The organism is Xanthobacter luteus (genome assembly GCF_040049235.1).
Classification (GTDB): Bacteria; Pseudomonadota; Alphaproteobacteria; order Rhizobiales; family Xanthobacteraceae; genus Xanthobacter.
The window spans coordinates 399,938-455,075 of sequence record NZ_JBDZDO010000002.1 but is presented as its reverse complement, the minus strand read 5'-3'; the positions used below and the strand labels follow the sequence as shown (position 1 = coordinate 455,075).

53 protein-coding genes (1 of these 53 only partly in view) are annotated in these 55,138 nt (G+C 69.0%); 33 read left to right on the top strand and 20 right to left on the bottom strand.

Translation table 11 applies throughout. The features are described from left to right. Positions 1–19 precede the first annotated feature (19 nt). Both ABLE88_RS10630 and ABLE88_RS10625 read left to right on the top strand, forming a co-directional pair. Entirely contained in the window at positions 20–307 is a 288-nt protein-coding gene (locus ABLE88_RS10630; protein ID WP_348831547.1) for a UxaA family hydrolase, read from the top strand. A gap of 8 nt (positions 308–315) precedes the next feature. Then, positions 316–1,596: a UxaA family hydrolase gene (locus ABLE88_RS10625; protein ID WP_348831545.1), complete on the top strand. Its 1,281-nt coding sequence runs from the start codon at positions 316–318 to the stop codon at positions 1,594–1,596. A 193-nt stretch (positions 1,597–1,789) separates the two neighbouring features. On the opposite strand, the gene ABLE88_RS10620 is transcribed toward ABLE88_RS10625, so the two are convergent. Together ABLE88_RS10620 and ABLE88_RS10615 are read right to left on the bottom strand one after the other, a co-directional pair. Then, positions 1,790–2,794: an Ldh family oxidoreductase gene (locus ABLE88_RS10620; protein WP_348831543.1), complete on the bottom strand. Its 1,005-nt coding sequence runs from the start codon at positions 2,792–2,794 to the stop codon at positions 1,790–1,792. After that, a complete protein-coding gene (locus ABLE88_RS10615; RefSeq protein WP_348831542.1) occupies positions 2,791–3,729 on the bottom strand; it encodes a hydroxyacid dehydrogenase in 939 nt (312 codons plus the stop codon). The genes ABLE88_RS10620 and ABLE88_RS10615 overlap by 4 nt, the downstream gene beginning before the upstream one ends. Positions 3,730–3,895: 166 nt before the next feature. Here ABLE88_RS10615 and ABLE88_RS10610 point away from each other — a divergent pair, with 166 nt between their 5' ends. Both ABLE88_RS10610 and cutA read left to right on the top strand, forming a co-directional pair. Continuing rightward, positions 3,896–4,750 (top strand): GntR family transcriptional regulator, encoded by an 855-nt coding sequence (locus ABLE88_RS10610; RefSeq protein ID WP_348831541.1) that lies wholly within the window; start codon positions 3,896–3,898, stop codon positions 4,748–4,750. A gap of 146 nt (positions 4,751–4,896) precedes the next feature. Next, a complete protein-coding gene (gene cutA, locus ABLE88_RS10605; RefSeq protein WP_348831539.1) occupies positions 4,897–5,211 on the top strand; it encodes a divalent-cation tolerance protein CutA in 315 nt (104 codons plus the stop codon). Positions 5,212–5,215: 4 nt separating this feature from the next. Here cutA and ABLE88_RS10600 read toward each other — a convergent pair whose 3' ends face one another. The 3 genes from ABLE88_RS10600 to ABLE88_RS10590 form a co-directional block, all read right to left on the bottom strand. Beyond that, complete coding sequence (locus ABLE88_RS10600) at positions 5,216–6,004, bottom strand: inositol monophosphatase family protein (protein WP_348831538.1); 789 nt, start codon at positions 6,002–6,004, stop codon at positions 5,216–5,218. Positions 6,005–6,305: 301 nt separating this feature from the next. Continuing rightward, the gene (locus tag ABLE88_RS10595; RefSeq protein ID WP_348831536.1) at positions 6,306–7,301 is read right to left on the bottom strand and encodes a tetratricopeptide repeat protein; all 996 of its coding nucleotides are present in this window, start codon (positions 7,299–7,301) and stop codon (positions 6,306–6,308) included. Between the two features lie 50 nt (positions 7,302–7,351). Continuing rightward, positions 7,352–7,957, bottom strand: coding sequence for a thiamine phosphate synthase (locus ABLE88_RS10590; protein ID WP_348831534.1), 606 nt, complete (start codon positions 7,955–7,957; stop codon positions 7,352–7,354). A 386-nt stretch (positions 7,958–8,343) separates the two neighbouring features. Between ABLE88_RS10590 and zwf the strand changes: the two genes are divergently transcribed. From zwf to ABLE88_RS10570, 4 genes are all read left to right on the top strand, one after another. Then, positions 8,344–9,819: a glucose-6-phosphate dehydrogenase gene (gene zwf, locus ABLE88_RS10585; protein ID WP_348831532.1), complete on the top strand. Its 1,476-nt coding sequence runs from the start codon at positions 8,344–8,346 to the stop codon at positions 9,817–9,819. A gap of 8 nt (positions 9,820–9,827) precedes the next feature. Beyond that, entirely contained in the window at positions 9,828–10,541 is a 714-nt protein-coding gene (gene pgl, locus ABLE88_RS10580; protein ID WP_348831531.1) for a 6-phosphogluconolactonase, read from the top strand. Between the two features lie 25 nt (positions 10,542–10,566). Further along, on the top strand, positions 10,567–12,201 hold the full coding sequence (gene pgi / locus ABLE88_RS10575) for a glucose-6-phosphate isomerase (protein ID WP_348831530.1): 1,635 nt from the start codon (positions 10,567–10,569) through the stop codon (positions 12,199–12,201). 142 nt (positions 12,202–12,343) lie between these two features. Further along, positions 12,344–12,580 (top strand): hypothetical protein, encoded by a 237-nt coding sequence (locus ABLE88_RS10570; protein WP_348831529.1) that lies wholly within the window; start codon positions 12,344–12,346, stop codon positions 12,578–12,580. 112 nt (positions 12,581–12,692) lie between these two features. Here ABLE88_RS10570 and oxlT read toward each other — a convergent pair whose 3' ends face one another. The 3 genes from oxlT to ABLE88_RS10555 form a co-directional block, all read right to left on the bottom strand. Beyond that, complete coding sequence (gene oxlT / locus ABLE88_RS10565; RefSeq protein ID WP_510182882.1) at positions 12,693–13,979, bottom strand: oxalate/formate MFS antiporter; 1,287 nt, start codon at positions 13,977–13,979, stop codon at positions 12,693–12,695. 118 nt (positions 13,980–14,097) lie between these two features. Then, positions 14,098–15,327, bottom strand: a complete 1,230-nt coding sequence (gene frc / locus ABLE88_RS10560; protein WP_348831653.1) for a formyl-CoA transferase — start codon at positions 15,325–15,327, stop codon at positions 14,098–14,100. A 357-nt stretch (positions 15,328–15,684) separates the two neighbouring features. After that, entirely contained in the window at positions 15,685–16,152 is a 468-nt protein-coding gene (locus ABLE88_RS10555; protein ID WP_510182887.1) for a CBS domain-containing protein, read from the bottom strand. A gap of 412 nt (positions 16,153–16,564) precedes the next feature. Here ABLE88_RS10555 and ABLE88_RS10550 point away from each other — a divergent pair, with 412 nt between their 5' ends. The 6 genes from ABLE88_RS10550 (at position 16,565) to ABLE88_RS10525 (ending at position 21,863) form a co-directional block, all read left to right on the top strand. Then, the gene (locus ABLE88_RS10550) at positions 16,565–17,254 is read left to right on the top strand and encodes a GntR family transcriptional regulator (RefSeq protein ID WP_348831527.1); all 690 of its coding nucleotides are present in this window, start codon (positions 16,565–16,567) and stop codon (positions 17,252–17,254) included. A 462-nt stretch (positions 17,255–17,716) separates the two neighbouring features. Continuing rightward, positions 17,717–18,073, top strand: a complete 357-nt coding sequence (locus ABLE88_RS10545) for a hypothetical protein (RefSeq protein WP_348831526.1) — start codon at positions 17,717–17,719, stop codon at positions 18,071–18,073. 118 nt (positions 18,074–18,191) lie between these two features. Next, the gene (locus ABLE88_RS10540) at positions 18,192–19,004 is read left to right on the top strand and encodes a hypothetical protein (RefSeq protein ID WP_348831525.1); all 813 of its coding nucleotides are present in this window, start codon (positions 18,192–18,194) and stop codon (positions 19,002–19,004) included. Positions 19,005–19,568: 564 nt separating this feature from the next. After that, on the top strand, positions 19,569–20,318 hold the full coding sequence (locus ABLE88_RS10535) for an FkbM family methyltransferase (RefSeq protein ID WP_348831524.1): 750 nt from the start codon (positions 19,569–19,571) through the stop codon (positions 20,316–20,318). 235 nt (positions 20,319–20,553) lie between these two features. After that, entirely contained in the window at positions 20,554–21,207 is a 654-nt protein-coding gene (locus ABLE88_RS10530; RefSeq protein ID WP_348831523.1) for a dienelactone hydrolase family protein, read from the top strand. Beyond that, complete coding sequence (locus ABLE88_RS10525; RefSeq protein WP_348831522.1) at positions 21,204–21,863, top strand: phosphoribosyltransferase; 660 nt, start codon at positions 21,204–21,206, stop codon at positions 21,861–21,863. The genes ABLE88_RS10530 and ABLE88_RS10525 overlap by 4 nt, the downstream gene beginning before the upstream one ends. A 27-nt stretch (positions 21,864–21,890) precedes the next feature. On the opposite strand, the gene ABLE88_RS10520 is transcribed toward ABLE88_RS10525, so the two are convergent. The 3 genes from ABLE88_RS10520 to ABLE88_RS10510 all read right to left on the bottom strand — a co-directional run bounded on the left by ABLE88_RS10520 (position 21,891) and on the right by ABLE88_RS10510 (position 23,372). Then, entirely contained in the window at positions 21,891–22,106 is a 216-nt protein-coding gene (locus tag ABLE88_RS10520) for a ChaB family protein (RefSeq protein WP_348831521.1), read from the bottom strand. Positions 22,107–22,249: 143 nt separating this feature from the next. Next, the gene (locus ABLE88_RS10515) at positions 22,250–22,669 is read right to left on the bottom strand and encodes a DUF3775 domain-containing protein (protein WP_348831520.1); all 420 of its coding nucleotides are present in this window, start codon (positions 22,667–22,669) and stop codon (positions 22,250–22,252) included. A gap of 118 nt (positions 22,670–22,787) precedes the next feature. Next, the gene (locus ABLE88_RS10510; RefSeq protein WP_348831518.1) at positions 22,788–23,372 is read right to left on the bottom strand and encodes a hypothetical protein; all 585 of its coding nucleotides are present in this window, start codon (positions 23,370–23,372) and stop codon (positions 22,788–22,790) included. Between the two features lie 208 nt (positions 23,373–23,580). Between ABLE88_RS10510 and ABLE88_RS10505 the strand changes: the two genes are divergently transcribed. Continuing rightward, a complete protein-coding gene (locus ABLE88_RS10505; protein ID WP_348831517.1) occupies positions 23,581–24,180 on the top strand; it encodes a DUF1269 domain-containing protein in 600 nt (199 codons plus the stop codon). Between the two features lie 40 nt (positions 24,181–24,220). On the opposite strand, the gene ABLE88_RS10500 is transcribed toward ABLE88_RS10505, so the two are convergent. The 3 genes from ABLE88_RS10500 to ABLE88_RS10490 all read right to left on the bottom strand — a co-directional run bounded on the left by ABLE88_RS10500 (position 24,221) and on the right by ABLE88_RS10490 (position 27,093). After that, positions 24,221–24,982, bottom strand: a complete 762-nt coding sequence (locus ABLE88_RS10500; RefSeq protein WP_348831516.1) for an ABC transporter permease — start codon at positions 24,980–24,982, stop codon at positions 24,221–24,223. Next, positions 24,979–25,956 (bottom strand): ABC transporter ATP-binding protein, encoded by a 978-nt coding sequence (locus tag ABLE88_RS10495; RefSeq protein WP_348831515.1) that lies wholly within the window; start codon positions 25,954–25,956, stop codon positions 24,979–24,981. Before ABLE88_RS10495 ends, ABLE88_RS10500 begins: the two co-directional genes overlap by 4 nt. A 111-nt stretch (positions 25,957–26,067) precedes the next feature. Further along, on the bottom strand, positions 26,068–27,093 hold the full coding sequence (locus ABLE88_RS10490) for a TIM44-like domain-containing protein (protein ID WP_348831513.1): 1,026 nt from the start codon (positions 27,091–27,093) through the stop codon (positions 26,068–26,070). A 628-nt stretch (positions 27,094–27,721) separates the two neighbouring features. Between ABLE88_RS10490 and ABLE88_RS10485 the strand changes: the two genes are divergently transcribed. Together ABLE88_RS10485 and ABLE88_RS10480 are read left to right on the top strand one after the other, a co-directional pair. Continuing rightward, positions 27,722–28,657 carry an MBL fold metallo-hydrolase gene (locus ABLE88_RS10485; protein WP_348831512.1) on the top strand — a complete coding sequence of 312 codons (936 nt, stop codon included), beginning with the start codon at positions 27,722–27,724 and terminating at the stop codon, positions 28,655–28,657. Then, a complete protein-coding gene (locus ABLE88_RS10480; RefSeq protein ID WP_348831510.1) occupies positions 28,641–29,597 on the top strand; it encodes a hypothetical protein in 957 nt (318 codons plus the stop codon). Before ABLE88_RS10485 ends, ABLE88_RS10480 begins: the two co-directional genes overlap by 17 nt. 34 nt (positions 29,598–29,631) lie before the next feature. Here the strand turns inward: ABLE88_RS10480 and ABLE88_RS10475 are convergent, their stop codons facing one another. Further along, entirely contained in the window at positions 29,632–31,428 is a 1,797-nt protein-coding gene (locus ABLE88_RS10475) for an acyl-CoA dehydrogenase family protein (RefSeq protein ID WP_348831509.1), read from the bottom strand. A 208-nt stretch (positions 31,429–31,636) separates the two neighbouring features. Between ABLE88_RS10475 and ABLE88_RS10470 the strand changes: the two genes are divergently transcribed. The 9 genes from ABLE88_RS10470 (at position 31,637) to ABLE88_RS10430 (ending at position 41,641) form a co-directional block, all read left to right on the top strand. After that, positions 31,637–32,650, top strand: a complete 1,014-nt coding sequence (locus ABLE88_RS10470) for an L-threonylcarbamoyladenylate synthase (protein WP_348831508.1) — start codon at positions 31,637–31,639, stop codon at positions 32,648–32,650. Then, complete coding sequence (locus tag ABLE88_RS10465) at positions 32,647–33,105, top strand: GNAT family acetyltransferase (protein ID WP_348831507.1); 459 nt, start codon at positions 32,647–32,649, stop codon at positions 33,103–33,105. Before ABLE88_RS10470 ends, ABLE88_RS10465 begins: the two co-directional genes overlap by 4 nt. A 139-nt stretch (positions 33,106–33,244) precedes the next feature. Beyond that, positions 33,245–34,174, top strand: coding sequence for a histone deacetylase family protein (locus tag ABLE88_RS10460; protein ID WP_348831506.1), 930 nt, complete (start codon positions 33,245–33,247; stop codon positions 34,172–34,174). Positions 34,175–34,408: 234 nt separating this feature from the next. Next, positions 34,409–35,512, top strand: a complete 1,104-nt coding sequence (locus ABLE88_RS10455; RefSeq protein WP_348831505.1) for a hypothetical protein — start codon at positions 34,409–34,411, stop codon at positions 35,510–35,512. Between the two features lie 32 nt (positions 35,513–35,544). Then, positions 35,545–36,645: a class I SAM-dependent methyltransferase gene (locus tag ABLE88_RS10450; RefSeq protein ID WP_348831504.1), complete on the top strand. Its 1,101-nt coding sequence runs from the start codon at positions 35,545–35,547 to the stop codon at positions 36,643–36,645. Positions 36,646–36,829: 184 nt separating this feature from the next. Next, complete coding sequence (locus ABLE88_RS10445; protein ID WP_348831503.1) at positions 36,830–37,912, top strand: TRAP transporter substrate-binding protein; 1,083 nt, start codon at positions 36,830–36,832, stop codon at positions 37,910–37,912. Positions 37,913–37,916: 4 nt separating this feature from the next. Next, positions 37,917–38,453: a TRAP transporter small permease subunit gene (locus tag ABLE88_RS10440; protein ID WP_348831502.1), complete on the top strand. Its 537-nt coding sequence runs from the start codon at positions 37,917–37,919 to the stop codon at positions 38,451–38,453. Between the two features lie 4 nt (positions 38,454–38,457). Continuing rightward, positions 38,458–39,783 (top strand): TRAP transporter large permease, encoded by a 1,326-nt coding sequence (locus tag ABLE88_RS10435; RefSeq protein ID WP_348831501.1) that lies wholly within the window; start codon positions 38,458–38,460, stop codon positions 39,781–39,783. Positions 39,784–39,877: 94 nt separating this feature from the next. Beyond that, positions 39,878–41,641: an AIPR family protein gene (locus ABLE88_RS10430; protein ID WP_348831500.1), complete on the top strand. Its 1,764-nt coding sequence runs from the start codon at positions 39,878–39,880 to the stop codon at positions 41,639–41,641. Between the two features lie 9 nt (positions 41,642–41,650). Here ABLE88_RS10430 and ABLE88_RS10425 read toward each other — a convergent pair whose 3' ends face one another. The 3 genes from ABLE88_RS10425 to groES form a co-directional block, all read right to left on the bottom strand. Further along, on the bottom strand, positions 41,651–43,144 hold the full coding sequence (locus ABLE88_RS10425) for a diguanylate cyclase domain-containing protein (protein WP_348831499.1): 1,494 nt from the start codon (positions 43,142–43,144) through the stop codon (positions 41,651–41,653). A gap of 329 nt (positions 43,145–43,473) precedes the next feature. Next, positions 43,474–45,120, bottom strand: coding sequence for a chaperonin GroEL (gene groL, locus ABLE88_RS10420; RefSeq protein ID WP_348831498.1), 1,647 nt, complete (start codon positions 45,118–45,120; stop codon positions 43,474–43,476). A 78-nt stretch (positions 45,121–45,198) separates the two neighbouring features. Continuing rightward, the gene (gene groES / locus ABLE88_RS10415; RefSeq protein ID WP_348831497.1) at positions 45,199–45,489 is read right to left on the bottom strand and encodes a co-chaperone GroES; all 291 of its coding nucleotides are present in this window, start codon (positions 45,487–45,489) and stop codon (positions 45,199–45,201) included. Between the two features lie 373 nt (positions 45,490–45,862). Here groES and ABLE88_RS10410 point away from each other — a divergent pair, with 373 nt between their 5' ends. The 3 genes from ABLE88_RS10410 (at position 45,863) to ABLE88_RS10400 (ending at position 50,097) form a co-directional block, all read left to right on the top strand. Further along, positions 45,863–46,387 (top strand): hypothetical protein, encoded by a 525-nt coding sequence (locus ABLE88_RS10410; RefSeq protein ID WP_348831496.1) that lies wholly within the window; start codon positions 45,863–45,865, stop codon positions 46,385–46,387. 367 nt (positions 46,388–46,754) lie between these two features. Beyond that, a complete protein-coding gene (locus tag ABLE88_RS10405; protein WP_348831494.1) occupies positions 46,755–48,851 on the top strand; it encodes a TonB-dependent siderophore receptor in 2,097 nt (698 codons plus the stop codon). A 4-nt stretch (positions 48,852–48,855) separates the two neighbouring features. Beyond that, positions 48,856–50,097, top strand: coding sequence for a PepSY-associated TM helix domain-containing protein (locus ABLE88_RS10400; RefSeq protein ID WP_348831492.1), 1,242 nt, complete (start codon positions 48,856–48,858; stop codon positions 50,095–50,097). Between the two features lie 10 nt (positions 50,098–50,107). Here ABLE88_RS10400 and lepA read toward each other — a convergent pair whose 3' ends face one another. Next, complete coding sequence (gene lepA, locus ABLE88_RS10395) at positions 50,108–51,913, bottom strand: translation elongation factor 4 (protein ID WP_348831490.1); 1,806 nt, start codon at positions 51,911–51,913, stop codon at positions 50,108–50,110. A 339-nt stretch (positions 51,914–52,252) separates the two neighbouring features. Between lepA and folP the strand changes: the two genes are divergently transcribed. Beyond that, positions 52,253–53,089: a dihydropteroate synthase gene (folP, locus tag ABLE88_RS10390; protein ID WP_348831488.1), complete on the top strand. Its 837-nt coding sequence runs from the start codon at positions 52,253–52,255 to the stop codon at positions 53,087–53,089. Beyond that, complete coding sequence (gene folK / locus ABLE88_RS10385) at positions 53,079–53,582, top strand: 2-amino-4-hydroxy-6-hydroxymethyldihydropteridine diphosphokinase (RefSeq protein WP_348831486.1); 504 nt, start codon at positions 53,079–53,081, stop codon at positions 53,580–53,582. Before folP ends, folK begins: the two co-directional genes overlap by 11 nt. Positions 53,583–53,688: 106 nt before the next feature. Here folK and ABLE88_RS10380 read toward each other — a convergent pair whose 3' ends face one another. Further along, entirely contained in the window at positions 53,689–53,895 is a 207-nt protein-coding gene (locus tag ABLE88_RS10380) for a CsbD family protein (RefSeq protein ID WP_348831484.1), read from the bottom strand. A 208-nt stretch (positions 53,896–54,103) separates the two neighbouring features. Between ABLE88_RS10380 and meaB the strand changes: the two genes are divergently transcribed. Both meaB and ABLE88_RS10370 read left to right on the top strand, forming a co-directional pair. Further along, complete coding sequence (gene meaB / locus ABLE88_RS10375) at positions 54,104–55,087, top strand: methylmalonyl Co-A mutase-associated GTPase MeaB (RefSeq protein ID WP_348831483.1); 984 nt, start codon at positions 54,104–54,106, stop codon at positions 55,085–55,087. Positions 55,088–55,094: 7 nt separating this feature from the next. Further along, positions 55,095–55,138: the 5' portion of a pyroglutamyl-peptidase I family protein gene (locus tag ABLE88_RS10370; RefSeq protein ID WP_348831482.1), read on the top strand. The gene runs 568 nt beyond the window's last position; the window shows 44 of its 612 coding nt (coding positions 1–44); the start codon lies at positions 55,095–55,097; its stop codon lies beyond the right edge, outside the window.

Sequence of the window (55,138 nt, the reverse complement as noted above, 5' to 3'; positions counted from 1 at the left end):
AGGAGGCGAGGAGGAACGCGTGACTGCGCCGCAGCTGCTGGTTCACGAGAAGAAGGACACGGTGGGAGTCGTGGTGGTGGAAGGCCTGAAGGCCGGCACCGACATGCTGTGCGTGGTGACGCACGACAACTCCGCCTTCAACCTCACGGCCAAGATGGACGTCCCCATCGGCCACAAGATCGCCCTCGTCGACATCAAGGCCGGCGACACCATCTGGAAGTACGGCCAGGACATCGGCATCGCCAAGGCCGACATCGCCAAGGGCGAGCACGTCCACGTCCACAACGCCAAGACCAAGCGCTGGTGAGGGTGAAAATGTCCGAGATCGCCATGTTCCACGCCCAGAGCGCCGAGAACCCCTTCAAGGGCGGCGCCCCCGACCAGCTGGTCACCAAGGCCACCCCGCCGGCCCGCGCCTCGCAGAACTATGCGAAGGCCACCTTCCGCGGCTGGCGCCGCGAGAACGGCCGCGTCGGCGTGCGCAACCACGTCGTGCTGCTGCCGCTCGACGACCTCTCCAACGCCGCCTGCGAGGCGGTGGCGCACCATGTGAAGGGCACCCTGGCGCTGCCCCACGCTTATGGCCGCCTGCAGTTCGGCGCCGATCTCGACCTGTTCTTCCGCACCCTGATCGGCATCGGCTCGAACCCGAACGTCGCCGCGGTGGTGGTGATCGGCATCGAGGACCAGTGGACCAAGATCGTCGTCGACGGCATCGCCAAGACCGGCAAGCCGGTGGTGGGCTTCGGCATCGAGGGCAACGGCGACATCGCCACCGTCGCCAAGGCGTCCTACCAGGCCAAGCGCTTCGTCCAGTGGGCGAACGAGCTGCCGACCGAGGAGTGCCCGGTCACCGATCTGTGGATCTCCACCAAATGCGGCGAGAGCGACACGACCACCGGGCTCTCCTCCTGCCCCACGGTCGGCAACATGTATGACAAGCTGATCCCGCTCGGCATCTACGGCGTGTTCGGCGAGACCTCGGAGATCACCGGCGCCGAGCACCTGTGCAAGGAGCGCGCGGCGAGCCCCGAGATCGCCGAGAAGTGGTTCAAGATGTGGAAGTCCTACCAGGACGACGTGATCGAGGCCCACAAGACCAACGATCTTTCCGACAGCCAGCCCACCAAGGGCAACATCGTCGGCGGCCTCACCACGATCGAGGAGAAGGCGCTCGGCAACCTGGAGAAGATCGGCCGCGAGTGCCGCTATATCGACGCGCTCGAGCCCGCCGAGGCCCCGGCCAAGGGTCCCGGCCTCTATTACATGGACACTTCCTCGGCGGCCGCCGAATGCGTGACCCTGATGGCGGCGGCGGGCTATGTGATCCACACCTTCCCGACCGGTCAGGGCAACGTGATCGGCAATCCCATCGTCCCGGTGATCAAGATCTCCGGCAATCCGCGCACGGTGCGCACCATGGGCGAGCACATCGACGTGGACGTGTCCGGCGTGCTGCGCCGCGACATGACCATCCCCGAGGCCGGCGACGCGCTCATCGACATGATCGTGCGCACCGCCAACGGCCGCCTCACGGCGGCGGAGGCCCTCGGCCACCGCGAGTTCGTGATGACCAAGCTCTATCGCAGCGCCTGAGCGGGCGGCGGCCGGCGACGGCCGCCTCTGCTTCGCAGCGAGACGCAAAGGCCGCCGGCAGGAGATGCCGGCGGCCTTTTGCGCGTTCCGCCTCCTCCGCCGCTCCCCGCTTGCGCCCGCCTCGGGCGGCGGGGGCTGCGGACGGCGGGGCGCAGGAGGTCGGATCACATCGGCGGTGCCAGCGCGCGCCGCCTCACGCGGCGGCGCGGCGCCGCAGATCCTCGAGCAGCGGTGCCGGCACGGAGATGCCCTGCGCCGCCGCCTTCGCCCGCGCGCCGAGGCGCCGGTCGCCGGGAAGGCGGGTGCCGTCCTGGCCGAGAATGGCGCCGAGCAGCACTTCGAGGCGGGCCGCGAAGTCCGGCCCGCCGAGCCGCGCCGGGTCCATCACCACGAACAGGTGGCCGATGCGCGGCGCCGGCCCGGCCGCCGTGAAGAAGGAGGAGGCCTCGAAGCCGAACTGGCCGCCGGTGAGCGCCGCCGCGAGGATCTCCACCATCAGCACCAGCGCCGCCCCCTTGGCATCGCCGATGGGCAGCATGGTGCCCGCGAGCGCGGCCTTGGGGTCGGTGGTGGGCCGGCCCTCGGGGTCCAGCGCCCAGTCGTCGGGGATCGCGGTGCCGCGCTGGGCGGCCACCATGATCTTGCCGCGCGCCACCTTGCTCAGCGAGGCGTCGATGACGAGCGGCGCCGCGCCCGCGCGCGGCACGGCGAAGGCGATGGGGTTGGTGCCGAACACGCCGGCCGCCCCGCCCCAGGGCGCGATGGCGGAGGGCGAGTTGGAGAAAGCGAGGCCGGCGAGCCCGCGCGCCGCGAGCTTTTCCACATGATGGCCCATGGCGCCCGCATGGTGCGAGGCATAGACGGCGACACCGACGATGCCGGTGCGCGCCACCCGCTCGGCCGCCGCGTCCAGCCCGGCGGCGATGGCGGGGAAAGCGAAGCCGGCGCCCGCGTCGACCCGCAGCGTTGCCTCGGCGGTCCAGTCGAGGGCCGGCACGGCCGCGCCGGCGACCTTGCCGCTCTTCACCTGGTCGGCATAGGCCGGCAGGCGCGACAGGCCGTGGCTGGCGATGCCGTCGGCCTCGGCGGCCACCAGGGCATCGGCGACGGCGGCGGCGTTCCGCGGGCTGGTGCCGACGGCAGCCAGCACGGCCAGAGCGAGATTTCGCGCCTCTTCGAGCGTCAAATGGGCGGTCATGCGGCGGCGCGCTCCTTCAGCACGTGGGCGACCGCCTCGGCCACCGCCGCGCTCACGCGGACATTGGATTCCTCCGTCACCCCGGCGATGTGCGGCGTGAGGATCAGGTTCGGCACGCCTTTGAGCGGCCCGCCGCCCGGCAGCGGCTCGCGCTCGAACACGTCGAGCATGGCGCCGCCGAGCCGGCCCGCCTTGAGGGCATCGGCCAGCGCGGCCTCGTCCACCACGCCGCCGCGCGCGGCATTGATGAGCACCGCGTCCCTGCGCATGCCGGAGAGCGCCTCGGCGCCGATCAGGCCGCGCGTCGCCTCGGTCAGCGGCACATGGAGGCTCACCGCATCCGCCTGCGCCAGGAGATCGGCAAGCGGCAGCGGTGTGGCCGCGAACTGCGCGTACACCGGATGGTCGTCCGGCAGGAACGGATCATGCGCCAGGATGCGCATGCCGAGCGCCGAAGCACGCCGCGCGGTCTCGCGGGCGATGGCGCCGAAGCCGACGAGACCGAGCGCGCGCCCGGAGGTCTCGCGGCCCATCAGGCGGGTGCGCGGCCAGGCGCCGTCCGCCACCTCCGCGGAGGAATGGTAGGCGCCGCGCAGCAGCATCAGCACGCCGCAGATGACGTATTCCGCCACCGAGAGGTCGTTGGCGCCGGTGGCGGGGCGTACGGCGATGCCGCGCGCCTCGCAGGCGGGAACGTCGATATTGTCGAGGCCGACGCCGAGCCGGCCCACCACCACGAGGCGCGGCGCCTTCTCCAGCAGCGCCGCGCGCACCTGGGTGCGGTTGCGCACGATGAGCGCCCGCGCCGGGCCGAGCAGAGCGGCGAGAGCGTCGGGCCGGTCCACCAAGGTCGGGTCGTAGGCGACGTCGTAGTGCGCGCGCAAAGCATCGAGCGCACCCGCATCCATGAACTCGGTGACGACGATATCGGCCATGTGCTCTCCCCGCATCCTCTGCCGCGCCCGCCGGCCTGGCCCCTCGAGGGAGCGGGCTGGCGTCCGCGCATTCTGATGTTATATATAAGATATATGACTTCCTCCATCCGATCCCGCAAGCGGGATTCGGGCGCGGCGGAGAATCCGCTTATAAGACGGAGCGTTGATGGATCGGCGGGGCACGAGCGTGGCGAGGACCAAGGCAGCGGAGGCCGGTGCGGGCACGGCACAGCCGGAGAGCGCCATCCCCGCGCCGACGCGCGCAACAGCCCGCGCGCGCGCCGCGGCATCCCCGGCCGCGCCGGAAGCCGACGGCCTCGCCTCCAAGCCGCTCTACCGCCAGGTGCGCGAGGCGCTGATCCGCCGCATGGTGGAAGGCGTGTGGGCGCCCGGCGCGCCTTTGCCCAGTGAAATGCAGCTCGCGGCCGAGCTGCGCGTCAGCCAGGGCACGGTACGCAAGGCGCTGGACGAGATGGCGGCCGAGAACCTGGTGGTGCGCCGCCAGGGCCGCGGCACCTTCGTCGGGCGGCACGACGAGGACCGCATCCTGTTCCAGTTCTTCAAGCTGGTGTCGGACGACGGGGTGCGCCGCTTTCCCGAGAGCCGCGTCCTGTCCATCGTCAAGGGCAAGGCGAGCGAGAAGGAGGCGCAGGCCCTCGCCCTCGCCCGCGGCGCGCGGGTCATCCGCATCCGCCGCATGCGCGCGCTCGGCGGCGTGCCGATCCTGGTGGAGGACCTCGCTCTACCCGAGGCGCTGTTTCCCGGCCTCGTCGAGGCGGGCGTGCCGAACAACGTCTATGGCCTCTACGCCGCGCGCTACGGTGTCACCGTGGCGCGGGCGCGGGAGAAGCTGAAGGCGGTGGCCGCGCCGGCCGAGGATGCGGCGGTGCTGGGCGTGCCGCCGGGAACGCCGGCGCTGCTCATCGACCGGCTCGCCTTCTCGCTGGAGGAGGTGCCGGTGGAATGGCGCGTCAGCCTCTGCCTCACCGGCACCATGCATTATCTCTCCGACCTCACCTGAGCGCCGGCCCGGACGCAGCCGGTGGCGGGTCCGCGCTTGGCTGCGGGCGCGCGACGCGGCAAGCTTGCGCCGGCAGAGCCTGGCCGAAACCGGCTGATCCGATGGCCCGCCGGCTCGCCTGCCATTCCAAGGATAGGCACGCGCCGATGGAGTACCGCCTCGTCTACACCACCTTCCCCGACCGCGCGGCGGCCGAGGACGCCGCCCGCGCGCTCCTGGAGCAAAGGCTCGTCGCCTGCGCCAACATCCTGCCGGGCATGGTCTCGATCTATCGCTGGGAGGGGAAGACCGAGCGCGCCGAGGAGGCGGTGATGCTGCTCAAGACCACGGCCGCGCGCGCCGCGGCGGTGGTGGAAGCGGTCGCCGCGCGGCATCCCTACGAGGTGCCGGCGATCCTGGTGCTGCCCGTGGACGGCGGCGGCGCGCCGTTCCTCGCCTGGATCGGCGCGCAGACGGCGTGAGGGATCAGGCCGCCTTCAGCAGGCGGTAGAGGTCGCGGCGGATCTGCTCGTTGCCGGCGATCACGTGGCCCTTGTCGAGGATCTTGTCGCCGTCGTCCATGTCGGAAACGTAGCCGCCCGCCTCGCGCACCAGGATCAGGCCCGCCGCCATGTCCCAGGGCTGCAAATTGCGCTCCCAGAAGGCATCGAAGCGGCCCGCCGCCACCCAGGCGAGGTCGAGCGCCGCCGAGCCGGTGCGGCGCAGGCCCGCCACCTGGGTCTGCACGGCGACGAGCTCGCGGTTGAACTGCGCATGGTCGCCCCGGCCCATGTGCGGCAGGCCGCAGCACACCACCGCATCGGCGAGCTTGCGGCGCGCCGCGACGCGCAGGCGCCGGTCGTTGAGGAACGCGCCCTGGCCCTGCTCGGCGACGAACAGCTCGTCGGCCACGGGATTGTAGATCACCCCCGCCACCGCAACGCCGTTCCGCACCAGCGCCACCGAGATGGCGAACATGGGAATGCCGTGCAGGAAATTGGTGGTGCCGTCGAGCGGGTCGACCACCCATTCGTTGGCGGGGTCGGTGCCCTCCACCCGGCCGCGCTCCTCCATCAGGAAGCCGAACCCCGGCCGCACCTTGGAGAGTTCGGCATAAAGCATGTCCTCGGCCTTGCGGTCGGCGGCGGAGACGAAGTCCGCCGGCCCCTTCATGGAGACCTGGAGTTGCTCCACCTCCCCGAAGTCGCGGGCAAGCGCGCGGCCGGCCTTGCGCACGGCCTGCACCATGACGGTCATGAGGGGGGTACGGATCATCTCGAACGGGTCCCGGATTGGCCGCACTGGCGCCCGCAAAAGGGTACGCGCTGGGGCAGGGGCTGGTGTGAAGTCGGCGCGAGGTGTGCCCGGCCCCCGCGCCGCCGTCAAGGCGGCGCGGCTTCGGGACCATTTGGCCGCCGTCAAGGCGGCGCGGCTTCGGGACCATTTGGCCGCCGTCAAGGCGGCGCGGCTTCGGGACCATTTGGCCGCCGTCAAGGCGGCGCGGCTTCGGGACCATTTGGCCGCCGTCAAGGCGGCGCGGCTTCGGGACCATTTGGCCGCCGTCAAGGCGGCCCGGTCAGCCGCCCCATTTGTGGGCCTGGGCCTCGGCTTTCGCGCGGTCGGCATCGCCGAGCTTGGCCACCACGCCGTCCAGCATGGGATCGCCGAGCCCCTTCTTCTTGGCCAAAAGATGCCAGGCGGCAGCAGCGACCTTGTCCGGCGCCGTGCCGCGCCCGGCCGCCAGCAGGCGTGCGTACCGGTTCTGGGCGATGGCGTTGCCGGCCAGCGCCGCGCGGCGGAACAGGGCGGCGGCGGCGGCCTCGTCCTTCGGCACGCCGATGCCATTGAACTGCATGATGGCGAATTCCACCTGGGCGGTGACGTGGCCGAGTTGCGCTGCCTTGGCCATCAGCTTGGCGGCGCGCACATTGTCCTTCTCGACCCCATTGCCCTCCTTCACCAGAATGGCGAGGGCATAGAGCGCGTCCTCCAGATCGTGGGCCGAAGCCTCCTCGAACCAGCGCGCGGCTTCGGAATAGTCCCTGGGCACGAGGCGCCCCTGGAGATAGAGCAGGCCGAGATTGTAGGCCGCCGCGCCGCTGCCCTTCTCCGCCGCGGCGCGGAACAGGCGCGCGGCCTCCAGCTCGTCCGCCTTCTGGCCGTCGCCCGTGAGCGCCATGAGGCCGAGCGCGAACATAGCGTCCGCCGAGCCGGTGTCCGCCGCCTTCTTGTACCACTCGCGCGCCTTCTTCGGGTCCTGGGGGACGCCGAAGCCGCGCCCATAGAGTTCGCCGAGCAGGGTCATGGCGGCGGGATCGGTGCCGGCGCGCTTCAGCGCCTCGGTATAGGCGGTGATGAAATAGCCGCGCTGATAGGCGCCATAGGCGACGTCGCCGCTGCCCTCGGCCGCCGGCGCCGCAGGCTTCTGAGGCTCGGCCTGGGCACCGGGCTTGGCACCGGGCTTGGCGGCGGGCTTCGGCGCCGGCTTGGGAGGCGGCGCGAGCTTGGCGGGCGGCGCGGTCTGCGCCGCAGCGGTGCCGGTCCCGGCGCGGCCGAAGAGGAGCGCAAGCACCAGCGCGCCGGCGCACGCGGCCGCTGTGGAAACGCCGCTCCCGCGCCGCATCAGGCGCCGGCCTCGCCGGTGCGGGCGACGGCGAGGCGCGCCATGGCGGCAGCGACGTTCTGCGGACCGCGCCCGGCTTCGAGCAGCGGGCCGGACAAGGCGACGAAATCGGCGCCGGCGCGCGCCAGCGCCTCCACCTCGTCGAGGGAGGTGGCGACGCCCACGCACGGCACTTCGAACAGCTCCGCCCACCAGGTGGCGAGATCGAGGGTGCGGGGAAAGCCGGCCGCATCGCCCGCCAGAGGGCCGAACAGCACGTAGTCGGCGCCGCTCTCGCCGGCGAGCATGGCGTCGTGCCGGTTGGCGAGGCCGCCGGCACCGACGATGGCCCCCGGCTTCAGGGCCGCGAGCGCGCCCTTCAAGGCGGCCGGATCGGAGACGTGCGCGCCGTCGAGCCGCGCGGCGGCGACGCCCGCCGGCGTGCCTTCCACCAGCGCCGCCACGTCGCGGCCCTGCGCCGCCTCCACCTGCTCGGGCGCCGGCGCCCCGCGCCAGATCACCGCCGCCACGTCGCCGGCATCGAGGCACGCGCCGAGATCGGCCATGCCGGCCTGCGGCAGGATCATCATCAGACGGGCGCCAAGCGGCGGAAGGGGTGCGCTCATGGGAGAGATCGGTCCGCCAAGAAACGGGCGAAAGCGGGGCGCGCGGCGGGCGCAGCCCGAGGGGAGCGCGACCTTAGCCGCTGGTCCCGGCAAAGGAAACCGGTACCGCATCGGTATGGACGAAGCGCGGAATATTGCACCGCGACACGCCGCCCAAATCGATTTAGAATGGAAGCCTCCTCCGCTCGGCTGGGGTCCGGCGCGCGATGCGCGGCCGTCCCACGTCGGGCATCCTGCCTCTTGCGGAACGTCCGGCGTCCTGTGGCATTGCCCTTCGCGGGCGTCGCCGGGCGCGGCTTGCCGGTGCAGGATGGCGCGCGATGCGCGAGCGGCGGGGCCGGGATTCGCACCGGTTGCGCATCGGGCGCTTCGACAGGGAGACGGGAATGGTCGCGCGGGTGATTGCGGTGGAGCCCTTCGACATCGTCGTGTTCGGGGCGACCGGGGACCTCGCCCGGCGCAAGCTGCTGCCCGCCCTCTATGAGCGCGACCTCGCCGGCCAGCTGCCCGAGGCGTGCCGCATCTTCGGCGTCTCCCGGCGCCCCATGGAGCGCGCCGCGTTCGCGGCCTTCGCGCGCGAGGCGGTGGAGGACCGCGACGGCATCGAGGACGGGAACGCCGCCGACCTCGCCCGCTTCCTCCACCGGCTCGATTACGTGGCGGTGGACGCGCTCTCGGACGAGGGCTGGGCGGACCTCGCCGCGCGTCTCGCCGACGCCGAAGACCGGGTGCGGGTGTTCTACCTCGCCGTCGGCCCGGACCTGTTCGACGACATCTGCGCGCGCATCGGCGCCGAAGGCCTCGTCACGCCGCGCACCCGCGTGGTGGTGGAGAAGCCCGTGGGCAAGGACCTCGCATCGGCGCGCCAGGTGAACGCCGCCGTGGGCCGGGTCTTCCCCGAGGAGTCGGTGTTCCGCATCGACCACTATCTCGGCAAGGAGACGGTGCAGAACCTGATGGCGCTGCGCTTCGCCAATGCCCTGTTCGAGCCGGTGTGGAACAGCGCGCACGTCGACCATGTGCAGATCACGGTGGCCGAGAGCATCGGCACCGCCGGACGCGCCGGCTATTACGACACCGCCGGCGCGCTGCGCGACATGGTGCAGAACCACATGCTCCAACTGCTCTGCCTGGTGGCCATGGAGCCGCCGGTCTCGCTCGACGCCGATGCGGTGCGCGACGAGAAGCTGAAGGTGCTCAAAGCCCTCGTCCCCATCGACGAGAAGAATGCGGGCCAGCTCACGGTGCGCGGCCAGTATCGCGCCGGCGCCTCGGCCGGCGGGGCGGTGCCGGGCTATCTGGACGAGCTCGGCGCGAGCGCCTCCAGCACCGAGACCTTCGTGGCGCTGAAGGCGGAGATCGCCAACTGGCGCTGGTCCGGCGTGCCGTTCTACCTGCGCACCGGCAAGCGCCTCGCGAGCCGGGTCTCGGAAATCGTGGTGGCGTTCCGGCCGATCCCCCATTCGGTGTTCGACAGCCAGGCGGGGCCGATCATGGCCAACCGGCTCGTGATCCGCCTCCAGCCCGACGAGGGGGTGAAGCTGTGGCTCATGATCAAGGACCCCGGCCCGGGCGGCATGCGGCTGCAGCACGTGCCGCTCGACATGAGTTTTGCGAGCGTGTTCGGGGTGCGCAACCCGGATGCCTATGAGCGCCTGCTGATGGATGTGGTGCGCGGCAACCAGACGCTGTTCATGCGCCGCGACGAGGTGGAGGCCGCCTGGCGCTGGGTCGACCCGATCCTGGAGGCCTGGCGCCACTCCCGCGAGGCGCCCAGGCCCTACACCGCCGGCACCTGGGGGCCGTCCGCCGCCATCGCTTTGATCGAGCGGGACGGGCGCACCTGGGCGGACGACGCCTGAGCCCGGCCATGGCGGACTCTCCCCTGCCCTACGCGCTCGCCGCCTACGCCGACCGGGCCGCGCTCGCCCGCGCCCTCGCCGCCCATGTGGCGCAGGCGCTGCTCGCCCGGATGGCGAAGGACGGCGCGGCGAGCCTCGCCGTCTCCGGCGGGCGCACGCCGGCTTTGTTCCTGGAGACGCTGTCGGGCGCCCCCCTCGACTGGGGCCGCATCACCGTGACGCTGGTGGACGAGCGCTGGGTTCCGGAGACCTCGGCGCGCTCCAACGCCGCCCTGGTGCGCGCCCACCTGCTAAAGGGCGAAGCCGCGAGGGCGCGCTTCGTGCCGCTCTATACCGGCGCGCCGACGCCCGAGGACGGGCTCGCGGACGCCGAGGCGCGCGTCGCCGCGCTGCCCTTGCCGTTCGCCGCCGCGGTGCTGGGCATGGGGGACGACGGCCACACCGCCTCCTTCTTCCCCGGCGCGGCCGGCCTCGGCGCGGCCATCGATCCCGCCGCCCCCGCTCTGCTCGCGGCGGTCCGCGCCGCGGCGGCGGGCGAGCCCCGCATCACCTTCACGCTGCCCCCGCTGCTTGCCGCCGACACGCTTCTGCTGCACATCGAGGGCACAGTGAAACGGGAGGTGCTGGGGGCAGCCTCCCGTCCCGGCGCGGTGGAGGCGATGCCCATCCGCGCCGTGCTCCTCAACGCCCGTCGCCCCCTGGACGTCCTGTGGTGCCCGTGATGGAGACCGCGATGGAGACCTGCGCATGAGCGAGACCGAGGCCCTCTGGACGTCCCTTTCGACGGCGTGGGAACAAGACAGGGGGCGCCACCTGCGGCAGGTGGCCGCGGCGCCCGGGCGGTTCGAGGACTTCTCCTGCGGCTTCGGCGACCTGCTGCTGGACTATTCCAAGACCGCGCTCACCCGGCAGACGCTGGGCCTGCTGCTCGCCCTGGTGAAGGCGGCGGGGGTGGAGGCGCGGCGCGAGGCCATGTTCGCGGGCGCGGCGATCAACGCCACCGAGGGCCGCAGCGTGCTCCATGTCGCATTGCGCGACACCGACGCCGCCCCGCTGGTGGTGGACGGCGCCGACGTGAAGCCGCCGGTGCGCGAGACGCTGGCGCGCCTGTTCGCCTTCGCCGACCAGGTGCGCGACGGCACCATCGCCGGCGCCACCGGCGCCCGCTTCACGGACGTGGTGAACATCGGCATTGGCGGCTCGGACCTCGGTCCGGTCATGGTGACCGGCGCGCTCGCGCCCTATCACGACGGGCCGCGCTGCCACTTCGTGTCGAACGTGGACGGCGCTCACATCGCCGACACGCTGAAGGGGCTCGATCCGGCCACCACGCTGTTCATCGTCGCCTCGAAGACCTTCACCACGGTGGAAACCATGCGCAATGCTGCCACCGCCCGCGCCTTCATCAAGGACGCGCTGGGCGAGGCGGCGGTCGGTGACCATTTCGCCGCCGTGTCCACCGCCCTCGAAAAGGTCGGGGCGTTCGGCATCCGGCCCGAGCGCACCTTCGGCTTCTGGGATTGGGTGGGCGGGCGCTATTCGGTGTGGTCGGCCATCGGCCTGCCGGTGATGATCGCGGCGGGGCCGCAGAACTTTCGCGAGCTGCTGGCCGGCGCCGCCGCCATGGACGAGCATTTCCGCTCCGCCCCGCTCGACGTCAACCTGCCGGTGCTGCTCGCCGCGGTCGGCCTGTTCCACCGCAACGTCTGCGGCTATGCGAGCCGGGCCGTGATCCCCTACGACCAGCGCCTGGCGCGCTTTCCCGCTTACCTCCAGCAGCTCGACATGGAGAGCAACGGCAAGGGCGTGACGCTGGATGGAAAGCCGGTGCCGCGCGCCACCGGCCCGATCGTGTGGGGCGAGCCGGGCACCAATTCCCAGCATGCCTTCTTCCAGCTGATCCACCAGGGCACCGACGTGATCCCGGTGGAGTTCCTGATCGCCGCCGAGGGACACGAGCCGAAGCTCAAGGAGCATCACGCGCTGCTGGTGGCCAACTGCCTCGCCCAGTCGGAGGCGCTGATGCGCGGGCGCACCCTGGAGGAGGCGGCGGCGCAGCTGCGCGCGCGCGGCCTGCCCGAGGCCGAGGTGGCGCGGCTCGCCCCGCACCGGGTGTTCCCGGGCAGCCGGCCGTCGGTGACGCTCGCTTACGCCCAGCTCGACCCGTTCACGCTCGGCCGCCTGATCGCGCTCTACGAGCACCGGGTGTTCGTCGAGGCGGCGGTGTGGGGCATCAACGCCTACGACCAGTGGGGCGTCGAGCTCGGCAAGGAGCTCGCCACCGACCTGCTCCCCTCGGTCATCGACGCCAAGCTGCCGGAAGGCGCCTCGGCGTCCACAAGGGGGCTGCTCGCGCATCTGTCGGAGGTCGGCGGGCGGTGAGCGCGCCGGCCGTCCTGCCATGCAGCATCAGCAGGGCACGCTTCCGTATTATGTATACCACAAAGATCCCAGAATGAGTCAGCATCCGGCTAAGAGTCGGGAGGTCACCTCCCGGCCAGCGCCCCGGCGCCCGGAGGTAGACATGAGCGCCCTTGATTTTGCCGCCCTCGGTCTTTTTGGCATCGCCCTCACGGCGGCAACCATCGGCTTTTCCTCGCCCGCGCCGTTCCTCGCGGCGGGCGGGGATGTGGGGATTCCTCTGGCCGACGGGATCGGCGACGCCCCGAGCGCGCCGCGCTTCGCCGGCGTCCGCTTTGGCGGCGTGCCCACCGGGGAAACGGGCGAGCCGGCGGTCGCCGCATTCCCGCGCGGCTTCTGACCGCGCGCAAAAAAATGGCCCCGACTTGCGTCGGGGCCGTGGAGGGGCCGCCCGAAGGCGGTGGAGGGACATGTGGCGCGTGCCGACACGGCGCGTGCGATCCTCGAAAGGCTCAGACGGTGGCCTCGCGCGCCTTGACGGCGTGGGCCTCGTTGAGCTGGTGATGGCGGGCGAGAAGCGGGCGCAGGACCAGCACGGCGGCGATGGCGGCGGTCATGTCCATGGCCGCGACCGTGTAGAGCACCACGCTCCAGCTGCCGGTCGCCTCCATCAGCAGGTTGGCCATCGGCACCAGCAGCGCCGCGACGCCCTTGGCGCAGTAGAGCATGCCGTAGATCTTGCCGATATGCTTCGAGCCGAAAGTATCCGCCGCGGTGGCGGAGAACAGCGAGTAGACTTCGCCCCAGGCCAGGAAGACCACGCCCGACAGGGTGATGAAGGCCCACGGATTGTGCCCGAACGTGCCGAGCGCGACGATGCCGAGGCCCTCCATCATGAAGGCGAAGAACATGGTCTTCTCGCGCCCGATATGATCGGAGATCCAGCCGAAGAAGGGCCGCGAGAAGCCGTTCAGGATGCGGTCCAGCATCAGCGCGAAGGGCAGTGCCGCCATGGCGAAGAAATAGAGGTCCACCTCCACGTGCTTGACGCCGAGGTCCTCGGCGATCACGCCCAGCTGGGCGACCGCCATCAGGCCGCCGCTGACCGTGAGCGTGAACATCACCAGCATCACCCAGAATACCGGCGTGCGCAGCGCCTCACCGAGGCTGTAGTCGCGCCGGCTCTGGGCCACGGTGGCGGAATAGGTCACCTCCCGCGCACCGGGCGCGCGCAGGAACAGCGCCGCGGCGAGGATGATCGCGCCCTGGATCAGGCCGAAGGCGAAGAAGGTCTCCTGGTAGCCGGACGACTTGATCATCGCCGCGATGGGCAGGATCGTCAGCACCGTGCCCGAGCCGTAGCCGGCGGCGGTGAGGCCGACCGCGAGGCCGCGCCGGTCCGGGAACCACTTCAGCGCGCTGTTGACGCAGGTGGCATAGACGCAGCCGACGCCGATGCCGCCCATGGCGGCCGCGAAATAGAGCGAGGAGAGCGAGGTGGCGTAGGAGTTCAGCACCCAGGACAGGCCGGTGAACACGCCGCCCACCAGCACCACGTTGCGCGGGCCGTATTTGTCGATGAAGTAGCCGACGATGGGCGTCGCCCAGGTCTGCACCACCACGAACACGGTGAACGCCACCTGCACCGCGGCGCGGGTCCAGGTGTGGGTCGAAACGATCTCGGGAACGAACAATGTCCAGGAATATTGAATGTTCGCGGCGGCGACCATGCAGACGATGCCGGCGACCAATTGCAGCCAGCGGTTCACGCTGGCCGGCTTTACAGACTCAATGACCATCTCATCCACCCTTTGAGAACTTTATTATTCTGGTTCCAGGAAGAAAGAGCCGCCCCACCCCGTTGTTTTCCCTCTCGGAGGCAGCGTTGCTTAACGATCGTGCCCGGGCGCGTGCGCCTCACACCGCGCCGGCGGTGCGCATGCCTGCGATTTCTTCCGCGCTGTAGCCGAGGCCCACCAGCACCTCGTCGGTGTGCTCGCCGAGCAGCGGGGCGCGCGCCACGGGCACGTGGCTCGCCGACATCTGGATCGGCGATCCCAGCGTCACATAGGGGCCGCGCTCGGGGTGCGGCACCTCTACCAGGAAGCCGCGCTCATAGAGCGACCGGTCCTCCAGGAGGTCCTTGGTGGAGAGCACCGGGCCGCACGGCACGTCGATCGCCTTCAGCGCCGCCATCACCTCGAACTTGGTGCGCTTCAGGGCCCAGCGCTCGATCACCTCGAAGCAGGCGTCGAGCCTCTGGCAGCGGGCCTCGTGGCTGGCATATTTGGGATCGTCGATCAGGTCCTTACGGCCGATGAGCCGCATCAGCGGCGCCCAGCCCTGGGGCTGGATGATGACGTAGCAATAGTCGTTCTCGCCCCCCGGGGCGCAGCGCACCGCCGCGCCGGGCTGGCCGCCGCCCGAGCAATTGCCGGCGCGCGGCACGCACTCGGCGGCGGGCGGGCCGGGATATTCGGCGAGCGGGCCGGCGGCAAGGCGCTGCTGGTCGCGCAGCTTCACCCGCAGAAGGTTCATCACGCAGTCCTGCATGGCGACCTCGACCAGTTGTCCCTCGCCGGTGACCGTGCGCTGGTAGAGCGCCGCGAGCACGCCCGCGAGGCAGTGGATGCCGGTGCCGGTGTCGCCGATCTGGGCGCTGGAGGCGGTCGGCGGGCCGGAGCGCCAGCCGGTGGTGCTCATGGCCCCGCCCATGGCCTGGGCGATGGTCTCGTAGGCCTTGGCGTCGATGCCGGAGGCGTCGGCGAAGCCCTTGATGGTGGCGTAGACCAGGCGCTTGTTGATGGCGCGCGCCGCCTGGTAGCCGAAGCCCTGGCGCTCCAGCACGCCGGGGCCGAAATTCTCCACCAGCACGTCGGCGCTGGCGATCAGGCGGGCGAGCGCCTCCTGGCCCTGCGGGCTCTTGATGTTGAGCGTGAGGCTGCGCTTGTTGGCGTTCAGCATGGTGAAATAAAGACTGTCGACATTGGATTTGTCGCGCAGCTGGGAGCGGGTGATGTCGCCGCGCCGGGGCATCTCCACCTTGATCACGTCCGCCCCGAGCCATGCCAGCATCTGGGTCGCGGACGGCCCGGACTGCACATGCGTCAAGTCCAGGACACGCACCCCCTCGAGCGCCTTGCCCATGCCCATCACCCCTGGATTTCCTCAATCAAACCTTATGCTTCGCCGGTCTTGAGCCGGCTTTGGCCGCTACGCGGCCGGCACCTTCTCCTGCGACCAATCTTTGGTCTACTGGATTTGGTATGCCATATACAAACCCTAACATCGCCGGCTCGGGGTCGCAACCGGATTCGACGAAGGTCGCATCCGGCGCGGCATGTTCCCTGCGTTCGCCGCCACCTTCCCGCGATGAAGACTTGCCGCGCGCAGACAGCACCCCGCCCTCGGCGCCGCCGGAGGGCGGCGCCCGCGCATGTCGGGATATTTTCACGCAGCAACGATTGGCCACCGGGGGCCGGACGGCCGGCCCCGGGGCGCGGGTCAGCGCAGCACGGCGAGCTCGGCGCCCATGCCGCTGGCGGCCTGGTCGGCGTGGGAGGCCACTTCCGATTCGTGCAGATAGTGGCGCATGAGGTCGGTGGCGCTGATGACGCCCACCAGCGCGTAGTCCTCGATCACCGGCAGATGCCGCACCTGGTGCGCGTTCATGAGCCGCAGCACGGTGACGATGGAATCGGCGAGCCGGCAGGAGATCAGCTCCCGCTTCAGCAGCGTGGCGAGCACCACCGCCGGGGTGGCGGCGCCGTGGGCGAGCAAAGCGCGCGCCACGTCGCGCTCGGAGAACACGCCGACCACGGTATTGCCCTCGGTGCGGCACACGTCCTTGACGATCACCGAGGAGATGTTCTCCCGCTTCATGATCATCACGGCGGTGGCGACGGTCTCGTTGGCGCGGACGGTGATGATCCTGGTGTCGCGCTTCTCGCGCAGGATGTCGTCGACGGTCATCAGCATGGCGTTCCTCCCGGGCGCAAGGCCCGATGCCTGAAGGTCGTGGGCCTCTGGAGCACGCGCCGATCGGCTTGCTTGGCAAGCCGATCGGATGACGCGGTCTCTTCATTTTCTTAGAGGGCGATTCACCGGGCAGATTGAGGCCAATCTCATCGGATCGCGCTCTCGAGGGCCCCTCTCAATCCATGCTGGTATTCAAAATACACTCTGTCAACGCGAAGCGCGGCCGGCCGCCGGCCTTTCGATGCTGCAACGCGAAGCTGCACGGCGAGCCGCGGGCACGCCGGCAGCCGGCCTGCGGCAACTGTTGCCCTGATCGAAAAAGTCTTTCATCTGATATGATGTATGTGGTCGGCATCGAAACGGGAGCCGGGCCGCGCCACCAAGAAGCCTGAGGCGAAAGGGAGCGATGACCTACCAGGACATCAACGTGAAGCCGATCGAGACCGAATCGAGCTTCCGAATGAAGGCCTACAAGGCCCTCAAGGCGGCCATCATGGAGATGGACATCTACAGCCACAAGGAGGACATCCGGCTTGAGGAACGCCAGCTCTCCGAGAAGCTCGGCGTCTCGCGCACACCGATCCGCGAGGCCATGACGCTTCTGGAGCAGGAGGGCTTCGTGCGCTCGGTGCCGCGGCGCGGCATCTTCGTGGTGCGCAAGACGCGGCAGGAAATCCTCGAGATGATCACGGTGTGGGCGGCGCTCGAGAGCATGGCGGCGCGGCTCGCCTGCGCCCATGGCACCGAGGCCGAGATCCGCGCGCTGCGCGAGAATGTGCGCGCCTTCGCCGACCGCGACCCGGAAGAGTTCGTCTCCGAATATTCCGAGGCCAACCTCGCCTTCCACAAGATCATCATCCGCATGTCCGGCTGCGATCTGATCGCCGACATGACCGAGGGCCTGTTCCCGCACATGCGGGGCGTGCGCAACGTCACCATCGGCCAGGACCACCGCGCCCAGCGCTCGATCGTCGACCACACCCGCATCGTCGCCGCGATCGAGAAGCGCGACGCGGACCTTGCCGAGCGCCTGGTGCGCGAGCACACGCTCGGCCTCGCCCGCCACGTGGAGGCGCACGGCGAGTTCCTGGACTGAGCGGACTGTGGCGAGATGTCGAGGGCCATGCTGGTTGTCGATATTGCAACCGGTGAAACAAATGATAGCGTCGCCTCCAGCACCTCTATGGCCGAGTTAGGCCGTTCAGGGGGCTAAGGGGGCGCTGCTCGCGAGGCATCAATGTCGCCTGAGCGCCGCCAAGAAATTGCGAAACGGGCGGCGCAGTCACGATGGACCAGGGCAAAGAAGTAGCTGGCCATTTGCCAGGGATCCCGGTCGTTGCCACTAGGTGCGAGACGGTTCAAGGAACGGCAGACCTTCGTCGCATTTGCCGATGTGACGATGGGTCCGACTACGCCGTAAAGGATTGTTCGCAGAACCCGAACCTACCGCATCAAGAATGGCTCTGCACACAACTTGGAGAATTGGTTGGCCTCGCCTCCTGTTCGGGTGGTTAAACTGGCCGGCGACGAGTGCTTCGGGTCGCGGTGGGAAAGCGGCATGGAGACGCAAGACTGGTGGGTGCGGGCACATAACGGCGACATCAACTTTTCATTTCTTGCACCGACTATATCAAGAATACTCGCCTACGATCTATTTATCCACAACGTGGATCGCCACTTAACGAACTACGTTGTTCGACGCCAATATTCAGGTCACGCAGTACTCGCCTTTGATTATTCCCAAGCCTGGTTGTTTAGCGGGTTCCCACTTCCCGCCCTCCCGCTACATCACCAAACAAACACAATTCAGGCACTGCGTGCGATGCGTAAATTATTTGGCGATTTTATACGACACGACGAAGTCAAGCATGTTTGCAACCGACTTAGAAAGATTAATACTGAATCGATAGAATGAATTATCTCACAACATCCTAACAATTGGTTGACTGAAAAGCAAAAATCTGAAATATTTAATTGGTGGTATTCTGACAAACGACTACATCGGATACATCAAGTTCAGGAGGGCATCGCAAATGGATCATATATTTGACTACGCGGTGCTTCAAGCGGTTCCTGACCAACGCCGGGGTGAGCGCGTGAATATAGGGATAGCTATCCTGAGATGGGATGGTTTGGATATTCGCGTTTTTGAAACGCGCAAGATTCAAGCGCTCACCGGGCAGTCGTGGGATTCCTATATTGATTCATTTTCCTCGTTGCTGAAGGAAACTGACGACCATTCTTTGCCGAAGGATCAGCGCTTGGCGAAGATGGAAATTGTTCAAGGGCAAATCTCGCTGTCTAAAACAGGATGGTTCAAGTCATCAGGCCTTGATGACTATGAATCTGCGATCAATGAAATTGTAAAATCTGTCATATTGAGACCTGCTCGCAAGCGTTCGAAAGACGAGACGACCATTGTTGCAGAGATAAGCGCAGAATTTAGGGCAGCGCAGATACTTGCCACGAAAAAAGATAATATTAGAAGCGGTAAAGTTTTTCGGAATTATGAAATTGAGGCGGGAATTGAGGCTGATTTTGCTCAACTAAATTCCAAACTACATGTTGCCGCAGTTCTTGATTTGCGGTCTGCTCACCCACAGATGGCACAAGCTGCGCTTAAAGCCATCACCTTGGATAGAGCCGAAGCTGTCCATAGTGGGCCGGTTCACAAGATAGGCGTTTATGCTGTCGCCACCGCCCGACGCAGTGAGGTTCGCGAAAACATCAATTTGCTTGGTCGCTATGCTGATGATCTCGTGAATTGGGAAGATGATACCGATCGGCGGGGCTTGAAGCGGATGTTTTTTGACGCTTATAACTCGCATATTGACGGTCAAGTCTGACACTTTATGCTTGACGGCAGTGCTTTGAGCTGTGCGCGGCGCGTTCGGAAGTGGCGTGGACTATGCATGCTGGGAACCTGTATGGCACCGCAAGGCCGAAGAGGCGAAGGTCGTCACGAAGCGTGGGCCATATACGAAAAAAGTAAGGGTGTGAGGGCTGGTCAGGGGCGCCTCACAATTTTCCCTACGGATTCAAACCGTAGCGCTTTCTGCCGCGCCAGACGTATTGCCACAACGAGATGGTCATTCGCTCAGCCTGTCCCGAGCCCGGCGACCTGTGGTTATCCACTCAGGGGTTTTCCGGCATTCAACATGCGAAGCTTAAACTTCACACAATCACCCCCTTTCGGAAGCGCACCCCCTTTCGGAAGCGAAATTATCTTGCGAAAGGACCGGGGCCAAATTTGGGCTGCCAATATTTTCAAACTGCCCCCCTCCCCCGCCAACCCGCCGTGCGCCATAGCGCCCGGCGTGCCATAATCGCGACCTTGAGGCCCCTTGCCGGCGACGGGAGGGGCCGCTTCATATGCGGACCCAACCGGCGCGGATCTTCGGCGGAGCACGATGCGTTACCTCAATCTGATCAAGACCATCTCCAACTGGCCGGCCTATTTCGCGCACAAATACAACCTCACCACCGCCTCGCCGGCGGTGTTCGAGCTGCGCGGCGGCGGGCGCATCCTGGTGCCGCGCGAGGTGATGCACGAGTTCAAGGAGGTGTTCTTCGACGAGGCCTATCTCGCCGGCATGCCGCTCGGCGTGAAGGAGGGCGCCACGGTGGTGGACATCGGCGCCAATATCGGCGCCTTCAGCGTGTTCGCCGCCACCCGCTTCAAGGGCTGCCGGGTGATCGCCTTCGAGCCCGACCCGGTGAATTTCGCGGTGCTCGCCCGCAACGCCGAAGGCGTGCCCGCGCGCGCCATCACGCCGGTGGAGCGCGCCATCGCCGGCAGCGCCGGCACGCTGGTGTTCCACCGCGGCGATGCCGAAGGCGTCTCCACCTCCGGCTCGCTGGTGCGCAGCACCGGCGAGAAGATCACGGTCGAGGCCGTGACCCTGGAAGAGGCGTTCGCGGCGCAGGGCATCGCCACCTGCGACCTCATGAAGATGGATTGCGAGGGCGCCGAGTTCGACATCCTCTACGGCGCCTCCGACGCGGTCTTGGCGCGCATCCGCCAGATGGTGGTGGAGATCCACGACCAGGGCCGGGGCACGCGCACCCGCGCCGCCGTGATCGCCCACCTCGCCGCCAAGGGCTTCCAGGTCAAGGACGGCATGCATCATCTGCTGTGGGCCTGGCGCGCGGCGCCTTAGAGCGCGATCCGATCATATGGAGCCGCGTTGCGGCTCCATATGATCGGTGAATCGCCCTCTAACCCATTGAATAGAGACGGATTCACCGCTCATACTGAATCGCCGGGCGATTCAGTATGAGCGGATCCGGCTCTAGGAACGCTTTGGACGTGTTGACCGCGATCAAGGCCGAACCTGCGCTGCCGCCCGCATAAAGGGAGGCGCCGGTCAGGGCCGGCACCCGGAGGGCGGCTTCATGCCGAAGTTCGAGGTGAGAGTGCCTCCGCACGGCCTTCCCGGGACGCTGAGCGTCCCAGGCAATGCGGGGGCGCTCGTCCTCTTCGCCCATGGCAGCGGATCGGGCCGCCTCAGCCCGCGCAACACGACGGTGGCCGAGGCGCTCAACGCGCGCGGCATCGCCACGCTGCTGTTCGACCTGCTCTCCGAGGCGGAGGAGATCGACCGCGCCAACGTGTTCGAGATCACGCTGCTGGCCGACCGGCTGACCGAGGCCGTCAACTGGGCGATGGCCGATCCGCGCACCGCCGGCCTGCCGCTCGGCCTGTTCGGCGCCAGCACCGGCGCCGCCGCCGCGCTCAAGGCCGCCGCCCGACTCGGCCCGAAGGTGAAGGCGGTGGTCTCGCGCGGCGGACGTCCGGACCTCGCCTGGGACGACCTCGGCGCGGTCGCGGCGCCGACCCTCCTCATCGTCGGCGGCGCCGACGAGACGGTGCTGGAACTGAACGCCGAGGCGTTCGGCCGGCTCACCGGCGACAAGGCGCTGAAGATCGTGCCCGGCGCCAGCCACCTGTTCCCCGAGCCGGGCGCGCTCGACGAGGTGATCGCCTTGTCCGCCCGCTGGTTCGAGCGCTACCTGATGGGCAACGGCGACGGCGGGAGCGCGCCATGAGCCGCGTCTTCGCCGATCGCAGGCAGGCCGGCCGGCTGCTCGCCGCCGCGCTCGCGCATCTCAAGGACGCGGCACCCGTGGTGCTCGCGCTGCCGCGCGGCGGGGTGCCGGTGGCGGCGGAGGTGGCGCAGGCCCTCGGCGCGCCGCTCGACCTGGTGCTGGTGCGCAAGATCGGCGTGCCCGGCGCCGAGGAACTGGCCATGGGCGCCGTGGTGGACGGCGCCGACCCCGTGGTGGTGCGCAACGCCGACATCATCGCCGCCGCGCAGGTGACGCCGCAGGCGTTCGAGGCGGTGTGCGCGCGCGAGCTTCGGGAGATCGAGCGGCGCCGCGCGCTCTATGTGGGCAGCCGCCGCCGCGCCCCCATCGCCGGGCGCACGGTGGTGGTGGTCGATGACGGCATCGCCACCGGCGCCACCGCCCGCGCCGCGCTCGAGGCGTTGCGCGCGCGCGGGCCGGCGCGGCTGATCCTCGCCACCCCGGTGGCCCCGCCGGAGACGGTGTCGCTGCTGCAGGGCTTCGCCGACGCGGTGGTGTGCCTCAAGACGCCGGAGCCGTTCGGCGCCATCGGCTATTTCTACGACGACTTCCGGCAGGTGGACGACGCCGAGGTGATCGACCTGCTCGCCCGCCATCCGGTGCCGCCGGAGGCCTGAGCCGCCGGCCGCGCCGCGGCCCGCCCGCTATTTCGCCATCGGCACCCAGCGCCCGCGGTCGTCCTTCGCGTAAGCGCGCTTCACCGCCGCCCAGGCGATGCGGTGCGCCGCCTCCTCCTGCCGCGGGTCGCCGGCATGGGCGGCGAACGCATGGTTGAAGGCGGCGCGCCAGATGTCCTGCGCGTGCTCCGGCAGATGGTCCCGCACGGGGGGCGGCAGGTCGGCATTGTCGGCATAGGGCATCGCTGTTCCTCGCCCCGGCGGCGCGATCCGCCCGTCAACGCACCGGAGACGGGCGGATCCGGCTCCATTCCTTACGTCGGAGGGCGCTCGCCGGCCATGGGAAAACGCGGCACGGCCGCCCCGCCGGACCGCACTCCGGAACGCTAGAGGTGGCCTTCCTCGAATTCGTCGCAGGAGAGGCCGAAGGCGGCCAGCCCATCCTCCAGATAGTCGGCGACCAGCGGCTCGCCGAGGAGATAGCTCGCGGTGCGCTGGTTGTGGGCGCGCTGCGCCTCGGCGCGGATCTCGTCCCAATTGTCGGCGTCGCCGTCGCCGCGGCCGATCCATGCCAACGCCACGAGGTCCACCTGCTCGTCCTCGTTGAGGGCGCGGATGAAGCCCACGAGCTCGCGCCGCACCGGATCGTCGCCATGGTCCTCCAGCACCGCGCGCATGCCGTCGTCGCTGGCGTTGGAGCTGTCGCCGGGATCGGTGAGCACGTCCTTGGCCTCGAAGGCGCGCGCCTTGACGATGATGAAGCACACCTTCTCGGGCGAGATGGAAAGGTCCGGGGCTTCGGCCATGGCATGGGCTCCTTGCGGTGGCGCGGTGCGGCAGGTGCGCCGCCAACACGCGCGCCGTCAACGCCGGCGCCGCCAGGATGGTTCACCGGGCCGGCGCGCCGCCCCGGTCCTGCCGCCCTCAGGCGGCCTCGGCGCGCACCTCGACCGGCGCCGCCGCGAGGCGGGCGAACAGATCGCGCCGGCGGGCGAGCGGCCACCAGTCGTAGAGAAAGATCTCGATCGGCCGCCAATTGGCCACCCAGCCGACGATGACGAGGCTCTCCTCGATGACGCGGGCGAACGTCCCCTCCCCCAGCAGATGCGCGACCAATTGCGCCCCCAGGAGGCAGACCGCCAGCACCGCGAGGCCGATGGCGAGCGACAGCCGCCCGACCCGGAACAGCTGCGTCAGCTCGCGCGCGGTCTCGATCCGGCGGTAGTCGAAGAAGTGGGAGATGGCCTCGGGCAGGCCCTGCGCGTCGCGGCCCGCCGCCTCCGCCGCCGGCAGGTGGACGACGATGGACAAGGGCGCGCCGGCCGGCATCTCCTGCGCCCAGCCGGCGATGTACTCCTCCGCCTCGGGCGACAGGTCGCGCTCGCGGAAGGGGAACGGGTCCAGCAGGTTGAAGAGCTGGGCGACATGGGTCACGCGGATCGCGACGACGCCCGCGCCGGAGGGGGCGGAGGGGCCGGGGGGCGCGGCGGCGGGCGGGGGCTGCGTCATCTGAGATGGGTCCGGCGGCGCGCGGCACGGCGGCGCGCTCCTCTTTCAGGCGCAATAGCCGCGCCGGTTGCCGGGCACAAGACGCGCGCGCCGCTCGCGCGCGGGAACCGGTCGTGCCAGTGTCACGTTCTGCGAGGACGCTCCCGCGCGGCCGGGGTCGAGCTTCGGGCCGGCGGCGAAGCGTCCCGCACTGCGAGGAAAAGGTGTCATGAGCAATCTTGTCGTATTCGGTTTCGACGGCGTCCATGCGGCGGACGAGGTGCTGAACAAGCTGCGGTCGCTTCAGAAGGGCCATTTGATCGACCTCGAGGACGCCTGCGTCGTCGAGCGCGAGGCGGACGGCAAGGTCCATGTGAAGCAGGCGGTGAACCTCGTGGCGCTGGGCGCCGCCCAAGGCGGCACCATGGGCGCGCTCTGGGGCGGCCTCGTCGGCCTGCTGTTCCTCAACCCGCTGGCCGGCATGGCGCTCGGCGCGGTGGCCGGCGCCGGCGCCGGCGCGGTCTCCGGCTCGCTCGCCGACTACGGCATCGACGACGAATTCGTGAAGCAGCTGGGCGACACCATCCCGGCGAGCTCCTCGGCGCTGTTCGTGCTGATCAAGAGCGTGACCGAGGACAAGGTGCTGCCCGAGATCGAGCCCTACCGCCCGCGCGTGCTGAAGACCTCGCTCTCCAACGAGGCCGAGGCCAAGCTGAAGGACGTGCTCGCCAAGGCCGCGGCAGGACAGCCCGCCGCCGCCCAGCCTGCCGCCGCCGCGCCGGAGCCCGCGGCCCCGGGTACCGCACCGGCCGCCACCCCGGCCACCTGAGGCCCGCACGCCGTGAGCCGGCGGGCGGCGCCCGCCGGTCTCAGCTCTTCAGCCGGTAGCCGGTGCGGAACATCCAGGTGCACAGCGCCAGGCAGAGGGCGAGGAAGCCGAGCGTCATGGCGAGCGACAGGCCCACCGACACGTCGGAGATGCCGAAGAAGCTCCAGCGGAAGCCCGACACCAGATAGACCACCGGGTTGAACAGGGTCACCGTGCGCCAGGCCGGCGGCAGCATGTCCAGCGAATAGAAGGTGCCGCCCAAGAAGGTGAGCGGCGTGATCACCAATAGCGGGATCACCTGCAGCCGCTCGAAGCCGTCGGCCCAGATGCCGATGATGAAGCCGAACAGCGCGAAGGTGAAGGCGGTGAGCACCAGGAAGCCGAGCATCCAGAACGGGTGCTGGATCTCAAGCGGCACGAACAGCGCCGCCGTGGCGAGGATGATGAGGCCGAGCACCACCGACTTGGTCGCCGCCGCGCCCACATAGCCGAGCACGATCTCGAACGGCGACACCGGCGCCGACAGCAATTCGTAGATGGTGCCGGTGAAGCGCGGGAAATAGATCGCGAACGCCGCGTTGGAGATCGACTGCGTGAGCAGCGTCAGCATCATCAGCCCCGGCACGATGAAGGCGCCGTAGGGCACGCCGTCGATCTGCGCCATGCGGGCGCCGATGGCCGAGCCGAAGACGACGAAATAGAGCGAGGTGGAGATCACCGGCGAGACCACGCTCTGCAGCAAGGTGCGCATGGTGCGGGCCATCTCGAACATGTAGATGGCGCGGACGGCTTCGAAATTCACGATGCCCGCCTCACGAGGCTCACGAAGATCTCTTCGAGGGAGCTCTGCTCCGTGTGGAGGTCCTTGAAGGCGATGCCCTCGGCGGAGAGCAGCGCCAGGAGGTCGGCGATGGAGCGCGTCTCGCCCTCCGCCTCGGCGCCGGAGGTGCGCGTCTCATAGGTGTAGGTCAGGTGGGTGCCGCCCGGCGACAGCCTGAGCTCGAACGGCGCCAGCGCCTCGGGCACGCGGGCGAGCGGGGCGACCAGCTCCACGGTAAGCTCCTTGCGGCCGAGCCGGCGCATGAGCGTCGCCTTCTCCTCCACCAGCATCAGCTCGCCCTTGGTGATGACGCCGATGCGGTCCGCCATCTCCTCGGCCTCCTCCAGATAATGGGTGGTGAGGATGATGGTGACGCCGCTCTGCCGGAGCTCGCGCACCAGGCGCCACATGTCGCGGCGCAGCTCCACGTCGACGCCCGCGGAAGGCTCGTCCAGGAACAGCACCTGCGGCTCGTGGGCGAGCGCCTTGGCGATCATCACGCGCCGCTTCATGCCGCCCGAGAGCGTCATGATCTTGGCGTCCTTCTTGTCCCACAGGGACAGGCTCTTCAGCACCTGCTCGACGAAGGCGGGGTTCGCCTTCTTGCCGAACAGGCCGCGCGAGAAGCTCACGGTGGCCCACACGGTCTCGAAGCTGTCGGTGGTCAGCTCCTGCGGCACCAGGCCGATGGTGGCGCGGGCCGCGCGGTAGTCGTCGACGATGTGGTGGCCGTCCACGCGCACCTCGCCGGAGGTGGCGTTGACCAGGCCGCAGACGATGGAGATGAGCGTCGTCTTGCCGGCGCCGTTGGGGCCGAGCAAGGCGAAGATCTCGCCGCGGCGGATGTCGAAGCTCACGTCCTTCAGCGCCGCGTGGCCCGTGGCGTAGGTCTTCGACAGGCCGGAGACGGTGATGATGGCGCCGCTGGCGTCGCGGGACAGGGGGGTGGTGGGCATGCCCACCTCCTTAGACCGGACCGGCGGCCGGTGGAAGGTCCCGCACCGTCAGGCGCGGAACCGTGGTGATCAGGGATAGACGTGCGGCGCGCGGCCGGTCCGGTCCGGGGGTCAGGTGCCCTGGATGGCGGTGAGCTTCCAGGCGCCGCCGTTCTCGCGCACGAAGGTCCAGATTTCCGTGGCCTCGCCCTTGGCGCCGCGGTCGCCCGAGATCGCCTTGCCGGTGGCGCGGTCCACCATGGCGTCGCGGCTCTCGTAGCGCATGGCGACGGTGGCGTACTCCTTGTTGCCCTCGCGCCAGGCCTCGGCGAGGTCGCCCTGGAGCAGCTTCACGTCGCTGACCACGTTGCGCACCCCGCGCTCGGCATTCTCGCGCAATTCGTCGGCGAGGAAGGAGAACACCTCCGGGGTGGTGTGCTCCATGAGCGTGCCCTGGTCCTCGTCGCCGAACGCCACCTGGATGGTGGCGAGCAGGCGCTCGAAGGCCTCGAGATCCTCGCCCTTGATGCCGACATCGTCCGAGGGCGCGCGCGGCGCGGTCCGGGACGCCGCGCCGGCGCCGCCGCCGAGGGCACCGCCAAGGGCACCGCCGAGACCGCCCGTAAGACCGCCGGAAGAAGGTCCAGCGGAAGGTCCGCCGCCGGCCGGCACGCCGCCGCCCATGGGGAAGCCGCCGCCGGAGCGGGCATAGGCGCCGTCCGCCGGCGCCGGCCGGGCGCCGCGCAAAAGGCGCATCACCAGCATGACGGCGAGCACGATCAGCCCCGCCTGGAGCAGCAGGCCGAGAATGCCCGCGAGGCCGCCGAACCCGCCGCCCAGCAGCAGCCCCACGAGGCCGCCGATCAAGAGGCCGCGCATGAGCGCGCCGCCAAGCCCGGTGCCGAACATGGACGGGCGGGCCGCCGGCGCGGCGCTCTGGGGCGCGCGGGTGGCCGGCGCCGGCGCCGTCTGGGGCGTGGTCGAGCGCTGGATCGGCGCGGCGGTGGGCGCGGTGGGGGTGGCGGGGGGCGCCTGATAGGTGCGCGAGCCGCGATTGCCGAAGGAGAAGCCGCGCTTGGCCTCCGCGTGATCGGCCGCGACCAGGGTCAGGCCGGCCGCGATGGCGAGCACTGCAAAAAATGTGGTCCTTCGGAACATGTTTCCTCCCGCCGCTACATGACCTTAGGGCAGCTTAACCCTACATATGGGAAGAGCGCTCAAGATTGCCAGGGCGGGATGGCCGATCCACTTTTAAATCTTGGTGGGGGCCGCCGCTCGCGACGCGCCGGCGCAGCCCCCGCCAAGCGATGGCGCAGCCGGCGCCCCTGTTCTCCAACCTCGCGGCGGCGCAGCCGGCGCCGTTCCCCGGCCCAGCAACGGCGCGGCCGGAGCGCCGCGCCGGGGCCCAGCGCGGGACTCCCGCGCCGCGGGCAATGCGCCGCCTGCGGCGGATAAAGCCCGCCTGCGGCGCAGTCTTGCGCTGGGCCCCGGCTCTCCGCCCACGGCGCCGCGCGCCGTTCCCGTCGGCCGGGGCGCGAGGGCGGTGCCCTTCCACGACGCTTTGCAATCTTGGTGTGCGGCCGCAGTCCGCGACGCGCCGGCAGCGCCGGCGCCGTTCCCCGGCCCAGCGACGGCGGCAGCCGGAGCGCCGCGCCGGGGCCCAGCGCAGGACTCCCGCGCAGCGGGCGATCCCACCGCGCGCCGCCGGCGCCGCCCGAGAATGGCCGCGATCGGTGCGCCTGATATGGTCCGCGCCCCCTCGCGCGCCTCGTCTCAGGAGCAGATGATGTCCGCCCTCTCCCGCCGCGCCTTCATCGCCGCGAGCGCCGCCGCTGCGCTCGCCCCCGGTGCCGCTCTGGCCGATTCGCACCCGCGTCCGGCCGCCGCACCGCTGGGCACTGCGGCCTTCCGTGTCGGAGCCTTCACGGTGACGCCGCTGTTCGACGGCACCTTTCCGCTGCCGCTGGCGGTGATCCCCGCCGCCGAGAGCCCGGCGGGCCTGGCGCTGCTCGGCGGCGCCGGCCTGCCCGCCAAAGGCCCGGTGCCGATCCCGGTCAACGCCTTCGCGCTGGAGCGGGGCGGCAAGCTCGCGCTGATCGATTGCGGTTGCGGCCCGGCGTTCGGCGCCGATTTTGGCCGCGCCTTCGACGCCATGGCGGGCACCGGCATCGACCCGGCCAAGGTGGAGACGGTCTATCTCACCCATCTGCACGGCGACCATGCCGGCGGGCTGCTCGCGCCCGACGGCTCGGCGCGGTTTCCCAGGGCGCGGATCGCGATCCAGCAGAAGGAGATCGCCTTCTGGACCGACGACGGGGCGCTTTCCCGCGCGCCGCAGGACATGAAGCCGTTCTTCAAGATCGCCCGCGACGTCGTCGCCGCCTACCGGGCGCGGATCGAGCCGCTCCAGGGCGTCGCCGCGCTGGCGCCGGGGGTGCTCGCCATGCCCTTTCCCGGCCACACGCCCGGCCATATGGGGGTGCTGATCGAGGACGGGCCGGAGCGCATCCTCATGTGGACCGACGTGCTGCACGCGACCGCGCTCCAGCTTCCCAACCCCGGATGGTCGCTGCTGTTCGACGTCGACCAGGCGCAGGCGCGCGAGACCCGGCTGCGCCTGCTCGACATGGTGAGCGCGGACAAGATCCCGGTCATGGGCTCGCACATGGGGGTGCGGGGCCTGCTCGTGCCGAGCGGACCGGGCTATGCGTTCGCGACCTGAGGGGCGCGGCGCCGCGGCGCTGGCGCTCCTCGCCGTCCTCGCCGGCCCGGCGCGCGCCGGGCCGATCGGCGTCGCGGTGGCGAACGGCACCACGCCCACCGCCTGCGCCGAGACCGACAACGTCTCCCTCGTTCTCTCCGCCCCGGCGGTCAGCGGCCTCAGGATCGAGGCGCGCCATCCGGCCTATGTGGGCACGCTCGCCATCGACAGCACGGCGCCCGACTTCACCGCCTGCGACATGACGAAGGACCCGGCGGTGCCCGCCGCCGCGCCGCTCGCCGGCCCGCGCCGCGTGACGCTCTACGAGACGCCGGAGCTGTGGCTGGTGGGCTTCACCTTCCCCGCCTTCTGGCGCGCCGCCGCGACCCCGGTCCGGGTGGGCGGGCGCACCTTCCAGGGGCTGCATCTGGTCCAGCTCTGGGTCTGGCACAAGGAGCGCGCCGAGGAGGTGCTGGTGGTCTATCCCCCCGACGGCTACTGGCGCGCCCGGCCGCTGCCGCCGGCCCATCTGCGGGCGGTGGCCTACGGCACGTCCTTCCTGCTGGGGCCGGTGGAGGACGCCGGGCGGCCGGTGGTGAACCTGAAAGAGATCGCCTTCGATCCGGCCGCGAAGGCGTTCACCCTCGCCTTCGCGGCGGGCGGCAGCGCGCGGCTCGCCATGACCGAGCTTTCGGAGGCGCGCCTGGTGCTGGAGGCGGCGTTCGACCGGCCGCGCGCCGGCGCCTTCGCCGCGCTGCGCTCCATGTACGTCACCGAGGCCAATGCCGACGTCGCCCGCCTCGCCTGGCGCACCGGCGCCGGCACGGGCTGGCGCGAGGCAAAGGTGACCACCTTTTCCGGCGCCGCCGACGTCACCGCCCTGTGGGCGGGACGGGTCGTGCCGTCGGCCCACAACACCAGCGCCCCCGACATGGTGCTCGACCGCTTCGCGGGGCCCTAGGACAGGCCGACGCGTTCACGTCTTTAAGCCCGCCTCAGGCGATGGCGAACACCGCCTCCGCCTCCAGCACCCCGCCGGCGCCGCCGGTGACCGCCTCGGCGAGGCCGCGGGCCTCGGTGGCGAGGTTCTCGGCGAAGAAGCGCGCCAGCGCGATGCGGGCGGCAAGCGCCGGATCGCTCTCGCCTGCGCTGCGCGCCCGGTGCGCCGCCAGCGCCGCCTTGGCCAGATAGGCCCCGCCCGCCGCGCGGGCGAACAGGCGCAGATAGGGGGTCGCGCCGGCGAGCGCCTTGGCCTGGTCCTCGCCCAGCCAGTCCAGCATCCGGCGGGTGGCGGCGGCGAAGGCGTCCACCGCCTCGCCGAGCCGCACGCCCATATGGCCGAACTCGAGCGCGTTCAGCGCCACCACGTCCGCGGCGATCTGGCGATAGTCGGCGATCAGCGCCTCCACCACGTCGCCGCCACCCTGGCCAATCTTACGGGTGACGAGGTCCACCGCCTGGATGCCGTTGGTGCCCTCATAGATGGCGAAGATGCGCGCGTCGCGCAGGTGCTGGGCCGCCCCGGTCTCCTCGATATAGCCCATGCCGCCATGCACCTGGACGCCGATGGAGGCGACCTCGATGCCGATGTCGGTGGAGAACGCCTTCGCCACCGGCGTGAGCAGGCTCGCCTCGGCGAGCGCGGCGGCGCGGGCGGAGGGGTCGGCCAGGCGGTGGGAACGGTCGAGGGCGTCGGCGGTCATCAGGCAGAGCGCGCGCGCCGCCAGCGTCTCGGCGCGCATGGTGAGCAGCATGCGCTTGACGTCCGGATGGGCGATGATCGGCGCCATGCCCTCGCCCTGGTAGGAGGCCGCCTTGCCCTGGCGGCGCTCCTGCGCGTAGGCGATGGCGCGCTGGGTGGCGCGCTCGGCGATGGCGACGCCCTGCACGCCCACCGCGAGGCGGGCGTTGTTCATCATGGTGAACATGCAATTGAGGCCGCGGTTCTCCTCGCCGACCAGCCAGCCGACCGCGCCCTCACCCTTGTCGCCGAAGGTCATGGTGCAGGTGGGCGAGCCGTGCAGGCCGAGCTTGTGCTCGATGCCGGTTGCGGCGACGTCGTTGCGCGCGCCCAGGCTGCCATCCGCATTGACGAGGAATTTCGGCACCAGGAACAGCGAGATGCCGCGCGTGCCGGCGGGCGCGCCGGGCAGCCGCGCCAGCACCAGATGGATGATGTTCTCGGCGACGTCGTGCTCGCCATAGGTGATGAAGATCTTGGTGCCGAAGATGCGGTAGGTGCCGTCGCCCTGGGGCTCGGCGCGGGCGCGCAGGGCCGAGAGGTCGGAGCCCGCCTGCGGCTCGGTGAGGTTCATGGTGCCGGTCCAGGTGCCGGCCACCAGCTTCGGCAGATAGGTATCCTGCAGCGCCGGCGAACCGTGGGCGCTGAGCGCCTCCACCGCGCCCATGGTGAGCACGCCGCAAATGCCGAAGGACGGGCAGGCGGAATTCCAGAATTCGGTGAGCGCCGAGGTGAGCGCCACCGGCAGATGCTGGCCGCCGAACCGCTCCTCGGCGGCGACCGAGGTCCACCCCGCGCCTGCCCAGGCCTCATAGGCGGCGCGCCAGCCGGTCGGCGTGGTGACCACCCCGTCCTTGAGCGCGCAGCCTTGCGTGTCGGCCACCCGGTCGAGCGGCGCGATCTCGGAGGCGGCGAACTTGCCCGCCTCCTCCAGCACGCTGTCCACGAGGTCGAACGCGAGATCGACCACCCCCTCCTCCATGAGCCGGGGCAGGGAGGTGCAGGTCTTCAGGAAGAAGGACACGTCCTCCACGGGGGCGCGATAGGCCATCGATCTCTCCACGGTGCATCGTCCGCGCCGCCATGCGGCGCGTTGCGGCTTGACCCGGCGCGGCGCGCTCACTAGAGGCGGAGCCGGCGCACCAATTCGGGTCGCCGGCCCCCTTTCGTCAAGGGGCTGATCGGAAGAGCAGGCCATCCCTTGGTCTGCGGCCCTCCGCTCCGGTTCCCTTCGTGATGCGCCGCGCGCGCCGGCCCCCATGGACATCCCGCCCCGCGAGACCCTCCGACTGTCCGCCGCCGACCCCGCGGCGCTCGCGCGCGCCGCGGCGCTGCTCGCGGCCGGCCGGCTGGTCGCCTTTCCGACCGAGACCGTCTACGGCCTCGGCGCCGACGCGGCGAATCCGCGGGCGGTGGCGGACCTCTATGCCGCCAAGGGCCGGCCGGCCTTCAACCCGCTGATCGCCCATACCGCCACGCCGGCGCAGGCGTTTTCGATCGGCGCTTTCCCGGACGCGGCGGCGCGGCTCGCGGCGCGCTTCTGGCCGGGGCCGCTGACGCTGGTGGTGCCGTTCGCCGGCGGCGAGGCGGTGTGCGAGCTCGCCCGCGCCGGGCTCGCCACGGTCGCTCTGCGGGTGCCGTCCCATCCCGTGGCCCTCGCTTTGCTGGCGGCGTTCGGCGGCGCGGTGGTGGCGCCGAGCGCCAACCGCTCGGGCCGGGTCTCGCCCACCGAGGCGCCGCACGTCGCCGCCGACCTTTCGGGCCGGATCGACGCGATCCTCGACGGCGGCCCGACCGAGGTCGGGGTCGAATCCACCATCGTCGACGCCGCCGGCCCGCACCTGCGCCTGCTGCGCCCTGGCGGCGTGCCGCGCGCCGCCATCGAGGCGGTTCTGGGCCATCCGCTTGCGCTCGCCGGGGCGCAGGATGCCGCGCGCCCCGCCGCCCCCGGCCGGCTCGCCTCCCATTATGCGCCGCGCGCCCGGGTGCGGCTCGACGCCGAAGCGCTCGCCCCCGGCGAGGCGCTGCTCACCTTCGCCGGCGCCCGCCTGCCCGGCGCCGAGGCGGCGCAGGCGGTCATCGACCTCAGCCCGTCCGGCGATCTGGCGGAAGCCGCCGCCCGCCTCTACGGCGCCCTGCGCGCGCTGGACGCCACCGGCGCCGGCGCCATCGCCGTCGTTCCCTTGCCCCGCCACGACCTCGGCGAGGCCATCGCCGACCGCCTCGCGCGGGCGGCCGCCCCGCGCCCCGGCCCCGAGGAGACCCCCCAATGACCGCCCACACCATCGCCGTCTCGACCGAGGCCGGCGCCCTTGCCATCGACCATGCGGGCGACGGCGACGCCGCCGCCCTCGTCGCCTTGTGGACGCGGACCGGCCTCACCCGGCCCTGGAACGATCCCTTCGCCGACATCGCCCTCGCCCGGCGCGGGCCGCACTCCACCATCCTGGTGGCGCGGCGCGGCGCCGAGATCGCCGGCTCGGTGATGGTGGGCCACGACGGCCATCGCGGCTGGCTCTATTACCTCGCGGTGGAGCCCGCGCTCCAGGGCAAGGGCATCGGCCGCGCTTTGGCGCGGGCGGCGGAGGACTGGCTGAAGGGCCGCGCCGTGCCCAAGCTGATGCTCATGGTGCGCCCGGACAATGCCGGGGTGCGCGCCTTCTACGCCGCGCTCGGCTATCTGGAGGAGGAGCGCATCGTCTTCTCCCGCCGCCTCGACGGCACCTGAGCGGGCGCGTCCATGGCCGGACCTGCGGGGCCGGGAGGGGATTGAGCCGGCTCAAACCGGTACCCCGCCGGGTGGAATATGGTATTCAAGGCGAAGCTGTACGCGCCGCAAGAAACCAGCCGAGGAAACGCCTTCCATCATGTCGACCCTGCTCGTCACCCATCCGTCCGGCCTCGCCCACGCCACCCCGCCCGGCCACCCCGAGCGGGCGGACCGGCTGCGCGCGCTCGACCGCATCTTCGAGCAGGAGAAGTTCGCCAATCTGGTGCGCGACCTCGCCCCGCGCGGCGCGCGCGCGGACATCATCCGCGTCCACCCCGAGGACTTCGTCGACGCCATGGGCGAGGCCTCCCCCAAGGAGGGGCTGGTGCGGATCGATTCCGACACCCTGATGTCGCCCGGCACCTGGGAGGCGGTGCTGCGCGCCGTGGGCGGCGCCTGCTTCGCCGTGGACGAGGTGATGGAGGGCAAGGTCTCCAACGCCTTCGTCGCCATGCGCCCGCCGGGCCACCATTGCGAGACGCGCCGGCCCATGGGCTTCTGCCTGCTCAACCAGGTGGCCATCGCCGCGCGCCACGCGCAGGCGAAGTTCGGCATCGACCGGGTGGCGATCATCGATTTCGACGTGCACCACGGCAACGGCACCCAGGAGATCTTCTGGGCCGACGACAGCGTGCTCTATTGCTCCACCCACCAGATGCCGCTCTATCCCGGCACCGGCGAGGTGAGCGACGTCGGCGCCGCCGGCACCATCGTCAATGCGCCGCTGGCCTCCGGGGACGGCGGCGACAAGTTCAAGGAGGCGATGGAGAGCCGCATCCTGCCGCGGGTGGAGAGCTTTGCGCCGGGGCTGATTTTGATCTCGGCCGGCTTCGACGCCCATGTGCGCGACCCGCTCGCCTCCCTGCGCCTGGTGGACACCGACTTCGGCTGGATCACCAAGCGGCTGATGGAGATCGCCGACAAGAAGTGCGAGGGCCGCGTGGTCTCCCTGCTGGAGGGCGGCTACGACCTCGAAGGCCTCGCCACCTCCGCCGCGGCGCACGTCACCGCGCTGATGCGGGGGTGACGCGGGAACGTCACGCCGCGCCCCTGCGCCTGCGCGGGCGGGAGGACGGGACGCCGGGCCGCCGCTCCGCCGCGCCGCGGGGCCGGAGAGGAGGTAACCACGCCCGGCGGCGGCGGAATCCGCCGCCGCGCCCCGTCCCGGTCGCGGGAATGCCTTGCCGTCCGCCGCCCGGAATGCTGATGTCGAACCATGCGGCACGCGAAACGATGCTGCGTCCTAAGGGGTAGGTCATCCATGAAGTCCAACGAAGGCGCATGGCGCGCCATCCTCGGCTTCCGCTCCTTTGGTCCCCTCTGCTGCGCGCTCGTGTTCGCCGCCTGTCCGCTCCCCGCCGGCGCGGACGGGGAACGCGCGGGGCGCGGCGTCTCCCTCACCTTCTTCAACGCGCCGGCCGGCGCCGATCCCCTGCTGCGCCCGCCCACGCTCGGGCTCGCCGTGGGGAGCGGCGAGGTCCACCGGGCGGTGCTCGACACCGGCTCGACCGGCGTCGTGGTGTCGGCGACCTCGATCCTCAACATCGACGACCTGCCCGTGCTCGGACCCGGCCGGCTCACCTATACGAGTTCCGGGCGCATCATGCAGGGGCGCTATGTGCTCTCCGCGGTCACGGTGATCGGCAAGAACGGCGCCACCATCACCACCCGGCCGATCCCGGTGCTGGCGGTGGACAGCGTCGACTGCCTCGCCTCGGCGCGCAATTGCGAGCCCCGGGAGCGGCCGCGCGGCATCGCCATGCTCGGGGTCGGCTTCGCCCGCGAGGGCGACCGCCAGCGCGCCGGCACGCCGGACAAGAATCCCTTCCTCAACCTGCCGGAGATGGGGCGGCCCGGCCAGCCGAGCGCGCTGCGGCGCGGCTACATCCTCACCCGCCAGCAGGTGCAGGTGGGCGTTGCCCCCCAGGACACCGCCCCCTTCTCCACCGTCAGGCTGGAGAGCGACCCCGCCCGCGACGACTGGGCGCCACCGCAGGCCTGCATCTCGGTGGCGCGGCGTCCGCCCGCCTGCGGAACCTTGCTGGTGGATACCGGGGTCACCTCCATGTATCTGTCGGTGCCCGCCACCCAGACCACGGACATGGAACACATGAACTCGCGCGGCGAGCCGATCCTCGCCGATGGGGTGGAGGTGGCGGTGGTGCCGCCCGAGGGCGCGCGTGCCCCCTCCTACCGCTTCGTGGTCGGCGACGTGGCCAACCCGCTCGCGCCGGAGCGGGTGATCCTGGTGGGCGAAGGGCGGCGCCCCCCCTTCATCAACACCACGGTCCGGCTTCTCAACGGCTATGACTATCTCTACGACGCGGATGCCGGGATGATCGGCTTCCGGCCGGCGCGGCGCTGAGGCCGCGGACGCAGCGAGGACGGGGATGCCACATGCCGGACGAACGCGCCAGCGCGCTTGCGGGAAGCGCCGCCGCGGGGGGCGACCGGCCGGCGCCCATGGAGGGGCACGGCGCCTATAATCGCGGCTCGCGCGTGCAGGGCGCCTCGCTCGCCCCGGCGCTCGGGCTGCTGGTGGAGGCGGCGCGCGCCGTGCCGCTTCCCGCCGCGCCGGCGCCGCTCGTGATCGCCGATTACGGCGCCTCCCAGGGCCGCAACTCGCTCGGCCCCGTGGGCGCCGCTCTGGCCGAGCTGCGCCGGCGCGCCGGCCCCGAGCGCGCCGTGTCGGTGATCCACACCGACCTGCCCGGCAACGACTTCTCCGCTCTGTTCGAGACCCTGGACAGCGACCCGGGCAGCTATCTGCGGGACGACCGGCGCGTCTTCCCGTCCGCGGTGGGGCGCTCCTTCTTCGGCCAGATCCTGCCCGATGCCGGCGTGCATCTGGGCTGGAGCTCCTGGGCCGTGCAGTGGCTGAGCCGGGTGCCCGGCCCGATCCCCGACCAGGTGCAGGTGGCCTTCAGCCGCGATGCCGGCGCCCGCGCCGCCTTCGCCGCGCAGGCCGACGCCGATTGGCGCGCCTTCCTTTCGGCGCGCGGGCGCGAGCTCGCCCGAGGCGGCAGGCTCGTGGTGCTGGCCATGGCCACCGACGACCGCGGCGACTTCGGCTATGGGGCGCAGGTTGAGACGCTCTATGCCGCCCTCGCGGCGATGCAGGCGCGCGGCGAGATTACCGCCGCCGAACTCCACCGCATGGCGATCCCCACCTATGGGCGCACCCGCGCCGAGTTCGCCGCGCCGTTCGCGGGCGGCCCCTTCGCGGGCCTGAGGCTGGAGGCGCTCGACGTGTTCCACGGCGCGGACCGCGTGTTCGCCGACTTCGCGGCCGACGGCGACGCGCGGGCGTTCGGCGCCAAATGGGCCGCCTTCTCCCGCGCCTCGGTGTTCCCCACCCTCGCCGGGGAACTCGGCGCCGACCCCGCCCGCGCCGCCCGCTTCATGGACGCGCTGGAGGCCGAGGCCGCGGCGCGCCTCGCCCAGGCGCCGGGCCCGACCGTGATCCCGCTGGCGGAGATGACTTTGGTCAGGGACTGATCTCACGCCCCCGTGAGCGGGCGCGTTTCTGCCCGCCTTGGCGCCATATGCCCCCTAGGGAGGCAGAAGCACGCCGCCGGGCGGCGCCGGCGGGCCGGGCGCCAGGCTGCATCCACAAAGTGCATGCAATTGGCATGGTCGTTGCGAAGGGGGCCGCATCCCTCCCCGACGCACGAGGTCTCCCATGCGCCGCCGCGACTTCTCGAAGCTTGCCCTCACCGCCGCCGCCGGAACCGTCGCCGCCCCCGCGGTGCTGCGCGCCCAGACCACCTTCACCTGGAAGATGACCTCCGCTTATGGGCCGAAGGCCGCCTTCTATTCGGTGGGTCCGGGCAGCGCGAGCGACCTGTGCAAGCGCATCGAGGCCATGTCGGGCGGGCGGCTCAAGATCCAGTTCTTCGGCGCGGGCGAGCTGATCCCGGCGCTGGAGGGCTTCGACGCGGTCTCCGCCGGCACGGTGGAGATGAACTACGCCAACGCCTATTTCTGGACCGGCAAGAGCTTCGCCGCGCAGTTCTTCACCGCGGTGCCGTTCGGCCTCAACTTCCAGGGCGTCAATGGCTGGCTCTATGAGGGCGGCGGCATGGGCCTCTACAAGGAGGTCTACGACAAGTTCAACCTGGTGCCGCTGGTGGCCGGCAATACCGGCGTGCAGATGACCGGCTGGTTCAAGAAGCCGATCGAGAAGACCGCCGACCTCAACGGCCTGAAGATGCGCATCCCGGGCCTCGCCGGCCGCGTCTACAAGGAGTTCGGCGTCGACGTGCGGCTTCTGCCCGGCGGCGAGATCTTCCCGGCGCTGGAGCGCGGCGTGATCGACGCGGCCGAGTTCGTCGGCCCCTATCTCGACCGCCAATTGGGCCTGCAGAAGGTGGCGAAATACTATTACACCACCGGCTGGCACGAGCCCGCCACCGTCTCCGAGGTGATCGTCAACAAGGCCGCCTGGGCCAAGCTGCCCGACGACCTGAAGGCGATCGTCGAGAATGCCTGCGCCGCCTGCAACGTGATCTCGGAAGCCTGGTGCCAGAAGGCCAATGGCGAGGCCATGGCCGACCTCGTGAAGAACCAGGGCGTCATCGCCCAGCCGCTGCCCGACGCGGTGGTGAAGGACCTGCGCGCCGGCACCGCCAAGGTGCTGGACGCGGCGGTGGCGGCCGACCCGATCGCCAAGAAGGTGGCCGACAGCTACTTCGCCTTCCTCGGCACCTACAAGAGCTGGGCCGAGCTCTCCGAGGGCGTCTACTACAACAAGATCCTCGGCTGATCCCGTGACCACCCCGACCGCCGACGCCGGCGGCGCGCCCTCGCTTGGGGGGCGCGTCGCCGCGGCCATCGAGACGCTGGTGGACAAGGTGGGCGCGCTCTCGGCCTGGACCTGCCTGGCGCTGGTCCTGGTGATGGCCACCAACGTGTTCCTGCGCTACCTCTTCTCCACCGGCTCGATCTGGGCGCAGGAGCTGGAATGGCACCTTCTGGTGCCGATCTGCATGCTGGGCGCGGCCTATGCGCTGCGCCACGGCGAGCATGTGCGCGTCGACGTGCTCTATGCCCATTATTCGCCCCGCGCCAAGGCGGTGACCGACGTTCTCACCGCCTTCGTCTCCATGGCGGTGGCGGCGATCATCTTCCGCCTGTCGATCCCTTACGTGATGCAGTCGGTGAGCATGGCGGAGGGCTCGGCCAATCCCGGCGGCATCGAGATGCGCTTTCTGCTGAAAGCCTTCATCCCGCTCGGCTTCGCGCTGTTCTTCCTGCAATCGCTCGCCGACGCCATCCGCGCCTGGCAGCGCCTCTTTCCCCGGTGACACGATGAGCGTGAACGAGTGGCTGGCGATCGGCATGCTGGTCGGCTTCTTCGGCCTGCTGATGGCCGGCCTGCCGGTGGCGCTGACCCTGGCGGTGTCCGGCTTCGTCTTCGGCTGGCTCGGCTTCGGGCCGCTTTTGTTCAACCTGGTGCCGGCGCGCATCTACGGCGTCGTCACCAACTACACGCTGCTCGCCATTCCGCTGTTCGTGTTCATGGGGGTGATGCTGGAGAAATCCCGCCTCGCCGAGGACCTCATGGAGGTGGTGAGCCACCTCGCCGGCGGGCTTAGGGGCGGCATCGGGGTGGGCATCATCCTGGTGGGCGTGATCATGGGGGCGACCACCGGCATCGTCGGCGCCACGGTGGTGACGCTCGGCCTCCTCACGCTGCCGGCGCTGCTCAAGCGCGGCTACGACAAGGGGCTCGCCTGCGGGGCGATCTGCGCCTCCGGCACGCTCGGCCAGATCATCCCGCCTTCCCTGGTGCTGATCCTGCTCGCCGACATCATGAACGAGAGCGTCGGCACGCTGTTCGCCGCGGCGGTGATCCCGGGGCTCATCGTGGCGGGGCTGTTCTGCCTCTATATCCTGGCGCTCGGCATCTTCGCGCCCCACATGGTGCCGCCGGTGTCGATCGCCGAGCGCGCCGCCATGGGCCGGGCCGAGCTGATGGGCAAGATGCTGCGGGTGGCGCTGCCGCCGTTCGGCCTGGTGCTGGCGGTGCTCGGCTCCATCATCGCCGGCGTCGCCGCGCCCACGGAGGCCGCCTCCATGGGGGCGCTGGGCGCGATCCTGGTGACGGCGCTGGGGCGCCGGCTCTCCTGGGCGACCTTGTGGGCCACCATGACCGACACGGCGAAGATCACGGCGCAGATGATGTTCATCCTGATCTGCGCGCAGGTGTTCGCCATCGCCTTCCGGGGGCTGGGCGGCGAGCGGCTGGTGCAGGACGCCTTCGATTTGCTGCCAGGCGGTCAGGCGGCCGAGATCTGGTTCATGCTGGGAATCGTGTTCCTGCTCGGCTTCTTCATCGAGTGGATCGAGATCTGCTACATCGCCGTGCCGCTGTTTTTGCCCATCTTCCAGGCGCAGAACGTGGATCTGGTGTGGATCGGCATGCTGGTGTGCGTGATGCTGCAGACCAGCTTCCTCACCCCGCCCTTCGGCTGGGCCCTGTTCTTCCTGCGCGGCGTGGCGCCGCCGGAGGTGAAGACGGGGGACATCTATCGCGGCGTGGTGCCCTTCATCGCCTTGCAGGTGGCGGCGACGGTGCTGGTGTTCCTGTTCCCGGCGCTGGCGACGTGGCTGCCGGCGGCGATTGGGTGGTGAGGGGGGGGGAGGGGGACTCCAGCGTGTAATGCAGAGCTTTACCCCTCTTTATAACGTGTGCTACCAATTATCATGCCGTCCTGGGGAGGCCTCATTGGCTCGCAACAACAACACAACGTGGATTAGCGCTTACCGAGAAAGAGAAGACCTCTCTCCATTTGGAAGTGCCGGATTAGCCCTTTTTGCGATGGCGCTTAAATTTGGATACGATGATTTGCAGACCATCGGCGCCGATGCCGTAGTTGATGGGCCAGACGACAAAGGTTGTGATATTTTATACATCGACAGAGAACAGAGAATTGCGATAATTTGTCAATCATATGTTGCAAAAACGCCGAAGTCTTCCGCACAAGATGGCAAAGCAGCAACGCTTAGACAGGCCGTTTCATATTTACTCGAGGTTGATGCAAACAGCATTCCGGAACGACTAAAAGCAAGCGCGCTAGCTCTGCGTGGGGCTATTAAAGATGGCGACATTGATTTTTTATATCTCTGGTTTGTTCACAATTGCCCAGGCTCAAAAAATGTAAAATCCGAAATGAAAGCAGTCGCCGAGTCAGTTCATTCTGCATTAACATCAAGATATGGCGACCGCAACATTCCAGCGTTTTCTGAAGAAATATCGTCTGAAGTTCTAGAAAAGCTATACACAGATACAAATACGCCGATTTTGGTAGATGAGCATATTGAGTTTAAAACAACATCTCAACTTTCATTTCAGGAAAATGATTGGAATTGTCTGGTTGTTCCGCTTAGCTTAAAACTTCTTCATGATCTATATAAAAAACATAAAACGAATTTGTTTTCCGCTAACGTCCGGGATTTTCTTGGCGTTAAAGCTGGAGATTCAAATATAAACTATCAAATGCAAAAATCATTAAAAGAAAAGCCAAAAAATTTCTTTGTATACAACAATGGACTAACAATTTTGACTCATAAGATTGACCATGAAACCACAGAAAATTCTGAAATAATTGTAAAGCTTCGTGGAATTTCAATTGTAAATGGCGCTCAGACAACAGGCACTATTGGCACATCAAACGAACCTCCGCCAGATAATGCATTCGTTCTTGCTCGTTTTATTTCAACTTCCAGCGAAGATCTTATAGCTGATGTTGTTCGATACAATAATAGCCAAAACGCCGTTACTGCTTCTGACTTTCGTAGCACTGACCCAACTCAACGGCGCCTAGTTCAGGAAATGGGCCAAATTCCTGAAGCCGAATATGACGGCGGCCGCCGCGGGGGAGTTTCAGCAGCAATAAAGAGACGACCAAAACTGCTCCCCTCCTACTCAGTAGGTCAGGCACTGGCCGCAATTCACGGCGCACCAACAGTGTCATATAATGAAAAATCAGCTATTTGGTCACGAGATGTTTTATATAGTCGTTACTTTAATGAACAACTTACCGCTACTCATATTGTTTTTTCATACAGCCTATTGAAATCTATTGAAAATGAGAAAAATAGTTTGCGACTGAAAGAGGGTTCTGGAAATATTATGAGCAACGCTGAAACCGCTAAGTTCGCATTCTATCGCAAACGAGGATCTGTTTTTCTATTGGCTGCCGCGATAGGGGAGTGCCTAGAGACAATTACAGATCGTGTGATTCCGAATAGATTTTTACTTAGTTTTGGCAAGACCGTATCGCCCGAAAAGGCTGTCGCCATTTGGACCCCAACTGTAGAAGCACTTTCGGGGCTGCACAGCCAACTTGAAAAAGCTTTCAGCGATGGGTTAAAAAACCAAGAGACAATTACTGAAACCACGAAAGCCTTTTCTCAGTTTGTAGCAAGTGTACGTGCGCCATACGCTACATATTTTGACGTTATAAAAAATTCAATTGTAATTAGTTAGGTCGAAATTTTATGACAGAGACCTCAGATTCTTTAATTCGGCAGAACTGGCACTCCCCCCCTCACCCCACCCGCCACGCATTCCGCCCCCCGCCTTGGCCGCATAGAGCGCCATGTCGGCGGCCTGGAGCAGGGCTTCGGGGGTGTCGCGGCCCTCGCCGGGCAAGGCGATGCCGATGGACAGGCCGACGCTCACCTGCCGCCCCGCCGTCTCCACCGGCTTCGCCATGCCGGCGATGAGGCGATCGGACAGGCCGCAGGCGGCGGCCTTCACGGCGCTCCGGGCGTCCGCGCCGATGGCGGCCCCCTGCCCCGCGCCATCGCCCGCATCCGCACACGCATCCCGGCCGGCCGGCCCGCCCGGCGGCGCCTCCGCCGCGCCCGCGGGATGCTCCAGCACCACCAGGAACTCGTCGCCCCCCATGCGCGCCACCAGGTCGCCCGCGCGCAGCTCGGCGCAAAAGCGCTCCCCCGCCGCGCGCAGCACCTGGTCGCCGGCGGCGTGGCCGAGCGTGTCGTTCACCGCCTTGAAGCGGTCGAGGTCCAGCATCAGCACGGCCAGCCCCGTGCCCCCGCGCGCCCAGCGCCCCAGGGCGGCCTTCAGCTGCGCCTCCGCCAGCACCCGGTTCGGCAGCCCGGTGAGCGGATCGTGCGAGGCGGCGAACGCCAGCTCGTCCTCCGCCGCCTTGCGCTGGGAGATATCCCGCACCGAGGCCACGTAGCCGTTCGGCGCGCCGGTCTCCTTGTCGTGCGTGAGCTTGAGGAACGCCTCGATCCACACATAGGAGCCGTCCTTGCGGCGCTGGCGCTGCTCGGTGCGCGCATGGTCGATGCGGCCGGCCTTCACATCGGTCATCAGCCGGCGGAAGTGGGCCAGGTCGTCCGGATGCACCAGATCCACCGCGCGCGCGCCCACCATCTCCTGCGGCGTGTAGCCCAGCATATCGTGCACCGAGGGGGAGACGTAGAGGCGCACGCCGTCCAGGTTGCCGCGCACCAGCGTGTCGGTGTTGTGCTCGGCGATCAGGCTGTAGAGATCGCGCTGCTCGCTCGCCTCGCGCTCCTCGGCGAGCGCGTCGAGATGGGCCGAGACCAGGTGCGCCACGTCCTTCATGAGCGCGCGCTCGGCCGGCGTGAGCGCCTGCGTCCCGCCCCACATCACCACCACGCCCGCGCCCGCCTTCAGCGGCGCCGCCGCGATGACGCCCGGCGGCGGCGGCCCGGCCGCGGCGATGGTGGGATCCTGCGCCGCGTCGGCGATCTCGAACACGCCGGAGAAGGCCCCGGCCCGGCCGAGCAGCGCCTGCGCCCTCGGATCGGACGGCCCCGAGCGGCCGATGCGCGCGCGCGCCGCATCGGTGAGCCACACCTCCACCGTGCGCCCGGGAAAGGCGGCCGAGGCGAGGCGGGTGAAGGCGGCGAGGGTGGCGTCGAACGGCACCCCGGCGGACCCCGCATCTTCGCCGCTTCCGGCCCCGCCCTTCGTCCAGGTCTCCTTCGTCATCCGCCTCGTCCTGGCGCCTCCCGGCGAAAAACCTTACGTCAAGGCGCCCCGATGCGCATCGGGAAACCGCCCCGCTCCGGCGCCACAAAAAAGGGCGCAGCCTTGCGGCCGCGCCCTTCTTGCTCCCCCAAGCCGGCGCCGCCGGCTTGGGACCTCAACATTCCGGTCGCAATGGGCTTCCTCAGAAGTCCATTCCGCCACCCAAGCCGGCGCCGCCGGCTTGGGACCTCAACATCTTGGTCGGAATGGCCTTCCTCAGAAGTCCATTCCGCCACCCAAGCCGGCGCCGCCGGCTTGGGACCTCAACATCCTGGTCGGAATGGACTTCCTCAGAAGTCCATTCCGCCCATGCCGCCCATGCCGCCGCCGGGCATGGAGGGCATGCCCGAGTCGCGCTTGGGCAGCTCGGCCACCAGCGCCTCGGTGGTGACGATGAGGGCGGCGATGGAGGCCGCGTCCTGGAGCGCGGTGCGGACCACCTTGGCCGGGTCGACGATGCCGGCCGCGATCATGTCCACATATTCCTCGCTCTGGGCGTTGAAGCCCTGGTTCGGATCCTTCGCCTCAAGCACCTTGCCGACGACGATGGAGCCTTCCACGCCCGAATTCTCGGCGATCTGGCGGATCGGCGCCTCGAGCGCCTTCAGCACGATCTTGATGCCGGCGGCGATGTCGGCATTCTCGGAATTGAGCGCCTCGACCGCCTTCTTGGCGCGCAGCAGGGCCACGCCGCCGCCCGGCACGATGCCCTCTTCCACCGCCGCGCGGGTGGCGTTGAGCGCGTCGTCTACGCGGTCCTTCTTCTCCTTCACCTCGACCTCGGTCGAGCCGCCGACGCGGATCACCGCGACGCCGCCGGCGAGCTTGGCGAGGCGCTCCTGCAGCTTCTCGCGGTCATAGTCCGAGGTGGTCTCCTCGACCTGCGCCTTGATCTGGTTGACGCGCGCCTCGATGTCGGCCTTGGCGCCGACGCCGTCGACGATGGTGGTCTTCTCCTTCTCGAGGATCACCTTCTTGGCGCGGCCGAGCTGGGCCAGCGTCACGCTCTCAAGCTTGATGCCGAGGTCCTCGGAGATCACGGTGCCGCCGGTGAGGATGGCGAGGTCCTCCAGCATCGCCTTGCGGCGGTCGCCGAAGCCGGGGGCCTTCACGGCCGCGACCTTCAGGCCGCCGCGCAGCTTGTTGACCACCAGGGTGGCGAGCGCCTCGCCCTCCACGTCCTCGGCGATGATCAGCAGCGGACGGCCCGACTGCACCACCGCCTCGAGCACCGGCAGGATCGGCTGCAGGCCGCCCAGCTTCTTCTCGTGGATCAGGATGTAGGGGTCCTCGAGCTCGGCGATCATCTTCTCGGCATTGGTGATGAAGTAGGGCGAGAGATAGCCGCGGTCGAACTGCATGCCCTCGACCACTTCGAGCTCGGTCTCGGCGGTCTTGGCTTCCTCGACGGTGATGACGCCCTCATTGCCCACGCGCTGCATGGCGCCGGCGATCATCTCGCCGATCGAGGCATCGCCGTTGGAGGAGATGGTGCCGACCTGCGCCACTTCCGCGGAGGAGGAGACCTTCTTGGCGCGCGCCTGGATGTCCTTGATGGCGGCGGCGACGGCAAGATCGATGCCGCGCTTGAGGTCCATCGGGTTCATGCCGGCGGCCACCGCCTTGGCGCCTTCCTTGACGATCGCCTGGGCGAGCACGGTGGCGGTGGTGGTGCCGTCGCCGGCGGTGTCGTTGGTCTTCGAGGCGACCTCGCGCACCAGCTGGGCGCCGAGATTCTCGAACCGGTCCTCGAGCTCGATCTCCTTGGCGACGGTGACGCCGTCCTTGGTGATGCGCGGCGCGCCGAAGCTCTTCTCGATCACCACGTTGCGGCCCTTGGGGCCGAGCGTCACCTTCACCGCATTGGCGAGGATGTCGACGCCGCGCAGCAGCTTGTCGCGCGCGTCGGAGGAAAATTTCACGTCCTTGGCAGCCATTCCGGCCTCCTGAGATTGGGATTATCGTTGTCGGAGCGGACCCGGCGGGCCCGGATCACACGCCGCGGCGGCGCCCCATCACTTGGTGATGACGCCGAGGATGTCGCTTTCCTTCATGATGAGGAGGTCATCACCGTCGATCTTCACCTCGGTGCCGGACCACTTGCCGAACAGCACCCGGTCGCCGGCCTTGACGTCGATCGGGACCAGCTTGCCGGCCTCGTCGCGGGCGCCGGGACCGACCGCAACCACCTCGCCCTCCTGGGGCTTCTCCTTGACGGTGTCGGGGATGATGATGCCGCCGGCGGTCTTCTGCTCGGCTTCGATGCGCTTGACGACCACGCGGTCGTGCAGGGGACGGAAGGCCATGGGTGTTTTCCTCTCGGCGCTGGGAGGCGGGCGGTCCCGCCAGTTCTGGCACTCAGGATATGAGAGTGCCAAGCTCGGGCCGGAGATAATGAGCCCACCCGTCCGCGTCAAGGCGAGGGGCGGCCGGCGCGCGGCTTTTGGCCCGCGCCCGCGCACACCAATCGGTAACCAAGGCCTTCTAGGATTTCCCTCGACCCCGCCCAAGCGCAGATGCCGCGGCATCTGCCCCACGGTCAGGACGAAGCCGGCTCCCCAGCGCGGTCCCAAGGTCGACGCCGCGCCGCGAACGCTCTATGGTCCGGCACGTCCGCCCGGCCGGACGGGGAGGCAGAATTCCAGGGCGCAGGAAGCGCGAAGGTTGCGGAGTGGCCTGATGCTGAGACAGACGGTGGTACACGAGACGTCCCCGGCCCGGCCCGCGCGCCGGAGCTCCGGGCGCCACCCGTGGGGCGCCGCCGTCGCCCTCGCCTTGGCGCTCGGGCTCGCCGCCTGCGAGACCACGCCCAGCGCGCCGCCGCCGCCCGCGCGGCCGCAATATACCAGCCCGATCCCGCCGGACCGCCTGGTGGGCCGCTGGGGCCTTGCCGCCTACCACCGGCCGGACGACGCGGCGCGCACCGAGGCGCAGGCCAAGGCCCAATGCTCCAACCCCTATGTCATTACCGCCGGCACCAATGGCGGGGTGATGATGTATCTCGCCGACGACAACAAGCTCACCGAGCTGGTCTCCAAGCAGGTGGCCGGCGGCCCGGTCTATATCGGCCCGCCCGAGGATCCGGCGGGCGGCGAGCGCGACCGCCAGGTGCTGCGCTTCGACGGCCAGGTGCTGGTGCTGAAGTTCGTCGATCCCGAAGTGTCCAAGCGCTACGGCACCTCGGTGTTCGTGCGCTGCTCCTGACCCTGCCCCTTCCCGCGCCATGAACGGCCGCCTGCGGGCGGCCGTTTTCGTTTGTCGCGCAGCGGGCGCCTGTTCCTCGAGGCAGGCCGGCGGCCCGGATTCTGCGGCCGTGAAGCCGGCGCCGATGGGTGGGCAGAGGACGGCGTCGACATGACGCAACGGAATGAATGCCGGCAGATCTTTTAATTATTGGAATTGTAATTTATTAAACCTTTGATTTCCCTGTCCTGAACCCGATAAAACGCGACAAGTTCAGTATTATAACAATTTCAATCTAGGGATCGTCTTTCTAATTGAGTTGATACGGCGGTGCCGCATCCCGTACCCGTAGAACAGATTCCATGCTGTTCGCTCTTGCGGGATTGCCATGACTGCCCTTGATCGCCCCGATCCATGTCGCCCGCGCGGGCGCGCGCTGCTGGCCGCCACGGCGCTTTCCGCGCTCGCCGTCGCCCCCGCTTGCGCCGAGGACACCCAGCTTCCCACCCTCACCGTCGAGAGCGGCGACCAGAGCGCCTGGGGCCCGGTGCAAGGCTACATCGCCGAGAACAGCGCCGTCGGCACCAAGACCGACACGCCGCTCCTGGTGACGCCGCGCTCCATCTCCGTGGTCACGCGCCAGGAGATGGACGACCGCGCCGTCCAGTCCGTGGTGGACGCGGTCTCCTACACCGCCGGCGTCGTCACCGGCGCCTACGGCTACGACCCGCGCTTCGACGACATCTACCTGCGCGGCTTCGCGGTGACCTCGGGCGGCGATTTCCGCGATGGCCTGTCCCAGCAGTCCGGCAATTTCGCCTATTGGCGCACGGAGACCGAGGGCCTCGAGCGGATCGACGTGATCAAGGGCCCGGCGAGCGTGCTCTACGGCCAGACGGTGCCCGGCGGCCTCATCAACCGCATTTCGAAGATGCCGGTCGACACCCCGTTCGCCGTGGTCGAGGGCGAGGTCGGCGCCCCCGGCTGGTTCCAGACCTCGTTCGACGTCGGCGGCAAGGGCAAGGAGGACGGCAGCGTCCTCTACCGCGTCACCGGCGTCGCCCGCGCCGCCGAAGGCACGGTGAACTACACCACCAACAATGCCCTCTACCTCGCGCCGACAGTGACGTTCCAGAACGACACCACGCGCTTCACCATCCTCGCCAACATCCTCGACAGCCGGGTTCCCTCCAACACCGCCTACTGGCAGACGCCGAACGTCCTCACCAATATCCCCATGGGGACCACCTACAACGCGATCCAGCAGACCCAGGAGCAGATCGGCTACCGGCTGGAGCACGATTTCAACGACACGATCACCGCGCGGCAGAACGTCCGCTACGGCCATATCGACAACCACAGCTTCTGGACCGACGCCACCGGCGTGGTGAACGGCCCCTTCATCGAGATGGCCGCGGCGAACTATGTCGAGACCCTCGACAGCTTCCAGGCCGACAACCAGCTTCAGATCAAGCTCGCGACCGGCCCGGTGCAGCACAAGCTGCTCGCCGGCGTCGACTATCTCTGGCTGAACAGCAATTACGGCTATGGCGAGGGGCCCGCCGGCCCGATCAACATGTTCGATCCCAATGCGCCGAACAAAGTGGTGATGCCGACGCTGCTCGCCTATAGCGGCGCCTCCCTGAGCCAGCTCGGCCTGTATCTGCAGGATCAGATGACGTTCGGCGAGGGCTGGCATTTCAGCATTGGCGGGCGCCAGGACTTCGCCTCCCAGGACCAGACCAGTTCCCATGTGGTCACGGCGACCCGCGACGATCACGCCTTCACCTGGCAGGCCGGCCTGCTCTATGAGTTTTCCGCCGGCATCTCGCCTTATGTGAGCTACGCCACCTCGTTCCAGCCCTCGATCAACGTCGACGCGAACGGCGCGCTGCTGGAGCCGTCCTCGGGCGAGCAGTACGAAGCCGGCATCAAGTTCCAGCCCAAGGGCGGGCGCAGCTACGTCACCCTGGCGGTGTACCAGATCACGCAGAACAATTACGCGGTGCCGGATCCCAATACGTTCGTCTACAGCCCGGTGGGCGATGTCCGCGTGCGCGGCTTCGAGTTCGAGGCGCTGATGCAGCTGGCGCAGGGCCTCGATCTGACCGCCGCCTATACTTACACCAACGGCACCATTCTCGACAGCCTGGAGCTCAACACCATCGGCAACACGCCGGTCAACATGCCGGCGCACGTCGCCTCGCTCTGGGCGAAATACATGGTTCCCGACGGCCCCTGGAAGGGCTTCGGCGTCGGCGCCGGCATTCGCTATATCGGCGAATATTGGTCCGACAACACCAACACCTACATGAACCCGGCGCAATTCCCCATCGACGCGGCGATTTACTACGAGAAAGACAATTGGAAGTTCGCCGTCAACGGCAAGAACATCTTCGGCCAGCAGCAGGCGTTGCTCAACGAAGGCTATTGGTACTGGCAGCAGGGCAGCTCGGTCATCGCCTCGGCCAGGTACAAGTGGTGACGCGATGACGCAGACCGCGCCGGCAACCGGCGCGCATCCCCGCCACGGCGGCCTCGCGCTGCGTTCCGGGCTGGTCTGGGCGCACCGCATCCTCGGGCTCGCGACGGCGCTGTTCCTGTTTGTGGCCGGCATCACCGGCAGCCTCCTCGCCTTCCACGACGAGATCGACGTCCGGCTGAACCCGCAGGCCTATACCGCCACGGCGCGGGGCGCGCCGCTGGCGCCCGAGGCGCTGGCGGCGAAGATCGAGGCGGGCGATCCCGATCGCGCGGTCTGGTACATGGCCCTCGAGCACGCGCCGGGCCACGCCGCGGCCGTGTTCGCCATGGGCCGGATCGACCCCGCGAGCGGCCAGCCGGTGGACATCGCCAAGGATTACTTCAACGTCGACCCAGTGTCGGGAGAGATCCTCGCCGCGCGGCTGTGGGGCGCATGCTGCTTCTCGCGGCTCGCTTTCGTGCCCTTCATCTACGAGTTCCACCACAATCTGAGCCTGCCGGGCACAATGGGCATCCTGCTGATGGGCGTGGTGGCTGTGCTGTGGTTCGTGGACGGCTTTGTCGGCCTCGCCCTCACCTTGCCGCGCGGACGGCCCTTCCTCGCCAAATGGACGCCGGCCTTCGCCATCAAGGGCGGCAGCCGGTTCCGGCTCCATCTCGATCTGCACCGGGCGGTGGCGCTGTGGCTGTTCGTGATCCTCATCGCCATCGCCTTCTCCTCCATCGCCATGAACCTGCGGCGCGAGGTGGCGGAGCCGATCGTGCGCCTGTTCTCGACGCTCACGCCCACCCCGCTCTCCGGCGCCCCGTTCGAGCGGCTGCGCCCGCGCACGCTCTCCTTCGACGGGGTGCTCGCGGCCGGCGTGCGGGAGGCCCGCGCGCGCGGCTGGAGCGAACCGGCGAGCGAGATCTTCTATTCGCCCCATTACGGCGTCTTCGGCGTCTCGTTCGGCGACCATGACGACCCGTTCGACCAGCGCTGGCTCTATTTCAGCGGCGACACGGGCGAGCTCCGCGGCGCCGCCATCCCCGGCGCCGGCTCGGCGGGCGACGTGTTTCTCGCGCTCCAGCTTCCCATCCATTCGGGCCGCGTGCTCGGCCTGTTCGGGCGCATCCTCATCGCCGTGATGGGCGTGGTGGTGGCCATGCTCTCGGTCACCGGCGTGGTGATCTGGTGGATCAAGCGCAAGGGCCGCAGGGCACGGGCAATGAAGGCGGCCAGGCCGAAGGCGGTCCCGGCGGAGTGACGCGCCGGCCCTATTCGTCCATCTTCAGCGCGGCGATGAAGGCCTCCTGGGGGATCTCCACCTTGCCGAACTGGCGCATCTTCTTCTTGCCTTCCTTCTGCTTGTCCAGAAGCTTGCGCTTGCGGGAGATGTCGCCGCCATAGCACTTGGCCGTCACGTCCTTGCGCAGCGCCTTGATGGTCTCGCGGGCGATGATCTTGGCGCCGATGGCGGCCTGGATCGGGATGTTGAACAGATGCTGGGGGATCAGGTCCTTCAGCTTCTCGCACATCACCCGGCCGCGCGCGTCGGCGCGGGCGCGGTGCACCAGCATGGAGAGCGCATCCACCGGCTCGGCATTGACCAGGATCGACATCTTCACGAGGTCGCCGGGACGGTATTCGGTGATCTGGTAGTCGAACGAGGCATAGCCCTTGGAGATGGATTTCAGCCGGTCGTAGAAATCGAACACCACCTCGTTCAGCGGCAGGTCATAGGTGACCATGGCGCGCGCGCCCACATAGGTCAGCTCGATCTGGGTGCCGCGCCGGTCCTGGCAGAGCTTCAGCACGCTGCCGAGATAATCGTCCGGGGTGAGGATGGTGGCGCGGATCCACGGCTCGCGGATCTCCTCGATCTTCACCACGTCCGGCATGTCGGCCGGGTTGTGCAGGTCGATCACCGAGCCGTCGGTCATCTGGATCTCGTAGATGACCGAGGGGGCGGTGGCGATGAGGTCGAGGTTGAACTCGCGCTCCAGGCGCTCCTGGATGATCTCCAGATGCAGCAGCCCGAGGAAGCCGCAGCGGAAGCCGAAGCCCAGCGCGGCGGAGGTTTCCATCTCGAAGGAGAAGCTGGCATCGTTGAGGCGCAATTTGCCCATGGCGGCCCGCAGGTCCTCGAACTGGGCCGCATCCACCGGGAACAGGCCGCAGAACACCACCGGCTGCGCCGGCTTGAAGCCCGGCAGCATCTCCGCGCAGGGGCGCTTTTCCTCGGTGATGGTGTCGCCGACCCTTGTGTCCGCCACCTCCTTGATGGAGCCGTTGAGGAAGCCGATCTCGCCCGGGCCCAATTCGGCCATGGCCACCATCTTGGGGGTGAAGACGCCGACGCGGTCCACGTCATAGGCGGCGTCGGCGGCCATCATCTTGATGCGCTGGCCCTTCTTGAGCACGCCGTCGACGATGCGCACCAGCACCACCACGCCGAGATAGGTGTCGTACCAGGAATCCACCAGCAGCGCCTTCAGTGGCGCCGCGCGGTCGCCCATGGGCGGCGGCAGGCGGGTGACGATGGCCTCCAGCACCTGGTCCACGTTGAGACCGGTCTTGGCCGAGATGCCGATGGCGTCGGACGCGTCGAGGCCGATCACGTCCTCGATCTGCGCCTTCACCTTCTCCGGCTCGGCGGCGGGCAGATCGATCTTGTTGAGGACCGGCACGATCTCGTGATTGTTGTCGATCGCCTGGTAGACGTTGGCGAGCGTCTGCGCCTCCACCCCCTGGGAGGCGTCCACCACCAGGAGCGAGCCCTCCACGGCGGCGAGCGAGCGGTTCACCTCATAGGCGAAGTCCACATGGCCGGGGGTGTCGATGAGGTTGAGGATGTAGGTTTCCCCGTCCTTGGCCTTGTAGGACAGGCGCACGGTCTGCGCCTTGATGGTGATGCCGCGTTCGCGCTCGATGTCCATGCTGTCGAGCACCTGGTCGGTCATCTCACGCTCGGTGAGCCCGCCGGTGATCTGGATCAGCCGGTCGGCGAGCGTGGACTTGCCATGGTCGATATGGGCGACGATGGAGAAGTTGCGGATGTTCTTCTGGGCGCTGGCGGTCATCCGCGCCGCATAGCATCGGCCCGAGGCGGCCACAAGGCGGGGCGCGGCTTGAGCGTGCTGGCAGACCGGCCCGGCGGAGGGCAGCGGCAGATGGGAGCGGCCTCCCCTCCCCCTTGTGGGGAGGGGCGAGGGGGTGGGGGTCGCGCCGCGTGATGTCGGCGGCCAGGTAGGCGTCGCCGCCGCGACCACCATGGCCTGACACCCCCTCCCCTGCCCCTCCCCACAAGGGGGAGGGGTGATCCCGAAGCGGAGCCGGCGTTCCCGCAGGAAGCTCGCCCCGCCCTTGCCAGCGCGCCCCGCAGCGGCTTCATTGGCCCCCACCCCCTCATGCGGCGCGCCATGGACCCGATCACCCCACGCACCCTTCTCGCCCGCGGGCGCACGCTTGCCTTCGGGCCGCGCACCCTCGTCATGGGCATTCTCAACGTGACGCCGGATTCGTTCTCCGACGGCGGGCGCAGCGCGGCGCCGGACGACGCGCTCGCCCATGCCCGCCGCCTGGCCCAGGAGGGCGCGGACATCCTCGACGTGGGCGCGGAATCCACCCGCCCCGGCCACACCCCGGTGGCGGCGGAGGAGGAATGGGCGCGCCTCGCGCCGGTGCTGGAGCGGCTGGCGGTGGAAAGCGCCCTGCCGGTCTCCGTGGATACCTACAAGGCCTCCGTCGCCCGCCGGGCGCTGGAGGCGGGTGCCGTCATCGTCAACGATGTCTGGGGCTTCATGCGCGACCCGGACATGGCGCGGGTGGTGGCGGACCACGACGCCGCCGCCATCGTCATGCACAACCGCGATCAGGTGGACGAGGGCCTCGACATCGTCGCCGACATGCTCGCCTTCTTTTCGCGCGCGCTGGAGCGGGCGGACAAGGCCGGCGTGAAGCGGGAGAAGGTCGTGCTCGATCCCGGCATCGGCTTCGGCAAGAGCTTCCCGCAGAACCTCGCCGCCATCCGCCGGCTGCCGGAGCTGCGCGCGCTCGGCCTGCCGCTGCTGCTCGGCGCCTCGCGCAAGTCGCTGATCGGCAAGGTGATCGCCACCGAGCCCGCCGAGCGGCTGCCGGGCACCATCGCCGCCAACGTGATCGCCGTCATGGCGCGGGTGGAGATCGTGCGGGTGCACGACGTCGCCGCCCACGTCCAGGCCTTGCGCGTGGCCGAGGCGATCCGCGATGCCCCCTGAGCCGCCCGCCGGCCGGCGGGCTTTTCTGTGCCTCGGCTCCAACCTCGGTGACCGCGCCGAGGCGCTCGCCCAGGCCCGCGCCCAGCTCGAAGCGGCGGGCGTGCGGCTCAGCGCCGCCTCCTCGATCTACGAGACGCCGCCCTGGGGACCGGTGCCGCAGGGGCCCTATCTCAACCAGGTGGTGGAGGTGGCCGCGCCGGACGGGCCGCGCGCGCTGCTGGACCTGGTCCTCGGCATCGAGCGCCGGCTCGGGCGCGAGCGGGCGCGCGAGGTGCGCTACGGCCCGCGGCGCATCGACATCGACATCCTGTGGTTCGAAGGCGAGACGATCGCCGAGGAGGACCTGGAGATTCCCCATCCGCGCCTGATGGAGCGCGCCTTCGTGCTGGTGCCGCTGAGCGAGATCGCCCCAGACTTCGAGGCCTTCGGCACCACGGCGCGCGCGGCGCTCGCCGGCCTCGACGTCGCCGGCATCCGCAAGGTGCCGCCGTGAAGGGCCGCCGCCGCGCGGAAACGCAAAAAGGCGCCCCGTCCCAGGCAATGGGCGGGGCGCCGGTGTTCTCGCGCCAGCCGGCTTACGCGCGGCGGGGCGGAAGGTTTCACATGGCGCGGAAGTTGGTGGACCAGGTGTCCACCTGGCGCTTCACCTCGTCCTTGGCGTAGCCGTAGCGCTCCTGGAGCTTGCCTTCCAGGATCTCCCGGTTGCCGTTGATCTGCGTCAGGTCGTCGTCGGTGAGCTTGCCCCACTGGGCCTTGACGTTGCCCGTCACCTGCTTCCAGTTGCCCTCGATGCGGTCCCAGTTCATGGCTCGTCCTCTCGTGGTTGGAAATATGCCGGAACAACGCTGGGCAGCTCCGGGGGTTCCCGGCGGCGCGCCCCGGAAGCGGCGATGGAGGGCCATCCGATCAAATTGGATCAATTTGCTCGGCGCCCTCTAAATTGATGGAAGAGAACGCGTTATCCGGTCAGCGTGGGGGCAAGCTGACCGGCGCGGGCGCGAGAAGGGAAGGCGCGTGGTGCGACACGAGGACGATGCGGCGCTCGGCGAGCGCGTGGCGCGGGGCGAGCGGGCGGCGCTGGCGCGCGCCATCACGCTGGTGGAATCGCGCCGGCCGGACCACCGCCAGCGCGCCCAGGCCTTGCTGCAGGGGCTGCTGGCACGCACCGGCGGGGCGGTGCGCGTGGGCATCACCGGGGTGCCCGGGGTGGGCAAGTCCACCACCATCGACGCGCTCGGCTCGTATCTGACCGGCAAGGGCCACAAGGTGGCGGTGCTGGCGGTGGACCCCTCCTCGACCCGGACCGGCGGCTCGATCCTCGGCGACAAGACCCGCATGGCGCGCCTGTCCATGGACGACAACGCCTTCATCCGCCCGTCCCCGTCGAGCGGCACCTTGGGCGGGATCGCCGCCAAGACCCGCGAGACCATGCTTCTGTGCGAGGCGGCGGGCTTCGACGTGGTGCTGGTGGAGACGGTCGGCGTCGGCCAGTCGGAAACCGCGGTCGCCGACCTCACCGACACCTTCCTGGTGCTGATGCTGCCGGGCGCCGGCGACGAATTGCAGGGCATCAAGAAGGGCGTGCTGGAGCTCGCCGACATCGTCGCCGTGAACAAGGCGGACGGCGACAACCTCGCCCGCGCCAAGGCCGCCGCCGGCGAATACCGCGCGGCGCTGCACCTGCTCGGCCCGCGCTCCGCCCATTGGTCGCCGCCCGTGCTCACCTATTCCGCGCTCACCGGCGCCGGCATCCCGGAGATCTGGGAGCAGGTGGAGCTGCACCGGCGCAAATGCGAGGCCGCCGGCACCTTCGCCGCCACCCGCCGCGCCCAGCAGGTGCGCTGGATGTGGACGCTGCTGAACGAGCGCCTCGCCGAGCGCGTCACCCACGATCCGGCCGTGAAGGCGCGCCTGCCGCAGCTCGAGAAGGAGGTGGCGGACGGCACCCTCGCCCCGGCGCTGGCGGCCGCCGAGATCGCCGCCCTCATCGGCCTGTGAGGCGGCGATGACGCGGCCGGTCCTGCTGGTCACCGCCTTCGGCCCGTTCCC

Coding starts and splice junctions, on each gene's coding strand:
- ABLE88_RS10490 (WP_348831513.1), bottom strand. CDS start 27,093: ATGTTCCGAAGGACCACATTTTTTGCAGTGCTCGCCATCGCGGCCGGC.
- ABLE88_RS10525 (WP_348831522.1), top strand. CDS start 21,204: ATGAGCCGCGTCTTCGCCGATCGCAGGCAGGCCGGCCGGCTGCTCGCC.
- ABLE88_RS10405 (WP_348831494.1), top strand. CDS start 46,755: ATGACTGCCCTTGATCGCCCCGATCCATGTCGCCCGCGCGGGCGCGCG.
- ABLE88_RS10550 (WP_348831527.1), top strand. CDS start 16,565: ATGACCTACCAGGACATCAACGTGAAGCCGATCGAGACCGAATCGAGC.
- folK (WP_348831486.1), top strand. CDS start 53,079: ATGCCCCCTGAGCCGCCCGCCGGCCGGCGGGCTTTTCTGTGCCTCGGC.
- folP (WP_348831488.1), top strand. CDS start 52,253: ATGGACCCGATCACCCCACGCACCCTTCTCGCCCGCGGGCGCACGCTT.
- ABLE88_RS10410 (WP_348831496.1), top strand. CDS start 45,863: ATGCTGAGACAGACGGTGGTACACGAGACGTCCCCGGCCCGGCCCGCG.
- ABLE88_RS10570 (WP_348831529.1), top strand. CDS start 12,344: ATGAGCGCCCTTGATTTTGCCGCCCTCGGTCTTTTTGGCATCGCCCTC.
- ABLE88_RS10545 (WP_348831526.1), top strand. CDS start 17,717: ATGGAGACGCAAGACTGGTGGGTGCGGGCACATAACGGCGACATCAAC.
- ABLE88_RS10380 (WP_348831484.1), bottom strand. CDS start 53,895: ATGAACTGGGACCGCATCGAGGGCAACTGGAAGCAGGTGACGGGCAAC.
- ABLE88_RS10470 (WP_348831508.1), top strand. CDS start 31,637: ATGGACATCCCGCCCCGCGAGACCCTCCGACTGTCCGCCGCCGACCCC.
- ABLE88_RS10620 (WP_348831543.1), bottom strand. CDS start 2,794: ATGACCGCCCATTTGACGCTCGAAGAGGCGCGAAATCTCGCTCTGGCC.
- ABLE88_RS10450 (WP_348831504.1), top strand. CDS start 35,545: ATGCCGGACGAACGCGCCAGCGCGCTTGCGGGAAGCGCCGCCGCGGGG.
- ABLE88_RS10480 (WP_348831510.1), top strand. CDS start 28,641: ATGCGTTCGCGACCTGAGGGGCGCGGCGCCGCGGCGCTGGCGCTCCTC.
- ABLE88_RS10465 (WP_348831507.1), top strand. CDS start 32,647: ATGACCGCCCACACCATCGCCGTCTCGACCGAGGCCGGCGCCCTTGCC.
- ABLE88_RS10540 (WP_348831525.1), top strand. CDS start 18,192: ATGGATCATATATTTGACTACGCGGTGCTTCAAGCGGTTCCTGACCAA.
- ABLE88_RS10515 (WP_348831520.1), bottom strand. CDS start 22,669: ATGGCCGAAGCCCCGGACCTTTCCATCTCGCCCGAGAAGGTGTGCTTC.
- ABLE88_RS10625 (WP_348831545.1), top strand. CDS start 316: ATGTCCGAGATCGCCATGTTCCACGCCCAGAGCGCCGAGAACCCCTTC.
- ABLE88_RS10445 (WP_348831503.1), top strand. CDS start 36,830: ATGCGCCGCCGCGACTTCTCGAAGCTTGCCCTCACCGCCGCCGCCGGA.
- ABLE88_RS10460 (WP_348831506.1), top strand. CDS start 33,245: ATGTCGACCCTGCTCGTCACCCATCCGTCCGGCCTCGCCCACGCCACC.
- ABLE88_RS10495 (WP_348831515.1), bottom strand. CDS start 25,956: ATGCCCACCACCCCCCTGTCCCGCGACGCCAGCGGCGCCATCATCACC.
- ABLE88_RS10505 (WP_348831517.1), top strand. CDS start 23,581: ATGAGCAATCTTGTCGTATTCGGTTTCGACGGCGTCCATGCGGCGGAC.
- ABLE88_RS10535 (WP_348831524.1), top strand. CDS start 19,569: ATGCGTTACCTCAATCTGATCAAGACCATCTCCAACTGGCCGGCCTAT.
- ABLE88_RS10485 (WP_348831512.1), top strand. CDS start 27,722: ATGTCCGCCCTCTCCCGCCGCGCCTTCATCGCCGCGAGCGCCGCCGCT.
- ABLE88_RS10455 (WP_348831505.1), top strand. CDS start 34,409: ATGAAGTCCAACGAAGGCGCATGGCGCGCCATCCTCGGCTTCCGCTCC.
- pgl (WP_348831531.1), top strand. CDS start 9,828: ATGGCGGACTCTCCCCTGCCCTACGCGCTCGCCGCCTACGCCGACCGG.
- oxlT (WP_510182882.1), bottom strand. CDS start 13,979: ATGGTCATTGAGTCTGTAAAGCCGGCCAGCGTGAACCGCTGGCTGCAA.
- ABLE88_RS10590 (WP_348831534.1), bottom strand. CDS start 7,957: ATGAGCGCACCCCTTCCGCCGCTTGGCGCCCGTCTGATGATGATCCTG.
- ABLE88_RS10555 (WP_510182887.1), bottom strand. CDS start 16,152: ATGACCGTCGACGACATCCTGCGCGAGAAGCGCGACACCAGGATCATC.
- lepA (WP_348831490.1), bottom strand. CDS start 51,913: ATGACCGCCAGCGCCCAGAAGAACATCCGCAACTTCTCCATCGTCGCC.
- ABLE88_RS10510 (WP_348831518.1), bottom strand. CDS start 23,372: ATGACGCAGCCCCCGCCCGCCGCCGCGCCCCCCGGCCCCTCCGCCCCC.
- cutA (WP_348831539.1), top strand. CDS start 4,897: ATGGAGTACCGCCTCGTCTACACCACCTTCCCCGACCGCGCGGCGGCC.
- ABLE88_RS10610 (WP_348831541.1), top strand. CDS start 3,896: ATGGATCGGCGGGGCACGAGCGTGGCGAGGACCAAGGCAGCGGAGGCC.
- ABLE88_RS10530 (WP_348831523.1), top strand. CDS start 20,554: ATGCCGAAGTTCGAGGTGAGAGTGCCTCCGCACGGCCTTCCCGGGACG.
- pgi (WP_348831530.1), top strand. CDS start 10,567: ATGAGCGAGACCGAGGCCCTCTGGACGTCCCTTTCGACGGCGTGGGAA.
- groES (WP_348831497.1), bottom strand. CDS start 45,489: ATGGCCTTCCGTCCCCTGCACGACCGCGTGGTCGTCAAGCGCATCGAA.
- zwf (WP_348831532.1), top strand. CDS start 8,344: ATGGTCGCGCGGGTGATTGCGGTGGAGCCCTTCGACATCGTCGTGTTC.
- ABLE88_RS10435 (WP_348831501.1), top strand. CDS start 38,458: ATGAGCGTGAACGAGTGGCTGGCGATCGGCATGCTGGTCGGCTTCTTC.
- ABLE88_RS10520 (WP_348831521.1), bottom strand. CDS start 22,106: ATGCCCTATGCCGACAATGCCGACCTGCCGCCCCCCGTGCGGGACCAT.
- frc (WP_348831653.1), bottom strand. CDS start 15,327: ATGGGCAAGGCGCTCGAGGGGGTGCGTGTCCTGGACTTGACGCATGTG.
- ABLE88_RS10475 (WP_348831509.1), bottom strand. CDS start 31,428: ATGGCCTATCGCGCCCCCGTGGAGGACGTGTCCTTCTTCCTGAAGACC.
- groL (WP_348831498.1), bottom strand. CDS start 45,120: ATGGCTGCCAAGGACGTGAAATTTTCCTCCGACGCGCGCGACAAGCTG.
- ABLE88_RS10425 (WP_348831499.1), bottom strand. CDS start 43,144: ATGACGAAGGAGACCTGGACGAAGGGCGGGGCCGGAAGCGGCGAAGAT.
- ABLE88_RS10600 (WP_348831538.1), bottom strand. CDS start 6,004: ATGATCCGTACCCCCCTCATGACCGTCATGGTGCAGGCCGTGCGCAAG.
- ABLE88_RS10400 (WP_348831492.1), top strand. CDS start 48,856: ATGACGCAGACCGCGCCGGCAACCGGCGCGCATCCCCGCCACGGCGGC.
- ABLE88_RS10615 (WP_348831542.1), bottom strand. CDS start 3,729: ATGGCCGATATCGTCGTCACCGAGTTCATGGATGCGGGTGCGCTCGAT.